The 55574-nt window shown below is 59.4% G+C and carries 58 protein-coding genes and 1 tRNA gene (1 of these 59 running past the window's edge); 21 read left to right on the top strand and 38 right to left on the bottom strand.

All coding sequences use genetic code 11. The annotated features are described in order from the left end of the window. Positions 1–117: 117 nt before the first annotated feature. Both WC026_RS05060 and WC026_RS05065 read right to left on the bottom strand, forming a co-directional pair. Positions 118–522, bottom strand: a complete 405-nt coding sequence (locus WC026_RS05060) for a hypothetical protein (RefSeq protein WP_372709727.1) — start codon at positions 520–522, stop codon at positions 118–120. Positions 523–1173: 651 nt separating this feature from the next. After that, positions 1174–4671 carry a DEAD/DEAH box helicase gene (locus WC026_RS05065; RefSeq protein WP_372709728.1) on the bottom strand — a complete coding sequence of 1166 codons (3498 nt, stop codon included), beginning with the start codon at positions 4669–4671 and terminating at the stop codon, positions 1174–1176. 355 nt (positions 4672–5026) lie between these two features. Between WC026_RS05065 and WC026_RS05070 the strand changes: the two genes are divergently transcribed. After that, positions 5027–5644, top strand: coding sequence for a 3'-5' exonuclease (locus tag WC026_RS05070; protein ID WP_372709730.1), 618 nt, complete (start codon positions 5027–5029; stop codon positions 5642–5644). A 318-nt stretch (positions 5645–5962) separates the two neighbouring features. Here WC026_RS05070 and WC026_RS05075 read toward each other — a convergent pair whose 3' ends face one another. The 7 genes from WC026_RS05075 to WC026_RS05105 form a co-directional block, all read right to left on the bottom strand. Beyond that, positions 5963–6727, bottom strand: a complete 765-nt coding sequence (locus tag WC026_RS05075) for a hypothetical protein (RefSeq protein ID WP_372709732.1) — start codon at positions 6725–6727, stop codon at positions 5963–5965. Between the two features lie 240 nt (positions 6728–6967). Then, complete coding sequence (locus WC026_RS05080; RefSeq protein WP_372709733.1) at positions 6968–9061, bottom strand: phage tail tape measure C-terminal domain-containing protein; 2094 nt, start codon at positions 9059–9061, stop codon at positions 6968–6970. 633 nt (positions 9062–9694) lie between these two features. Continuing rightward, positions 9695–10297 (bottom strand): hypothetical protein, encoded by a 603-nt coding sequence (locus tag WC026_RS05085; protein WP_372709735.1) that lies wholly within the window; start codon positions 10295–10297, stop codon positions 9695–9697. 30 nt (positions 10298–10327) lie between these two features. Beyond that, a complete protein-coding gene (locus WC026_RS05090; RefSeq protein ID WP_372709736.1) occupies positions 10328–11089 on the bottom strand; it encodes a DUF1376 domain-containing protein in 762 nt (253 codons plus the stop codon). A 240-nt stretch (positions 11090–11329) separates the two neighbouring features. Next, positions 11330–11626 (bottom strand): hypothetical protein, encoded by a 297-nt coding sequence (locus WC026_RS05095; RefSeq protein WP_372709738.1) that lies wholly within the window; start codon positions 11624–11626, stop codon positions 11330–11332. Positions 11627–11637: 11 nt separating this feature from the next. Continuing rightward, positions 11638–11889: a helix-turn-helix transcriptional regulator gene (locus WC026_RS05100; protein WP_372709740.1), complete on the bottom strand. Its 252-nt coding sequence runs from the start codon at positions 11887–11889 to the stop codon at positions 11638–11640. Positions 11890–11978: 89 nt separating this feature from the next. Next, entirely contained in the window at positions 11979–12989 is a 1011-nt protein-coding gene (locus WC026_RS05105; RefSeq protein ID WP_372709741.1) for a hypothetical protein, read from the bottom strand. A 274-nt stretch (positions 12990–13263) separates the two neighbouring features. On the opposite strand from WC026_RS05105, the gene WC026_RS05110 reads away from it, so the two are divergent. Beyond that, positions 13264–14853: a recombinase family protein gene (locus WC026_RS05110; RefSeq protein WP_372709851.1), complete on the top strand. Its 1590-nt coding sequence runs from the start codon at positions 13264–13266 to the stop codon at positions 14851–14853. Here the strand turns inward: WC026_RS05110 and WC026_RS05115 are convergent. Next, positions 14810–14886: transfer RNA gene (locus WC026_RS05115), tRNA-Met, on the bottom strand. The two genes, WC026_RS05110 and WC026_RS05115, sit on opposite strands and share 44 nt — an antisense overlap. 372 nt (positions 14887–15258) lie before the next feature. Here WC026_RS05115 and WC026_RS05120 point away from each other — a divergent pair. The 3 genes from WC026_RS05120 (at position 15259) to WC026_RS05130 (ending at position 17959) form a co-directional block, all read left to right on the top strand. Beyond that, complete coding sequence (locus tag WC026_RS05120) at positions 15259–16233, top strand: hypothetical protein (protein WP_372709742.1); 975 nt, start codon at positions 15259–15261, stop codon at positions 16231–16233. Between the two features lie 310 nt (positions 16234–16543). Next, on the top strand, positions 16544–17452 hold the full coding sequence (locus tag WC026_RS05125; protein ID WP_372709852.1) for a DUF4892 domain-containing protein: 909 nt from the start codon (positions 16544–16546) through the stop codon (positions 17450–17452). A 249-nt stretch (positions 17453–17701) separates the two neighbouring features. After that, entirely contained in the window at positions 17702–17959 is a 258-nt protein-coding gene (locus tag WC026_RS05130) for a hypothetical protein (RefSeq protein ID WP_372709744.1), read from the top strand. A 63-nt stretch (positions 17960–18022) separates the two neighbouring features. On the opposite strand, the gene WC026_RS05135 is transcribed toward WC026_RS05130, so the two are convergent. The 8 genes from WC026_RS05135 to WC026_RS05170 form a co-directional block, all read right to left on the bottom strand. After that, entirely contained in the window at positions 18023–18241 is a 219-nt protein-coding gene (locus tag WC026_RS05135; RefSeq protein ID WP_372709745.1) for a hypothetical protein, read from the bottom strand. Positions 18242–18353: 112 nt separating this feature from the next. Further along, positions 18354–18503, bottom strand: coding sequence for a hypothetical protein (locus WC026_RS05140; RefSeq protein ID WP_372709746.1), 150 nt, complete (start codon positions 18501–18503; stop codon positions 18354–18356). Positions 18504–18555: 52 nt separating this feature from the next. Next, a complete protein-coding gene (locus WC026_RS05145; RefSeq protein WP_372709748.1) occupies positions 18556–19239 on the bottom strand; it encodes a ParA family protein in 684 nt (227 codons plus the stop codon). 226 nt (positions 19240–19465) lie between these two features. Next, positions 19466–20023: a hypothetical protein gene (locus WC026_RS05150; RefSeq protein ID WP_372709749.1), complete on the bottom strand. Its 558-nt coding sequence runs from the start codon at positions 20021–20023 to the stop codon at positions 19466–19468. A gap of 92 nt (positions 20024–20115) precedes the next feature. Then, positions 20116–20343: a hypothetical protein gene (locus WC026_RS05155; protein ID WP_372709751.1), complete on the bottom strand. Its 228-nt coding sequence runs from the start codon at positions 20341–20343 to the stop codon at positions 20116–20118. A 259-nt stretch (positions 20344–20602) separates the two neighbouring features. Beyond that, positions 20603–21448, bottom strand: coding sequence for a lytic transglycosylase domain-containing protein (locus WC026_RS05160; protein ID WP_372709752.1), 846 nt, complete (start codon positions 21446–21448; stop codon positions 20603–20605). 37 nt (positions 21449–21485) lie between these two features. Further along, positions 21486–21869 carry a hypothetical protein gene (locus tag WC026_RS05165; RefSeq protein ID WP_372709753.1) on the bottom strand — a complete coding sequence of 128 codons (384 nt, stop codon included), beginning with the start codon at positions 21867–21869 and terminating at the stop codon, positions 21486–21488. Positions 21870–22128: 259 nt separating this feature from the next. Next, positions 22129–22458, bottom strand: coding sequence for a hypothetical protein (locus tag WC026_RS05170; RefSeq protein WP_372709754.1), 330 nt, complete (start codon positions 22456–22458; stop codon positions 22129–22131). 450 nt (positions 22459–22908) lie between these two features. Here WC026_RS05170 and WC026_RS05175 point away from each other — a divergent pair, with 450 nt between their 5' ends. Next, positions 22909–23376 carry a MarR family winged helix-turn-helix transcriptional regulator gene (locus WC026_RS05175; RefSeq protein ID WP_372709756.1) on the top strand — a complete coding sequence of 156 codons (468 nt, stop codon included), beginning with the start codon at positions 22909–22911 and terminating at the stop codon, positions 23374–23376. 14 nt (positions 23377–23390) lie between these two features. Here the strand turns inward: WC026_RS05175 and WC026_RS05180 are convergent, their stop codons facing one another. Then, complete coding sequence (locus tag WC026_RS05180) at positions 23391–24815, bottom strand: DUF6513 domain-containing protein (protein ID WP_372709757.1); 1425 nt, start codon at positions 24813–24815, stop codon at positions 23391–23393. 141 nt (positions 24816–24956) lie between these two features. Here WC026_RS05180 and cobF point away from each other — a divergent pair, with 141 nt between their 5' ends. Continuing rightward, entirely contained in the window at positions 24957–25718 is a 762-nt protein-coding gene (gene cobF / locus WC026_RS05185) for a precorrin-6A synthase (deacetylating) (protein ID WP_372709758.1), read from the top strand. 3 nt (positions 25719–25721) lie between these two features. On the opposite strand, the gene WC026_RS05190 is transcribed toward cobF, so the two are convergent. Next, positions 25722–26639, bottom strand: a complete 918-nt coding sequence (locus WC026_RS05190) for a LysR family transcriptional regulator (RefSeq protein WP_372709760.1) — start codon at positions 26637–26639, stop codon at positions 25722–25724. 112 nt (positions 26640–26751) lie between these two features. Here WC026_RS05190 and wrbA point away from each other — a divergent pair, with 112 nt between their 5' ends. The 4 genes from wrbA to WC026_RS05210 all read left to right on the top strand — a co-directional run bounded on the left by wrbA (position 26752) and on the right by WC026_RS05210 (position 29693). Then, a complete protein-coding gene (wrbA, locus tag WC026_RS05195; protein WP_372709762.1) occupies positions 26752–27351 on the top strand; it encodes an NAD(P)H:quinone oxidoreductase in 600 nt (199 codons plus the stop codon). Positions 27352–27476: 125 nt separating this feature from the next. Beyond that, the gene (locus tag WC026_RS05200; protein ID WP_372709763.1) at positions 27477–28412 is read left to right on the top strand and encodes a ring-cleaving dioxygenase; all 936 of its coding nucleotides are present in this window, start codon (positions 27477–27479) and stop codon (positions 28410–28412) included. Next, a complete protein-coding gene (locus WC026_RS05205; protein ID WP_372709765.1) occupies positions 28409–29050 on the top strand; it encodes an alpha/beta hydrolase in 642 nt (213 codons plus the stop codon). Before WC026_RS05200 ends, WC026_RS05205 begins: the two co-directional genes overlap by 4 nt. Positions 29051–29054: 4 nt before the next feature. Further along, positions 29055–29693 (top strand): flavin reductase family protein, encoded by a 639-nt coding sequence (locus tag WC026_RS05210; protein ID WP_372709767.1) that lies wholly within the window; start codon positions 29055–29057, stop codon positions 29691–29693. Here WC026_RS05210 and WC026_RS05215 read toward each other — a convergent pair. The 5 genes from WC026_RS05215 to WC026_RS05235 form a co-directional block, all read right to left on the bottom strand. Continuing rightward, a complete protein-coding gene (locus WC026_RS05215) occupies positions 29690–31216 on the bottom strand; it encodes an FAD-dependent oxidoreductase (RefSeq protein WP_372709769.1) in 1527 nt (508 codons plus the stop codon). The two genes, WC026_RS05210 and WC026_RS05215, sit on opposite strands and share 4 nt — an antisense overlap. A gap of 24 nt (positions 31217–31240) precedes the next feature. After that, positions 31241–31768 (bottom strand): Dps family protein, encoded by a 528-nt coding sequence (locus WC026_RS05220; RefSeq protein ID WP_372709770.1) that lies wholly within the window; start codon positions 31766–31768, stop codon positions 31241–31243. Positions 31769–32218: 450 nt separating this feature from the next. After that, positions 32219–33385, bottom strand: coding sequence for a ceramide glucosyltransferase (locus WC026_RS05225; RefSeq protein ID WP_372709772.1), 1167 nt, complete (start codon positions 33383–33385; stop codon positions 32219–32221). 152 nt (positions 33386–33537) lie between these two features. After that, a complete protein-coding gene (locus WC026_RS05230; RefSeq protein WP_372709773.1) occupies positions 33538–33804 on the bottom strand; it encodes a hypothetical protein in 267 nt (88 codons plus the stop codon). Between the two features lie 201 nt (positions 33805–34005). Beyond that, positions 34006–34185, bottom strand: coding sequence for a hypothetical protein (locus WC026_RS05235; RefSeq protein WP_372709774.1), 180 nt, complete (start codon positions 34183–34185; stop codon positions 34006–34008). 655 nt (positions 34186–34840) lie between these two features. Between WC026_RS05235 and WC026_RS05240 the strand changes: the two genes are divergently transcribed. The 8 genes from WC026_RS05240 to WC026_RS05275 all read left to right on the top strand — a co-directional run bounded on the left by WC026_RS05240 (position 34841) and on the right by WC026_RS05275 (position 41563). Then, complete coding sequence (locus tag WC026_RS05240; protein ID WP_372709775.1) at positions 34841–36172, top strand: UDP-glucose/GDP-mannose dehydrogenase family protein; 1332 nt, start codon at positions 34841–34843, stop codon at positions 36170–36172. 227 nt (positions 36173–36399) lie between these two features. After that, on the top strand, positions 36400–38493 hold the full coding sequence (gene flhA / locus WC026_RS05245) for a flagellar biosynthesis protein FlhA (RefSeq protein ID WP_372709776.1): 2094 nt from the start codon (positions 36400–36402) through the stop codon (positions 38491–38493). Continuing rightward, positions 38490–39254 carry a flagellar biosynthetic protein FliR gene (locus WC026_RS05250; protein ID WP_372709777.1) on the top strand — a complete coding sequence of 255 codons (765 nt, stop codon included), beginning with the start codon at positions 38490–38492 and terminating at the stop codon, positions 39252–39254. Before flhA ends, WC026_RS05250 begins: the two co-directional genes overlap by 4 nt. After that, positions 39247–39663, top strand: coding sequence for a hypothetical protein (locus WC026_RS05255; RefSeq protein ID WP_372709778.1), 417 nt, complete (start codon positions 39247–39249; stop codon positions 39661–39663). The genes WC026_RS05250 and WC026_RS05255 overlap by 8 nt, the downstream gene beginning before the upstream one ends. A gap of 33 nt (positions 39664–39696) precedes the next feature. Beyond that, positions 39697–40056 carry a rod-binding protein gene (locus tag WC026_RS05260; protein WP_372709779.1) on the top strand — a complete coding sequence of 120 codons (360 nt, stop codon included), beginning with the start codon at positions 39697–39699 and terminating at the stop codon, positions 40054–40056. A 1-nt stretch (position 40057) separates the two neighbouring features. Next, positions 40058–40549 carry a hypothetical protein gene (locus WC026_RS05265; RefSeq protein ID WP_372709780.1) on the top strand — a complete coding sequence of 164 codons (492 nt, stop codon included), beginning with the start codon at positions 40058–40060 and terminating at the stop codon, positions 40547–40549. A 5-nt stretch (positions 40550–40554) separates the two neighbouring features. Continuing rightward, on the top strand, positions 40555–41013 hold the full coding sequence (locus WC026_RS05270; RefSeq protein ID WP_372709853.1) for a flagellar basal body-associated protein FliL: 459 nt from the start codon (positions 40555–40557) through the stop codon (positions 41011–41013). Beyond that, the gene (locus WC026_RS05275; protein WP_372709781.1) at positions 40997–41563 is read left to right on the top strand and encodes a hypothetical protein; all 567 of its coding nucleotides are present in this window, start codon (positions 40997–40999) and stop codon (positions 41561–41563) included. The genes WC026_RS05270 and WC026_RS05275 overlap by 17 nt, the downstream gene beginning before the upstream one ends. A 5-nt stretch (positions 41564–41568) precedes the next feature. Here WC026_RS05275 and WC026_RS05280 read toward each other — a convergent pair whose 3' ends face one another. The 12 genes from WC026_RS05280 to WC026_RS05335 form a co-directional block, all read right to left on the bottom strand. Further along, positions 41569–41967, bottom strand: coding sequence for a hypothetical protein (locus WC026_RS05280; protein WP_372709782.1), 399 nt, complete (start codon positions 41965–41967; stop codon positions 41569–41571). A 25-nt stretch (positions 41968–41992) separates the two neighbouring features. Beyond that, on the bottom strand, positions 41993–42538 hold the full coding sequence (locus WC026_RS05285) for a chemotaxis protein CheD (RefSeq protein WP_372709783.1): 546 nt from the start codon (positions 42536–42538) through the stop codon (positions 41993–41995). Next, complete coding sequence (locus WC026_RS05290) at positions 42535–42924, bottom strand: response regulator (RefSeq protein WP_372709784.1); 390 nt, start codon at positions 42922–42924, stop codon at positions 42535–42537. The genes WC026_RS05285 and WC026_RS05290 overlap by 4 nt, the downstream gene beginning before the upstream one ends. Positions 42925–42934: 10 nt before the next feature. After that, a complete protein-coding gene (locus WC026_RS05295) occupies positions 42935–43984 on the bottom strand; it encodes a chemotaxis response regulator protein-glutamate methylesterase (protein WP_372709785.1) in 1050 nt (349 codons plus the stop codon). Beyond that, the gene (locus WC026_RS05300) at positions 43981–44868 is read right to left on the bottom strand and encodes a protein-glutamate O-methyltransferase CheR (protein ID WP_372709786.1); all 888 of its coding nucleotides are present in this window, start codon (positions 44866–44868) and stop codon (positions 43981–43983) included. Before WC026_RS05300 ends, WC026_RS05295 begins: the two co-directional genes overlap by 4 nt. Next, complete coding sequence (locus WC026_RS05305; RefSeq protein ID WP_372709787.1) at positions 44865–45332, bottom strand: chemotaxis protein CheW; 468 nt, start codon at positions 45330–45332, stop codon at positions 44865–44867. The genes WC026_RS05300 and WC026_RS05305 overlap by 4 nt, the downstream gene beginning before the upstream one ends. A 6-nt stretch (positions 45333–45338) precedes the next feature. Continuing rightward, positions 45339–47504 (bottom strand): chemotaxis protein CheA, encoded by a 2166-nt coding sequence (locus WC026_RS05310; protein WP_372709788.1) that lies wholly within the window; start codon positions 47502–47504, stop codon positions 45339–45341. Positions 47505–47537: 33 nt separating this feature from the next. Beyond that, the gene (locus WC026_RS05315; protein ID WP_372709789.1) at positions 47538–47900 is read right to left on the bottom strand and encodes a response regulator; all 363 of its coding nucleotides are present in this window, start codon (positions 47898–47900) and stop codon (positions 47538–47540) included. Continuing rightward, positions 47900–48364 carry an STAS domain-containing protein gene (locus tag WC026_RS05320; RefSeq protein WP_372709790.1) on the bottom strand — a complete coding sequence of 155 codons (465 nt, stop codon included), beginning with the start codon at positions 48362–48364 and terminating at the stop codon, positions 47900–47902. The genes WC026_RS05315 and WC026_RS05320 overlap by 1 nt, the downstream gene beginning before the upstream one ends. Continuing rightward, on the bottom strand, positions 48364–50661 hold the full coding sequence (locus tag WC026_RS05325) for a methyl-accepting chemotaxis protein (RefSeq protein ID WP_372709791.1): 2298 nt from the start codon (positions 50659–50661) through the stop codon (positions 48364–48366). Before WC026_RS05325 ends, WC026_RS05320 begins: the two co-directional genes overlap by 1 nt. A 236-nt stretch (positions 50662–50897) precedes the next feature. After that, positions 50898–51020, bottom strand: coding sequence for a hypothetical protein (locus tag WC026_RS05330; protein WP_372709792.1), 123 nt, complete (start codon positions 51018–51020; stop codon positions 50898–50900). A 218-nt stretch (positions 51021–51238) separates the two neighbouring features. Then, on the bottom strand, positions 51239–51631 hold the full coding sequence (locus WC026_RS05335) for a PilZ domain-containing protein (RefSeq protein ID WP_372709793.1): 393 nt from the start codon (positions 51629–51631) through the stop codon (positions 51239–51241). 204 nt (positions 51632–51835) lie between these two features. Here WC026_RS05335 and WC026_RS05340 point away from each other — a divergent pair, with 204 nt between their 5' ends. Together WC026_RS05340 and WC026_RS05345 are read left to right on the top strand one after the other, a co-directional pair. Next, entirely contained in the window at positions 51836–53950 is a 2115-nt protein-coding gene (locus tag WC026_RS05340; protein ID WP_372709794.1) for an EAL domain-containing protein, read from the top strand. Between the two features lie 56 nt (positions 53951–54006). Further along, positions 54007–54870: a PilZ domain-containing protein gene (locus WC026_RS05345; RefSeq protein ID WP_372709795.1), complete on the top strand. Its 864-nt coding sequence runs from the start codon at positions 54007–54009 to the stop codon at positions 54868–54870. A gap of 20 nt (positions 54871–54890) precedes the next feature. Here WC026_RS05345 and WC026_RS05350 read toward each other — a convergent pair whose 3' ends face one another. Next, positions 54891–55574 carry the 3' portion of a GGDEF domain-containing protein gene (locus WC026_RS05350; protein ID WP_372709796.1) on the bottom strand. It continues 435 nt past the right edge of the window, so the window shows 684 of its 1119 coding nt (coding positions 436–1119); its start codon lies beyond the right edge, outside the window; the stop codon is at positions 54891–54893.

Below are 55574 nucleotides of genomic sequence, written 5' to 3' on the forward strand. Positions count from 1 at the left end.
ACCTGCTTCATCCCCGCCCTCGCGCCGACGCAGGCACAGGGCTCCAATCTGCCGCACTTTTAGTCCGGCGCGGCCGAACAAATCAGCCGCTTCTGTGAGGGATTATTGCTCCGGCTTTTACACTTCCCTAATCGTTGCCGGAGGCGATGTGGGGAGAACCTCGAGTATCGCCTGCATCTTACGCCGAGCAAAATGCTGGCCTTTCATTGCTAAAATTATCGCGTCATCATGGGCCGCCGGCATTTTTTTAATTGGCTTGGAACGATCGAGGAAAAAATCCAGCAATTCGGTCGCCTCGACCTCCAACGAAGAGTACGCGTTGAGCTCACGGCCGAATTTCTCGATTTCGCTCTTTGTCGATAGTTCACGTGAACCATTGGCTGAGGCTGCGGGGGCAGCTTTGCGGCTAGGCCCAGAAGAAACCCGCAGAGTTTTCAATTTGCTTCTAGACATGGTCGGCGCCCTCGTTTCGATAGCCGTTTCGTCCAGACACTTCTCCAAAACGTCGAATTCTTCGATCATCTGTTACGCTCCTCACATCAGACACATCGCCAGGCTCGGCGACATCTAACCCTGGTTCGAAGAACTTCGGCGCAACGACGACAGCCTGCGAGTTATCGACAGTCTTTTTCATCGAAAGCGGATAGAGTTCTCTGACCGATGATTTGATTACTTCTGATAACAGTTCGAGGGCGGCTGACATGCGCGTTGCATCGAATCCAGACGGTGCTTCAGCCATCTGATCGAGGAGCTGAATCACCCCAAGCAGCCGGGAGAAGTGTGCGTCTGCGTTCTCTTCGCCTAACCCACCGGTGCCACTTCGACTTCGATCCAAGAACGTGATAGGCGCGGTGCTAGCCTTCGACATGGCTTCCTCCATGGAGATGGGTTAGGCACCCGCCCCGTGTTCCAGCACGGGCGGATGCCGCTTGTCACAACGACAGGTGCTGAGTTATCAATAAATCATGAAAACGTCAATTCGTGTTAACAAGAAAACAAAAGGACGCCCAAAGACCACTGGGCCGGGGAAGCTCGTCGGTATTCGATTTCATGATCCTGAGCTGTCTAAGATCGACGATTGGCGCCGGAGGCATCCTGATCTCCCGACGCGTCCCGAGGCAGTGCGTCTCCTCGTCGAAATCGCGCTGACAAAGTGAGACATTGTTCGCGGGCTCAACGTATCCGCGAATGCAACGTCTGAAATACGCCCGCCTCCCGCCACAGCGCTCGATTTCCAACGACGTAAAGCGCTTCTTTTGCACGTGTCACAGCGACATTGAGTATGTTCGGCCGGCTTCCCGCCCAGTTGCGCGCGCCTGCCTGCTGCACGGCGGGTGCGCCGAGGACGAGGATCACCGCCTCGGCTTCACGGCCCTGAACAGTATGCACCGTCCCGATGCGGTCATAGACCCAGCGGCCGGGATCGGAGGTCCAAGAGTCGAGAACCCCACAATCGCGCATGAGTGCGCGTAAGTTGTCCTGCACGATGACGAACGGCGTTATGATGTAGATGTCTGGTGGCTCAGCCAGTGGCCGCAACGCGCCGAGCAAGGTGAGCACGGCTTCGCCCTCCTCTGGGCACCATTTCTCGCTGGCGCTGCCGGCGATGTCGATCCAGCGAGATGGGCCGAGTAGATCGCGAATGGCGGACTGTCGCGCGCCGCGGCCCTGCACCATAAGATGCTCATAGGCGACGGCGTTGGATATCCCGAACATCGGCTCATCACACCGCCGGTGCACCAACAGCGGCACGCCAACCGTGCGTGATCCGTGCCGGCTGGAGAACTCCGCGACATAAGGCGTTGCTGCATCGGCCAGCGTCTGCACGGAGGCAACTGGCGCATTAAACCGATCTGGATCGATGCCGAAGGCCCGACAGATAGCTTGCGTCAGAATATCAGGAAGAACCACGACGGGCTCGATCTGCATCGGGTCGCCGACGATGATCGCCCGCCGGCTTCGCATTAGCGCTCCGACCGCGGCCTGGGGCAATGCTTGCCCGGCCTCGTCGATGAGAAGCCACCCAAAGGACTCGGGTGGCTGCCTTCCGAGCATGCGCTCAACGGACGCAAAAGTGGTCGACACCGCCGGCACCAACAGAAACAGCGACGCCCAAAGATCGGTGACGAGTTCCTCCTTCGCTGCGTCGGACATCTGGCGGCCGGCAAAGACGTTCATCAGCGCGCCAAGATTGTGGCGCAGCGGCTTCGCCGCAGCGTCGACGAACGCCTTGTGCAGGGCCATTGCGGCGATAAATACGTCGTCGCGCAGCCGGTGCATCTGCTCGTCGAACCAAGGCGCCAACAGGTGGCGCGCCTCGTGCCCGCGCTCGGCAAAGGACGCGTCGAGCAGGCGTTCTCCAAGCCTCGCCCGCCAGGCATCAAGGATTTGCGTGCTCTTCTCGGCCCGTGTCCCCGCCTCCATATGTTCGACCTGGGCCGCCTGCAGCATGCGCTCCGCATCGGCCGTCACTCTGTCAGATGCATCACACGCCTTGGAGCCGGCTCGACGCCGATCATCGGCATCCGCAAGCTCCCGCTTCATGGCAGATTCTATCGAACGCCATGCGCGGAAACTCCCTGTACCGAATAGGCGCGCGAAAAACCCCGGGCGCGCTGCGGAATGGCCTCGTAGCGCCCGCGTGGCCGCCTCCTGGCGCGCTTCGCACAAGCTCAATTGGTTTGCGCACTGCTCGTGCTCGGTTTTGGTGCGCTCAAATACGGCCCGCATCTGCTGCTGGCGGAGGTCGGCTTGCCGAACCGCCTCCACCTTACCCGGGAGTTCGTCCATCAGGCGGCGCACGGCTTCGAGGTCGGCTTGCGCCTTGCGGCTTTTCTCCAGAGCAACCCGGAAGGCCTTTCGCGCCGCCTGCCAGCGCTGCTGCGCGTGACGCGGGTCGCGCGGAGCATCCTCCTCGGTGACGATGCGGGGGGCGCGCTTCTCGATTACCTTTCCGTCCTCGTCGGTGATCTCGATGAACTGCGGAGTTCCGGCCGCATGTGCAAGATAGCGCGCCATGCCGATGTCATTGTCCCACCAGAAGCCGTTGCGGAAGGCGCTGCGGTTCTGCGCGTTGCCGAGAACCGCCGCTACCAGGCCCCAGGTGTCCTCCTCCAAAAGTCCGTCCGATAGCGTCTTGAAGTAGCGAAGATCGCTGGCATCGGCGGCGATGGCATCGCGCCCGGGCAACTCGGCGCTTACATTCTCGACCGCCCTGTTGTTCGAGGACGCGATCAGCATCTCGAAGCCTTTGAGCCGCGTATCGAGCTGATAAAGATGCAGCCACGCGTTCCCGACGCTCAGGCGCTGACCGGAACTGGTGAATGCATCGGCGGGATTGTCGTAGTCCGCCATAACCGCGGCACGCGCGTTGACGACACTCGCAACGATGTCGCGAAGCAGCGTCGTCTTGCCAGTGCCGGGAGGCCCGTTCACAGCTAGGATGCCGTCGGTCTTCAAATCCTGTACGGCGAGGTTGACCGCGGCTTGCTGCAGCAGAACGAGCGGATGTCGTCCCATGCCCGGCCAACGCGCCGCCGGAAAATTCCCTGGCGACAGCGCTTCCGCCAAGGCCTCGGGCTCTGCCAGCAGATCGCGCCGCTTTACGGGTTTGTCTACGCCAAGATAGCGCTTGAGATTGCGCGTTGCCTTGCCATCACGGAAGGACGCTGCCGCGGTCGCCAGATCCCCGAGGAAGAAGCTGTTGAGCAGTAGCGTCTCGGGAGGATCGCTGTTGCGGTAGTATTGATAGGTGCGGACGGAAAAGCGCGGCGCGTTCATCAGCGCCGCCGGAAGTTCCAGCGTTTTGACGAGCCACTGATAGGCCTTGGCAATACCCTCACGGTCGAGCGCCAGCAGCTCGCCATCGCGGTTTTGACGGCGTATCATCTTGTCGAGCTTCTCCACTAGCGGCTGCTCGGCTGTCTGCCATCCGCCGAGAGAAGCGAGGTCTCCAGCGAGCGCGCGCGGCACACCCCAGCCGAAGCTCGAAATCGCCACGGCGGGCTCCTCGACCGGCCTACCCGCGCGGTCTAGCATGATCGTAGCCAGGATCGCTTCGCCGCGCGACCCGATGCGTTCGGCCCGCGTATCGCCGAAGCACGTCACCAGCGCTGCGACCGCCGCATCCAGCTTGATCGTGCCCAAGACGACCTGATGATAGAGCTTGTAATTCTTGCGCCCACCACGTGTCTCCTCCCAGGCGAGCTTGGTGCCATCGAGCCGCACTACGGCCGAACGGTCGCCCCCCGTGAGATCAGTGTCCCGCCGAAAGGACGGAGGTGATAGAACCTCAAGCGCGCTCCACGCGGTCAGAATGGAAATTGGATCGTTCGTGGCCGGCGGCAGCTCCGTCCGTCTGTGCTCGCGTGAAGCTAAGGCTGCGTCCGCCGCCGGGCTTTCCTCCGCAATCGGCGCTGTGTCGACTTCCAAATCATCCGGCCCGTCGGCGGTCGCCCGCCTCTCCATCCTGGGCCGGGCCGCTCCTTCATCGGCGATCTCATCGTCAAGCGACAGACACTCCACTACCCGGCTTCGCAGCCGCGCTGCGCGTTGTGTCGAGCGGTATTCGAGCTCATCGAGCAACGTTCGGAGAAACGGGGCATCGTCCTGCCGCCGTTTGAACTCCGCTTCCAAAGCTTCAATGCTGCGGTTGAAAAATGGTCTGCTCAAATAAGTTCACTCCCCACCGGGTCCTAGCATGCCGGTAGCGTTTTTTCGACGTGACGGGACAGCCGAATTTGCGCGAACCTAAGGAGCCACATGCGGCCGGTCCACTGGGCGAACCCCGACCGAAGGCCGCCGCTATAGTTCCGGAAATCGCTTGGAAATCCATACGTCATCGCCGGCACTGAAACATAAGACGACCGTACCGCAGCACGCCCCCACCGGCTGCGGTACTCGGCGGCCGAGGTGCGCGAGGAACTCGAGCCATCACATTGTCCACTTAAAAGCTCGCCACCGCATTTTCGACTCAGCGCTTGGCGGGTAATAGTCGTTTCAAATGTATCGTCGGGGGCATTGACGTATGCCAAATCAATACGTTGCCATTGACGTCGAAACCGCCAACGGCAGTAGAGGGTCAATCTGCCAGATAGGGCTTGTTGCGTTCACGGAAGCTGCAATCAGCGGGGAATGGTCGTCGCTCGTCAATCCGCAATGCGATTTCGACGCCTTCAATGTTCGAATTCACGGAATTGGAAGCGCGGCCGTGGCGGGGGCACCGACCCTGCCGCTCCTGTTTGATGAGCTTACGCGGCGCATTGATAACGTTGTAATGGTCAGCCACAGCTCCTTCGACTATGAGGCTCTGCACCAATCTTTCAGCCGCTATGCCCTGCCGGTTCCTAAAGTGGAATGGCTGGACTCCTGTGAGGTCGCTCGTGCGTGCTGGCCGCACTTTCACAAATACGATCTTGCGACCCTCTGCCGTGAACTCTCGATCCCGCTCCAACATCATGACGCCCTCAGCGACGCTCGTGCTTGCGGATTATTGCTGGCGTCAGCCATTGCCCAATCGGGGAAAGGTCTCGATGACTGGAAAAAGCTCGCGTCATGTGCTCATTACCCGATCGCGGCCAATGGACCTTCGCCGCGACGATATTCCGAACGCATTGAGTGTTTAGGAAACCCCCAGGGCCTTTAGCTGGCCACGTTTGGGTCTGCACCGGTGATTTCGTAACCGGAGAAGCAGAGCTTGCACGATTGGCGGCTGCGCTCGGATGCGATGTCAAAGAACGATTTGGCAAAAAAGCGACCATGCTGGTAGTGGGAACCAGAGACCCGGCCCGGTTTGGTGGCCAGGTGAAGAGTCACAAACAGCGCGACGCGGAAGCTGCCATCGGAGAGGGTCGCACCGTCCAAATCCTGAATGAGCGTGAGTTCTTGGAATTGGTTCGCTATTATCAGGGATCTCTGCAGCCAGCAGGCTGAATCTCTCCAGCCGCCTCTCGATACACCGTGGCTAACTGATTTGAGTCGCCTTTTTGCGCACAGCCGTACGCCAGCGTTTTGGCCAACGCTCGATCGGTATTTCCTCCGCTCGCAGCGTTTCGAGCAACTCGATCACGGCGGCTAATGCGGGCTGAACGCGAGCTGGTCGGCCGTGACTGTCCAATTCTGATCGCCAAATTCTGCTGAGCGAGTCCGGGCTTTTCCCGAGGGCTCGGGCAACCATCGCACTTGAATTCTCACAGCCGAGCACCGCCACAACTCGCACTTTCATTTCCAGCGGATCTGGGATTTCTCTCTCGGGAGGACGACGTGTCGATCGTCGACGTTCCTCAATATTATTGATCTGCCGCCATCTGGGCGGCCAATTTTTTTCGCTTGCCTCCAGTCCGTAAAGGATTTCGAGCAGCTCAATTATTGCGACTAAGTCAGATTGTGCTCTGAGGCTCCGCCCTCGGAATGCGTTGGCGATTGTTTCCCGCGCCATGCCAATAGCGACCGAAAGCCTGGGTACGAGTGCATCGGCGCCAAATAAACGAGCGAACCTATCCCGCAAGTTGGGTGGTTGTACCTCGTCGTCGTCACTCACCGGCTTGATTACGTTCCAGCGGTCGGGCAGGAGTTTCGGATCGCGAGCGCTTACGCTCTCGAGCAATTCGATGACTGCCAGAACACGACATGACAATGGATTATTGAAGCGTTCGGATGTGCATGCGAGAGCCTGCGCGAGTCGGCGCTTCCACTCGGCGCCCAGGACGCTCTCAATTTTTTCCTTCATTTTCTGACCCGAAAAGCGGCGGACAAATCGTGAATCTCCACTATCGACTTGTCGCTACAGCAGTCACGCAACCATCTGAAACGACTCTTGGAATGCCTGCGCTGCACATGCACGATCGGTCTAAAAAAAATAGTTTCGGCGAAAACTTGCGCCGAGAAAAATTTCTCGAAGATCGCGGTCCTTGGCATCGACTCTTCCAAGATTTTCACTCCCCCCTGGGGGTAGTGTGAGCCAATTCAATTAGACGACACCCCTGTCCTTGGCTTGCTGCCAAGCCTCGATGGCCGTCTGCGGAATCGAGGCCTGAGTTTCGGCGAGCGCCGCCTTGATGTCGGCGATGCTCTCCGGATAGGCGCCCTGGGCGTTGATCGTCACCGGCATGTTGATGACCGGCGGCCCGGACGAGGCGGCCGCGTTCGGGAGCGCGTTGTTGGGGATGACCTTTCCAGGGAACGTCGGCCAGATGAGTTCCGGACCGCGTTCGCCGACCATCATGGGGCCAGGTCCGAAGTCGCCGCCATCTGCGAACGCCGGAATAACGCTGGTGCCGGCCGCCCAGCTCGACGTCGACGGCATGCCGCCCGATCCGCCGAGGCCCAGCAGCGAGCCGAGCAATCCGCCGCCTCCCGACTGCGAACCGGTCAGGAAATTCGCCAGCGGGTTGAGCACGGCCGCCTTGAACTGAATTTCTGCCAGGTCGGCCAGGATCGATGCGGCCATTTCCTTGACGGATACCTTCGAGCCGTTCGTCCAGCGCCGGAACGCGCTGTCGAGGTTGCTGGTGACGGCATTGCCGATATCGTTGAGTAATCTCATTGCCCGTTGCGCATCCTCCTGTGCCGTCGTGGCCTCGATCTGCGCCTGCGCTTGCTCGCGGATTGCATCAATTCGTTTCGGCGTCAGCTCAATATGACGGGCCTGCAGAGACACAAGTTGCTGATCGACGAGGGCCTGTACACGACCGGCTTCAGAGTTGTCGTAAAGGGCTTTCGTTCGCCCTTCGATCTGCGCTGTTTGGCGCTGCAGTTGTTGGATTGACTGATCAAATGCTCGCTGCTGACTTTGTTCGTCCTGATCTTCTCTTCGGGCCGTCGTTAGTTTTCGCAAGGTGGCGATCAGCGCCTCCATCTCTTTGCGCTGCTCCGGCGTCAAATGGAGATCCTGGTCAGTTAGCTGATTACGCAACCGCATCTCGGCGTTGTAGGAGGCCGCCGCTGCTGCGGACATTCCTGATGCTTCAGCCTGTTGCTGTAGTCCTCGAATTTCGTGCTGAATGCTCTCCAAAAACCGCTTCGCAGCATCATTATTGGACTTAGCCTTCGCGCGAGCCTCTTCCGAGTCCGTCAGAATCTTTATCTTGTCAGTTAGTTCTCCTAACTTTCTCGCGCCCTCTTCAGTCAACAACAGCGATTTGGCGTCCAGATCGTTCACTACTTTCATCACGGCGGCATACGCGGCCGCCTCGCCGGCGGTCATTCCATAGGTGTTTGCCTTTTCCTGAAGCGCCCTCACTTGGTTCTCGATCCCGACGACGACTTTATCGAACTCTTCCTGCGCAGGACCTTCGGCGTTCGACGCGTCTTGCGTTTGCCTTTCCCGGCGGCGCTCGTTCAAATCGCGAACCTTATCGAGGAAGCCGGCCATCTTTTCCATGCGCTCGGTGACTTCGTCGTCTCCGAGTAGGTCGCCCAGTAGGGACTGTCCATTCGCAAAATCGCGACGGACGCCTTCGGCTTCCTGATTTAGAAGCAGCGTTAAACGTCGGAACTGGTCGTCGATCGTCTGGACCGACCATGTCGACTCATCCGCCATCGTGCGGAAGGTGTGGGACATCTCGTTGAGGGCTCGAATGTTTCCCCAGACTGCTGGCTCCCCTAGTCCACGAAATGAACCCGACAGTTTCTGGTTGCCATCGCTAGTATGGCTTGCTGCCAATGCGTAGGCTTTCAGCGCTTCTTCTGAGGCCGGAATCGCTTGGCCGGTGGCTAAGCCCACGAACGCCGCCTGCACATCTTCTATCGCCGCCCACCACGCATTCCATTCATCGGCCTTGCCTCCGCGTTCAGCAAGTGCGCCGCCAATCTCTTTGGCAAGCAACAGCTCCCCGCCAAACGAGCGCATTGCGGTGCTGACCAATGATAATTTTCCCGATAGTCCGACGACACCCTCTGCCGCTCTCCCAAGGGCGCGGTCGAATAGCGAAAGCCCGTCATTGCCTTCGGATGCGAACCGCGAGACGAGATTTTTCGCCACGGTGAGGCCTGCCTCGAGCTTGTCGGTCGATGAATCGATGACCACTCGCATGTCGGCTATAGATGAGAATGCTTCAGGCATTAGGCAGCCCTTTTGAGCGGCACGCGGTCAAGCACGGCGTTATTGATTGGAATCCGATAGACGCGCACTCGATGACCATCACGCCACGCGTAGCTCTTCTCGCCCCCTAGGAGCTTTCGCAGCTCACGCGCGACGGGTGACCACGGGCGCAATGCCCAGCGCATTTCGGTGCACATGTCGGTGTAGATCAGTTCGACTTCTCCCGCCGCTAATTCACCGGTGAGGCCGCCCGGGCTCTGCAGCCATTCAAGCAGCGCCTGCGCATGCCTCTCGGGCGGATACCAACCGGCTGATAACTCCGTCTTTGGGGCGCTGGACGTCCGGGTCGTGGTCGCGGCTACCGAAGCGACGGCACATTGATCAACCCGAACCTCATTTCGTACAGGCTCGGTCACGGGCAAAAGAGGAGCCGGTCGCCATCGAGAGATGGCACGAAACACCGGCTCCAAAGCGGCTCCGGCTGCTAGGCCGGCAGCGAAGACGCACCAAACTCCGATCACTGAGGGATCTATCAAGGTCACCCTCCCACTGACATCGACATTGAGTCGACGCGAGAACTCAGGCTCACCGGCGCCGCTTCGATAGCGTGCCGATGATATCTTTGTCGCGTTTCCTGCTGGGGACGGAACCAGCTCATGCTGCCTCCTCCTCGGAGTCGACGCTAGGTCGTACCGCAATCGATTTGGCGCCGGCATCGTCCCCCTTGGGATTCGACACGGAGTCGCCGCTTAACTCGATCTGCGCCGCTCGACATGCCGCGATGCAGGATGCCACGGCCGGGAAGCTCGAGGTAGCGCGGGTGCGGATAAGAGTTCGTGCTGCGCGCTGCAGCACTGGCACCGTGCATTGTTCGTCAACCAACGCCGATATCAGATCGGCAAAAAAACAATCAGTGGTGCGACGGTTCACGACAAAATGGTTGCTGAGCGCGTCGATGAAATGCAGTTGGATCAACTCGGGGGTAGCCATATCGATCTCCTTATTGGTCATACCCAAACCGATTCGTGTTTCTAACCGGATAGACATGGATGTTTCTAACTGCTGAGAATCTAGAGCCGGTGACGTGCCGAATCCTTCGAGCCACACCGGCAGATCGCGGCGACCGCTCCGTACGCGCCAGACTGATTGTCGAGACCGTCCCAGCGCCTTGGCAATTGCACGATCTGAGAGGCCGCGGGCCGCGAGCGCGCGGATGCGAAAACAGTCGTAGCTGCTGAGATGCTCACCGCGGGCCATGGCGAGTTCCTTTCTCAGTGGCAGTGGTGGTCATCCAAACGACCTCGCGGTTCCTCGCACATGCGCGGACCGTTTTTTTGACCCGCCCAGGTGCCGCCAGTTGTTTGCTGCGGTCGTCACGTATTGCAGGACGTGTTTGACGTCGCCCGCCTCAATCCGCGGTCGCGCAGACTGGAGCGCCGCCGTTACGGCATCGGCCCCGAGTGCGTCTTCGAGAAGCCACAGCCACCGCACGAGCTCGTGCGGTTTTTCGGATGGTGCGGCGGATAACAAAAACTCGAGGTCGTGTGTTCGCCACGTCTGCGGAATTCGCAGTGGGCGATCATCAATTCCGTTCGGACCGTTTAAATCTGAATCAATATCTGACTCTGACTCTAGATTCTCTCGCGCGCACGCGTAGAAACTATTTTGCTGAGCCGTTCGGTCGGCCCGTTGATTGGAAACATTCACGAAATTAGAATTTTCATGATTTTTTCGTGCGTTTTTCGCACCGTTTTCGGCGTTGATCCGCTGCCTTATCTCGCGGTTTTCAAGCTCTATTTTCGCTTCTTCGGTGATCAGACCATGCTGCGACGCGACCAGTTTTCCACAGGCCATGAGAACGTCACGCGCTGCGCGCCAGCGCCGGAGACTGATGTGTAGCTGATGTGATATCCAGCGCTCGTCGTCAGGGACCGGCCCCCCGCGATCATATATCAGGCATAGGACGTCGATGTAGATTCCGCGAATTGCTGGATCGAGGTCGCGGGTGCCGTCGAGCCACGTGCGGCACTCCACTTTGAACCACGGCATAGATCGCGTCATTGCGCACCACGGGCCATGCCGGCACCGCTAACGGTACGCGTCCACGTTTCTAATGGCACTGAAAATCCGCCCTCTGTTGCCAGTGGGACGCGGACGGGCCATCGTACGATTCGCTGTCCTGGCCACGCGCACCCAGCCGTTGGTTAGACATAGGCCGTCGGTCGTTTCGACCGGCCGGCGGCCCATCACGCTGAGGACGCAACTAACACTACAAACTACAGTCCGGTTTCACGACGCACCGCCACCGCGCTCCAGATCCGCCGCGGCCTCTGCCATTCGCGCGCGTAGATCCCGAGCCGTTTCTAGCAACAGTCGCCGTTCCGACAAACACCGTAGAACGGTCGGGTTACCAGCGGTGATGCCATGCGCCCCGTGAACGTACGCATGCTCAACCGCATCGATTTTCCCCGCCTCTTCCGCGATAAACGCGTCGATTTCTGATACCAGTGCGGTTAGCGACAGCGCCGACATGCGCAGCACCTCCGATGCCATCCGTAAAACGTGTACTTCGCTGGTTTTTTCCATGCCACGACCCATCAATGCTCGTCAGACATCGGCGTTTCGTTTTTCTGCCCAGCGCGCGGGCGCGCATCGAGCCACGCGATGACCTCGGCCTCACAGAACCCGATAACGGAATCACCTAGTTTGACCGGTTTTGGAAACCGGCCATTTTCGATCCAGCGGTATAACGTTTGGCGAGTCGCTGGGACGATTTTTAGAACATCGGCCATGCGTATCATTTTGCGCGATAGCAGCGCCGCCGTCGGCGTTTGCTGGTTCGTATGCATTTCCAGATCTCCGCGCCACATCAGACGTCACGTGACAACACGTGACGCGGCAACCTAGCCTGTAACGTCGACGATCAACGGTGGGCTTTTTACGCGCGCTCTCTGGGGTTCCGGAAATCATCGCTAGTTGGCGCAGAACATTTAACAAGAGCGAAGAGATTGGCCACAAACTCGAAGCCAAGCCCGCCTCCGTCGGCGCTCCACGAAAATTTCTTTCTAGTAAGCTTTGAAAAGTGTTGGAGAAGCAACCGGACCACTCGCTGCCGTGCGTGGCGCCGGCGCGGGCCTCGTTTGACGGGCTCGTTTATTAGTTTATCGAATAGCGCGAGCATCTTTCGGCATTCGTTTAGCGAACCTGCCACTGTATCAACGGCACCCAAACGAGTCAGCGAACTATATTCGATTTGCAGGACCTCGTGCAGCCAGACACTGCTGAAGCGACGGTGAACATCAGCGTTCCCTTGATCAAGAATCTCTGCGAGGCGCCGCCTTAATCGTTTTAAATAATCCTTCCTTCGCCCCTGGCATTTCCTATGGCTCTTTTCGAATTCGCATTGTTCCCGCACCATCAGGTGTGAGGCGTCAGTAAACTGAAAAACAAGTTTGAGGATCGCTGTATCTGGCAAATTCGCTTCATTCAGTTCCTGGTAAACGTCAAAAAATAATGCGGGCATCAGGAACGCACGCTCGCGCACTCGACCATTGAGCAGCGCCACCTCTCGGTTAAACCGTTGACCGGTAAGATCAGCAATCTTTTCACGTGCGCGCTCATTTGCGCCCGGTCCACGCCGAAAAATCCCTTCTACGAAGGGCTGGTAGTCATATTCACTATAGTCTCGTGGATTTTTTTTAGGGCCGAATTCCCGAACGACTCGAGCGGAATAAACGCCGGCAATCTGCTTCCGTGTTACCGGATCGATGGCCTCGATATAGCGCCTCAGAACATCGGGTTTTATCCCGAGCTGACCACATCTTGCGAGAAAACCCTGCGCTGCTGGAGACCCATCTGTGGTTAGTAGCGACGATTGGAGCCGCGTCTCCTGACGCCCATTTGTCCCGCTACCTCGCGACAGACGTTTGTTCGCTAACGTTCTCGTCATGCGATTAGCTCGCCGGGTAATTGGCCCACCGTAACTGCCACCCTGCTGACAGTATGTGTCTTGGTAGCACAGTTTGACTGATTTGATTACCGCAGGTCGCGATGTCCACGACTTCCAGCCGAGAACGACAGCCGGTCGCCCCCGTCAAATCGCTGGCATTGGAGTACGCTGGATACGGCCCAAAGGCCCGGCAAATCATCCTAGACCTTGCGCGGGCTCTTGCGCGCCAACGAGCCGAGTCCGATCATGCGGCCGCAATCAGGGGAGACGTCGCGTGCGCGTCGCAATCTACAGCCGATATAGTTCCGACCTCCAAGATCCGCGATCGATCGCGGATCAGATAGCTGCGGCTAGAGATCACGCCCAGCGCCAAGGCTGGACCATCTCCGCCGAATTTCAGGACGCGGCGATATCAGGCTCGACAACGCACAACCGCCCCGGCCTCGCCGAACTTATGCGCGCCGCTGGCGCAGGCCGGTTCGATGCCGTGTTGACGGAATCTCTCGACCGGCTTTCCCGCGACCTCGAGGACATTGCGGGGATTCACAAGCGCCTTGAGTACGCCGGCGTTAAAATCGTCACGCTTGCCGATGGCGCCGTGGGCAAGATGCACGTCGGCCTCAAAGGCATGATCGCCAGCATGTTTCTCGACGATCTCGCGCTCAAGACGCGGCGCGGCCAGGTCGGGCGAGTGAAAGCGGGCCGCATTCCTGGCGGCAAATCGTATGGCTACGACCTCGTGCCCTCACTCGAGGAGCGTGGCCAGCGGACGATCAACGAAGCTGAGGCCGCGATCGTGCGGCGAATTTTCGAGGAGTACGTGCGGGGTCGGAAGCCGATCGATATCGTCTCCGACTTGAACCGTGAGCGCGCGCCGTCGCCGCGTGGCGGCCCTTGGAACGTCTCGACGATCATCGGGAGCCGTAAGCGGGCGAACGGACTGATCAATAACCAGCTTTATCTCGGCAAGATCGTCTACAACCGGCAGCGGTTCGTGAAGGACCCGGCAACGGGCAAGCGTCAGGCCCGTCCGAATCCTCCGGACCAATGGATCGTGAGCGACGCGCCGCATCTCCGCATCGTATCGGACGAGCTGTTTGCGGCGGCTGAGGTCCGACGGGACGAGAAGGGAGGAGCCAAGCTCACGCATCATCGACGCCCGAAGCATCTGCTGTCCGGCTTGGTCCGATGCGGCGCTTGTGGGGCGTCCATGATCGTCATCCACCGCGCCTATCTGGGATGCTCGGCATCGCGCAACCGAGGCACTTGCGACAACCGCCGGACGATAGCAACCCACGAAATCGAACGCCGCATCCTCGATGTCCTGCGCAAGTATTTGCTGGCACCGGAAGTCGTGGCGGCGGCCGTCGACACATATCGGGAGCACCGCGCCAAGCTGGCAAAGGAAACCGAGCGGATGAAACGAGACGTCCAACGCGACCTCGCTGCGGTCGAGCGAAAGATTGCGGGCGTGATCGCGATGGTCGAGGCTGGCGGCGACCCAAAGACGCTCGCCGCGAGGCTGAATGAATTCGTCGCGGAGAAGGAAGCCCTCAAGCAGCGCCTACCGAACAAGGCGGCGGATGTCGTTGCCTTGCACCCCAACGCGGCGAAGTTCTACGCCGACACCGTTGCCCAAATCCACGCAGCGCTGGCCAAGGGCGACGCTGCCGGGCTCGAGGCCGTAGCCTTGGTTCGCGAGCTCGTGAACGAGGTCGTCGCAATCCCGACGCCCGGCCGGGAGCCCATGAAACTTGAGCTAGTCGGCAACCTGGCGGCGCTGCTCATGGAACCGAGCGCGAACCAAAGTCCGACATTGATGGTTGCGGGGGCTGGATTTGAACCAACGACCTACAGGTTATGAGCCTGACGAGCTACCGGGCTGCTCCACCCCGCGTCACCAATCGGCGTGCTGAAGCCAGCGACGCCTTCCGGATAAGTAAGGCCGCTCGTTTCCGAGCGGCCCAGACCGCGCCTATAGCACAAAAAATCCGGGTGGGAACCCCTTGTGACGGTTTTTCTGCAGGGGACCGATCGGCGCAGTGGAAGCGTCGACCGCCATTCCGTGACGATTCAACCGCGCACGCTTGCTCCAGGCGACGCCGGAGGCTTCAACGTGCACGGACCGAGTTCAGCGGGCGCTTGTCTCGAACATCGACCTCATACGATCGATCTGCCCGGCGCCGCTTCGACAAGGCCTGCTTCGATAAGGCCTGCCGCCTGCCGCACGCGTATTGGCACGAAGAGACCGTAAGCTGCACCGGATAATGTGTGCCTCGATCTCAATGGCAAACCGGGCGAGAAGTGCGGACCACAAACCTTCGAGATGGTGGTGCGCCTGCCGAACGACGCGAGCGCTGAACAATTCTCGAACTGCGCCAGCGTCACCGACGGCGAGAAGCACCGCAGCGACGACGAAGCCTGCCATTCAGTTTCGTTGAAGCCGAAAATGAGCGAAACGCCGCCGCCACCACCACCAGCGTCGCAGCCCGCGCGCGAGCCAACTCCGCCGCGCGTCACGGAATGCGTGCGCGGCATGGTGTTGATCGGTGGTCTCTGCCAATGCCCGCCCGGATCGACATTCAATGGACGCCGTTGCATGACCGGCCCGGGAACCGGCGGCGCCTATCCCGTTCAATCGCAGCCGGTTATTCCGCCGCCAGTCATTACACAATGCCCGATCAGCCGGCCGGTTGGCGTCTATCCGAACTGTTGCCCGCGCGGGATGGAGTATCGGTTCGGCGCCTGCCGGTCCGTTATTCACGAACCGCCGCCGCTAATCACGCAACCGGCCTGCCCACGATCCCGTCCCAACGGCGTTTATCCGAACTGCTGTCCGCGTGACATGGAGTTCAAGTTCGGAGCATGCCGTTTGACGCAGCGTCCACCGACGCCGCCGCCGGTTCATGCCTGCCCGCCGCAACGGCCGAACGGTGTCTATCCGAACTGCTGCCCGCCCCACATGGAGTTCAAATTCGGAGCGTGCCGCCGCCCGGCGCCGATCGACAATTCCGGCGGAGGCACGAACGGCACGCAACATCAGGATTCGGATCTCAACTGCCCGCAGGGCACGCATAAGGCCCGCAGGCCGGGTCAAAGAGGCGGCGGCATCTGCGTGCCGAACCACGTCGAGCCTCCGAAATGTCCCGCAAACCGGCCGATCGGCACGCCGCCCAACTGCTGCCCGGAAGGCACGTCCTACAGATGGGCCGGTGCTATGCGGATCGTTGTGCGCCGGGCATGATCGGTCGGCCTCCGCGATGCCGTCCGGTCAAAACCAATCCGACGCCGACACCTATGCCAACTCCGACCGGCCCAACGCCGAAGCCTGTTCCACAGCAGCCGAAGTGCTCGGGTGATAAGATTCTGTCTTCATCCGGTCAGTGCGTCTGCCCCAGCGGCACGCGAGATGTTGGTCACAATCAATGTGGCAGTGTCGTCAGATAACCGCAGAGCGATGGAGATCAGACTCCGATGTCGATGACTTTTTTTGTTCGCCTCCTCGCTTTGACGGTCGCGCTCGTTGCATCGATTGCGAGCGTGCTGCGGAGGATATTGCGGGGAGTACGGATCATCCGCTCTTAGGGCGCTACAAGGATGCGAGCATCGTCTATTACAAGGCGGCCGACTTTGATGAACTCGTGTTTCTCAAAGCGCCGCATGACTATGGCGCGCCGCTCGAACGTAATGCGACCGACGACCGGTTGGGGCCCGAGTGGCTGACGCTTCAAGGTCGCGCCACGGAAATCCGTTACGAGGTTCCGGCAGGGCGATCGTCGCTGGAGGTACTGACCAACTACGATCTGGCCTTGAAGGCGAAAGGCTTTCAAACCGTCTTCACCTGCGCCGACAAAGCCTGCTTCAAGGGCAGCATGAACGATCTCTATCTGCTCGAACAGCAGCTCGATCCGACGAATGGTCTTTCGACTGCCTATTCCGGGCATGCACGCTATCTGCTCTCCAAACTCGACCGTCCGGAAGGGCACGTCTACGCAAGCGTGTTCGCGGGTGAGGACAATGGTCAAACGGTCGTGTTCGTGCGCGTGCTCGAAGCCAAGTCCATGGAGACCGATAGAATCGCCGTCATCAAAGCCGCGGACATGCAGGCGGGTTTGGAAACGAACGGACGCATCAATCTTTACGGCATCCAATTCGATTTCGATCAGGCGACGATCAAGGGCGAGTCGAAGCCGACGCTCGATGAAATCGCCAAGCTTCTGACAGACAAACCCGAACTCAAGCTCGATGTCGTCGGTCATACGGATGGTGTCGGAACGGAAACCTACAATCTCGATCTTTCCAACCGCCGCGCCGGAAATGTCGTGGCGGCACTGATCGGCACGTACGGCATCGATCAAGCGCGGCTTTCGAGTCGCGGGGCGGGCATGTCACAACCGATCGCATCGAATGACAGCGATGACGGTCGCGCCAAGAACCGGCGCGTCGAGCTGATCGCGAAATAGATCGATCTGACGGCTCACAGAAGAGGCTGGGATTTCTGCGTTGTAAAATGACAGAAATTTTTAAGTCTGGTCACTGGCGCTCTCCGAGGCTGACTTCTCGAGCCTCTCCCGCGAGTCCCGGCGGTAACACTTGAAGCAACAACCCACAGACATTTCGCGCTCTCCCCTCGAAGCCAACCCGCCGGCGTGCCACCATTTCGAAAGTTAGAGTCCAAGCGCCCGCAGCTTTCGCTTCGAGAGGTTCGCGAGATGGCCAATTTGGTACTGCTGAATTCCCAGCGCACAAAGAAAGACGAGCAGGAAAGGGCCGACCTCGTTAACGGCCTCAAAGAGCTGCTTGCCAAAGCCGAGATGGGTGAACTCAAAGCCGTTTGCTACGCTTCCATCGCGACGGACAACGAAAGCATCACGCTCGGCATCTTGAAGGGCGGCTCCACCGGGCTGCACGAGATGGTCGGAGCCTCGCAAATTCTGGCGGATGCCCTCTTGGAATCGGCCAGGAACTGAACGGTCACTCGTCAGCGGTAGCGACATGCGCGGTCTTACGCGGCGGTAGCAGCGCCGACGTCCTTAAGCATGCGGCGGGTGACGGGTGGTCGAAGGCTGTTCGTTCCAATTATTTTGTTCGAGCGTCTGCCTGATCATCTCAAGCGCTGTTTTCGACGCCTGGACGTGAGCGCGGGTTCTCTCTGAATAGGCCCTCATGCGGTCGGCGAAAGACAATTCCTGCCGGGATTGAATATCCTTCGACAGGCGAAAATCGACCCAGATGACATTGTCTTCAGACATGACGCACTTCCGGCTACAGGCGAACGTTAATTCTTGTCGGATCGATGTGTGCAAGTCGCGTGCCTGATTAACCGTCCAAAATTCCTTCGCTGCCACCGAGCTATGCCCGAGATCAATGGGTCACGCGCACGACGGCGTCATATATTTGTTCACCCAGAAGATAGGCGCCGAGCCATGCCAGCGCCGCAGCCAAAATCAAAACTATCGCCCATTTCGCGAAACGCTGATTGCCGGACGTGGCGGCATGGTCTTCCTGTGGCATGACATCCCTTCCCTAGCGCCTTGCATTATCGATCGTCATCACGCGCCGAATATCAGGCGACGCTGCCGTTGCCTTCCTGCTTTTGAAATGTCTTCGATGCCTGCAATTGATTCATCACTTTTTCGAGCAGGCTTTCCATCAGCGTGCGTGCGCGGCGGTTCAACGTCTGGTCGCTTGTCTCGGTGATCGACTGACCGAGATTGTGCGCGCTGCGATAGCCGGCACGTTCGGGTATCGATCCCACCAAGGCTTCGTAGCCCGCCTTCTCGATATATTTGCGCGCCGCGTGTTCTTCCCGCTGCTCAAGCAGCCGGCAGAGTGCAACCGCAAGACGTTCTTTCGGAATTCCCATCTGCTCCAGCTCGTAAAGAAGCAGTACCGTCGGATACAAATCGTCGGTGCTGGCACCCGTAGGCAAGATAACGACCTGCGAGGATCGCGCGATTTCGAGCGTTACGGGGCTCGCGTGTCCGGGCGTGTCGATGATGATGAGATCGATGCCGTGCACGCTCGCCAACACATCTTCGAACGTCATGTAGGCTTCGGCTTCGACAGGATACCCATTCCCGCGCGCGGTGCGCGTCCGTGCCCAACGTACTGACGTCTGCTGGTTTACGTCGAGATCAGCGAGCTTCACTTTCAATTTGCCGCGAGCGGCAACAGCCGCGAATGCCCGGGCGAGCGTACTTTTACCCACGCCGCCTTTCTGCCCCACAAACGATACGATGACCGGCATCGCCTTTCCTCTCCCCAACCGCCGGCTATAGGACTAAGGCGGGCCACGAATGGGCCGAGCTTAGCATGCGCGCAGCAGCTCGCGACCGGCTTATGCGTTGTCGGCCGTAAAACTATCGTCCATAGTTTACTACGATCCCGGCCATGTACATGCGCGCAGGGCCTCTTGCCCAACCAGTCCTAGAACGTCTCGAATTTTTGCAGTTCTGCTACAAAGCGAGAGACGTTCAGTGCCAGAAGGCGGGATTGGTCAACATTCCAATCAGCCCCGTCTTCCAGCCGACTTGCGCTCCAGGAACAGGGTTTGGAGCCATGCCCTGCATCCCCGCATCGACGGGTGGCCGCCGTCCGTCGCGGTTAGGGGACTTCATTGCCCGGGAGTTCGATGAGCCCGGACGAGCTGATTGCGTTCTCGTACTTTTGGATTTCTTGGGAGCAGTGGCGGAGGCCGGATGGCGTGCTCTCAGGACCGCGACGTGTTCCGAGGTTGCGGAGTTCGATGGCGGATCGACTAAAGCGGGCAGCGGCGTTTTGGACGTCTCGCGATCCATCTCTGCATCATCAGCCGATGCCCCCGCTCGATCGCCGGAAAATTTAGCGCTGAGAGCTTCGGCGGCCCGGCGAGTCTCATCCGTTGCGAGCTTGGTCGTGTCGGCGCCTGCGTGCATCGCCGGCGGCATGAATTGCGGCAGGGACGGGCTCTCCCGCTGAACCGCTTCCGCACCGAGCGCCGGCACATTGAGAACGCCGACAGCAAAGAGAATTTCCAGAGCATAAATACGCATAACCACTGCCCCTTCTCCCCAGCGAATTTTCACCTCGGAAGGAAGGCCATAGCGTGGCCGAATTATTCGTATTGTGATGATTTCACGGGCGTTCAAACGCGCCGGATCAGGCGGCGGGTGCGTTCGATGGAGGCCACGGTGGAGCCTTGCGCGGCGCCCTGCCCACCAAGGTAGGCGTCGGCGGAAGCAATCGCCTGTGCGATTTCGGACGAGATAAAGCATCGACGCTGAAGTTCAACCTCGGCGCTCTTGAGTGCGTCCCGTAACTGCGTAACCAGCGGCTGAAGCGCTGCATCCGAGGTTCCATTCACCCACGCCACTTTCGTCTCCCATTCCTAAGCACTGCAATCGCGCGCCGACTTTGGCACCGCGCGCCACAATCAAACGGAAATCATGGGCAACGTATGGCCTAGCGGGTTGTGGGACGAAAAAATTAAATGTCCGGGATCGATGCGTGCGGCCACGCTTTTGTTTGCCGAGGAAATAAAAACGAAATCAATCGAAGAGCTTAGTGAGGCTCATGAGACGTTATGCGCCGCTGCCCGAGAGACCGTGCGGGCAGAAATTTCGTCGCCTCAATCAACCGCCGCCGGCAAGCTGCGTCGCCATGGCGGCGATGGTGCGCTGATAGACTTCAGCTTTATTCCACTGGCCTATGACGCCGTAATTCGCGGAGCCCGGCTGCCACGACGCGCCGCGCTGCCAACCGTGGCTCGCGAGGAAATTCGCCGTCGAAGCAAGGATATCGGGAACGCTGTGCACCAGGTCGCGGTGGCCGTTGCCGTCGAAGTCGACGGCATAGCGAACATAGGGCGTCGGAAGAAACTGCGTTTGACCGATCTCTCCGGCCCATCCGCCGCGCAGCTGGCTTGGCGACAAGTCACCGCGTCCGACAATGCGGATCGCATCCAGAAGCTGACCGGTGAAGAATTCGGAGCGGCGGCAATCGTAGGCGAGCGTCGCGAGTGACCGCAGGATCGAATAACGCGCCGAGGCGTCGGCGCCGTAGTGCGTCTCTAGTCCCCAGATCGCGACAATCACCGCGCCCGGGACACCAAACCGCTTTTCGATCCGGTCAAGCGTGGCGCGATGCGTCCGCATCAGAGATTTGCCGCGATTGATGAGCGCGCCGTTGACGCGGCGGGCATAGAATTGCTGAAAGCTGAGCTTGAAAGAATGCTGCGACCGATCGAGACGAATGACGGTCGGGTCGTATGTGACGCCCGATAAAGCCCGCGAAACCGTTTCGGGTTTTATGCCCTGCGCGGCGGCTCGCGATTTGAAGCCTTGCAGCCAAGCGTCGAATCCTTGCGGCCCGCTCCCGCACTGAGCGGCCATGCCGGCGGCGGGACAGGCACACAACGAAGCAAGTAGTGCAGCTACCCGCAATGTCGCGATTTTCGAGAATCCAGAATTATGACGCATGACTCTTCCGCTTTATCGGAACACCGCGATCCGGCGATCACCAGCCACTGTAGCAGATCCGGTGCACGCGCATATCGTAGCCATTATCGAAGTAGCAGCCGGGCTGGATCGGCGCGACGGCATAATAATTGTCGATCGGCGGAGGCGGCGGCAGAACCGCAACAACGGCGGGCGCACGCGGCGCCCTGCGCACGACGCGATGCACGGCCTTAACCCTTACCCGCCGGACGCGTTTTACCACGACCACAGGCGGTCGAACGACGATGATCTCAACTGCTGGCGCGCAGCCTCTGAAGTTCGGCGGATGATACCCGTAGCGGTCGAACCCGCATCCGCGATACGTCGCCTCCGCCGTCGCGGAGAGGCCAATTACCGCCACCGCCGCCGTCAGGGCGGCGATGCCGTGTCTCGCGCTCAACATGGACCTTCTCCTCTACGCCCCGCAGATGCAGGCTACAGAGTTGAGGCACGAAGTAAATTTATTGCAAAAATGCTTCCGGCATCGCGCGCCAGGATTAAGAGAGTTTTGAATCCGAGCTCTGGGAAGTGCATGTGGGGACCCGGACCAGCTGGCGGCTTGCGATCTGGTTCCGGCTAAAATCCTATTTGGGTCAAATAGAAACGAGCCCTGCCGACGTCCAAGCCATCGGCTAGGCTCGATCTAAATTCTTAAAACCGATTTACCAGCGGCCGCGATGCCCCCAGCCGCGATGGCCCCAATACCGATGCTGGTAATACGGCCCGAAGCGATACGGATAAGCCGCGTAGTACGGGTACGGGCGGCGATAGGGCCGCCGATAGTACGTCACCACCGGAGCGTCGTCCTCGTAATATTCGTCGGCAGGCTCGTAATAGCGGCGCTCCACGATCCGCTCGCGCTCGACGACGGGCGCGCGTTCTTCGATCACCGTTTCCTGCTCGTCGTAGCCGCCGAAATCAGCTGCGGATGCAACGCCCGGCGCAAGGCCCGCGAGTACCGATGCCGTTACGACGCAGATCAGAGTTTTCATGGCGAACTCCCTGTAAAACTGCTGTCAGAAACGCCTTCAGCCCTGAATGGTTGCTGAATGCGTGACGGCCTGAGGATGACCGGCAGTAGTACTCGAGGGCATAAAAACAGCGGTCTTAATCATTTCGGATTGCATCGGCGACGGCAAATTGAACTCGCGTTTTAACGAGGCTCAGCTCTTGTGATCGCTGGCGGAAGCCGGATTGCGGCGTCGGATTTTTCGCTGTACTTGGCTGGCCCGGAATGCAAAACAATGGTCTATTCCAAGCCTGAATTATATATCGCAATACGATATATCTTAGAGAATATCCTACCTTACCGGCCGCAGGAATTGGCGCTGCATGGCGCTTGAATGGCGCCGGCCATCCGCTAATAGGAAGTCACCAGAGCGCCGGGTCGGGCCCATTGGGCCGCTTCCATTCCGACTCGCCGGCCGAAACAGGAGTCTACGTTGGTCACCAAGAACGTAAAAACGTCTCCTCAGCCCAAGAGCGTAGCTCGGCGCAAGAAGTCAGCCCTGACGAAGGCGAACTATGAGGCGCTGGCGGAATTCCGTTGGGAACTCCGGAAGTTTCTCGCGTTCAGCGAGGCCGCTGCGACCGGCGCGGGTGTGACACCGCAGCAGCATCAGCTGATGCTCTCCATCAAGGGCGCGCCAGGGCGAGAGTCACTCAGCGTCGGGGAAATCGCCGATCGACTGCTGCTGCGCCATCACACGGTCGTCGAACTTGTCGACAGGCTCTCGGACCTGGACCTGGTGGAGCGTAATCCCGATCCGACCGATGGGCGAAAGATCCAGGTCTCGTTGACGAAGCCCGGCAACGCGACCATCGACAAGCTCTCGTCCATCCATGTCGAGGAGCTGAAAAGCATACGCCCGACGCTGCGCAAGCTGTTGCGAACGTTCGAGCGGCGATAGGCTCTTTCAGACGGCTATTCCGCGGCGCCGTCCTTGTCGGCTTTCGGCTTCGCGAACGTCGAGCCCGCTTCCTTGAACTTCATCGCATGCGCATCCTCGGCGGCGCCGGGAACCTCGGCGACAATGCCAAAGGGTAGCGGCTCGTCCTGGGTGTAACGCTTTCCAAGCCGGTAGGCGATTTCGGCACGCGCGGTTTCAACGCCGAGGTAGAAGGCGTGCCCAACGTCGTCGCCAAGCTGAAGATTCGGATAAAGCTTGAACGGATCATCTGAAACGTGATGGCCGTTACGGTTGTAGATGTGGACTCCGTCCTCGGCCACTTCGATGCGGTAGTTCTTATCGCGCAGGGCTGCAGCGAGCGCTTCGATTTCGGCGGGGGTCGATGCAAAGCCCTTGCGATCGCGAAGCGCCATCAATCCCATGCCGAAGCCTTGCGGCAAGGCGTCGGCCTTGCGCGCAGCGAAGAATTCGCGCCTTGCGCGATCGAATTCCTTGATCGCCGTGCGGCAATGCGGGCTGACTTGCACGGCAAGAACGGCCGTCACATGCAATTCCGAGCACATGCCCATCAGCAAGGCGTTGATGCCGGTCGTATCGGCGTCCGTCAGCTCGGTGACGTTGCCGATGCCCATTAGAATCGGAATATCGGGGCGACGCTTGCGCAGGTCGTAGTAGCGCGCGACCGAGGCCGTGAAACCGTAGTGAATGGGATCGAGGATGGGATCGGCGTAGAACGGCTTGCCCTTGGCGATCATGATGTCGATGGCGCGATCGAGCGAGTCCATGTCGGCCGCACCTGCGGAAACGAGGATCGGAACGGCAGGCCCCTCATCCGCGATCGCGATCGTCTTCTCCGACAAGCTCAACAGATAATCCGCACCTGCTCGTGTGGCTCGCGACAGCTCGTCGGGGCGGAAAGAATCCACGCTGACCTTGGCGCCATCCGAGTGCAAGGCTGCGATCGCATCCTCGAGATGCGGGAACGGACTGTCTGGCAGGCAACCGAGGTCGATGACATTGGCACCGTCGGCGCGCAGCTTGCGGGCGCGCTCGACGATCTGATCGCACGTCATCAGCGTCGCATCGACGATCTCGGCGAAAATCGTGACGTCGTATTCCGAGAGATTGATCTCTCGCTGGGCGTGGCCGAGATAGGATGGCAGGTCCGCGATCTCTTCAGGGCCACGCTCGAACCGCGTTCCAAAGAAGTCCGACAAACGCTCCAGGTCACCCCGGAAGCGGCCGGGCATGATCACTCTATCGATGCCTTCCGGCAGCTTCAGGCGGCGCTCAACAATATCTGCCGTCATCAGCGCTGCGACCTTGACGCCGACGTTGGCGACGATCGGCTCGATGTCCTTATCGTTCAGATCGTCGGCGATGCGCTTGACGCGCGGCTCCGCCAACGATCCGGTTACCAAAACGACGCGCTTGGCCATTGGCCGGGGAATTCCCTTTCAAGATCGGTTAAACCGTGAATTGGCACTGATTGACCGCCGTTGCAATCTCTACCGCAGCGTAAAGCGGCAAGGTAAAAAAGTATGCGCCTTCGAGCGCGCAAGGCGGGAAGGTCTCCGGACATGAAGACATTGCTCATCATCGGAATCGGGGCCGGAAATCCTGACTACGTGACGATGCAGGCGGTCAAGGCGCTCAACGCGGTCGACGTTTTTTTCGTTCTCGATAAGGGCGAGGCCAAGGACGATCTCGTCAAGCTCAGGACGACGATCTGCGAACGCTTCATCACCGGCCATCCATACCGGATCGTCGAGGCCGCGAGCCCAGTGCGCGACGCTGGTGCCCCTGATTACAAATCAGGGGTTCTGTCCTGGCATGGCGAGAAGGCCGAGATTTTCAGCCGCCTTATCGCGACAGAGCTGCAAGACGGCGAAGTCGGGGGCATTCTCGTGTGGGGCGACCCGTCGCTCTACGACAGCACGATCCGAGTCATTCAGAGTATCGTCGCCGAAGGCAAGGTCGCGTTCGACTATGAGGTGATCCCCGGCATCACCAGCGTGCAGGCGCTCGCGGCGCAACACAAGATCGCGCTAAACGCGATCGGCGAGCCGGTGCATATCACGACGGGGCGAAAGCTTCTCGATGGGTTGCCGCAGGGCGTCGATACGGCGGTCGTGATGCTCGACAACGGTTCGGGCCTCCGGGCACTGGCCGACCAGGACGTCGACATCCATTGGGGTGCCTATCTCGGCACACCCGACGAAGTGCTTGTTTCTGGAAAGCTCGCGGAGTGTGTCGATGAGATCGAGCGCGTCCGCGCGGAGGAACGGGCGCGGAAAGGCTGGATCATGGATACATACCTGTTGCGCCGGGCGCCGCGGTGAGCGTTAGCGTTTGTCGAAACACACGTCCCACGACGGCGTATTTCCGAAGCGATCCACGAGAAAGTCAATAAAGACACGAGTTTTCGTAGCGAGATAGCGGTTCGGCGCGTACAGCGCATGAATCGTCAGGTCGTCCGGCTGGTTCTCGGGCAGAACGACTTGCAAGCGTTTTTCCGCGATATCTTTTCCAGCGATGAAGGTCGGCAGCAACGCGATGCCGATCCCTTTCAGCGCCGCATCGCGCAGCACCTCGCCGTTGTTCGAGGACAGGCACGCGCCAATCGCGACGGAAATCGGCTTGCCTTTTTCGGCAAGATGCCAGCGCTGCATCGACGTCATGTGGCCGTAACTCAGACAGCGATGGTTCGCGAGGTCGACCGGACTTTGCGGCGTGCCGTGTTTCTTCAGATAGTCCGGCGACGCGACGAGCACGATGCGCGCCGGTGAAATCCGGCGCGCGATCAAGCTGGAGTCGACCATCGCGCCAATGCGTACCGTCACGTCCACGCCTTCTTCGAGCGGATCGATGAACCTATCGGTGAGAGTCAACTCGACCTTGAGATCGCTGTAGCGGATCATGAAGTCGGCAACCGCGCCACCGAGGTAGAGCGTGCCGAACGACATCGGCGCGTTGATCTTCAGGACGCCCTTCGGCTCATCGTGCAGCCGCGAAATCTGGGCTTCCGTCTCGTCCACCTGCGCGAGAATGGCGAGGCAGCGTTCGTAATATGCGAGACCCGCCTCAGTCGGCGTCACGCGCCTCGTCGTGCGATCCAGAAGCCGTGCCCCAAGCGCCTGCTCCAATTCCATGACGGCCTTGCTGACTGCCGAGCGCGTCAGGTTCAGCCGTCGCGCCGCCTCCGCGTAGCTGCCGCTCGCGACAACCTTGGCGAACGCGTTCATTGCTTCCAGCTTGTCCATTTGTATCCAAATTGGAACCAGACTGACAATAACATCATGGATTGATCATTTTTCGTCAACTAACGATATTTCACCCATCGACGGAGTTGCATGAGCAGGGAAGGCACTGAAAATGACCAAGGTTCTTGTCCTCTACTATTCGAGCTATGGCCACATCGAAACGATGGCCCAGAGCGTTGCGGCGGGTGCTCGCGAAGGCGGCGCTGATGTCGTCGTCAAACGCGTCCCCGAACTGGTGCCGGAAGAGGTCGCCCGCAAGTCGCATTTCAAGCTCGACCAGCCAGCGCCGATCGCAACAGTCGACGAGCTACCGGGCTACGACGCGATCATCGTCGGCGTTCCGACTCGTTTTGGAAACATGCCCGCGCAGATGAAGAACTTCCTCGATCAAACCGGCGGCCTGTGGGCAGGCGGCAAGCTGATCGGCAAAGTCGGTAGCGTTTTTTCGTCAACGGCGACGCAGCATGGCGGCCAGGAGAGCACGATCCTCTCGACGCATACCGTGCTTTTGCATCACGGCATGGTCATCGTCGGGTTGCCCTATTCCTTCCAAGGGCAGATGGGCGTGCAGGAAGTCACCGGCGGTTCGCCTTACGGCGCGTCGACGATCGCGGACGGTGACGGCTCGCGGCAGCCTTCGGCGAACGAACTTGCAGGCGCGCATTTTCAGGGCCGCCACGTGGCACAGATCGCGGCGCGTCTCGCTGGCTGAGGACCGTTGATCGTCGCCGGATTGGCGACGGTCTGCACACACCATCGCGCATTGAAGACTCGGGCCTAAGGAGCATTTGAAGATCGACTAGGAAATCCCGTCACGCACGGGAGAAAGGACTCGTCATGTCTGGAATCCATCACATCACCGCCATCGCCGGCAACGCCGCTCGCAATCTGGATTTCTACACGCGTGTGCTCGGCCTGCGGCTCGTTAAGAAGACCGTGAACTACGACGATCCGGGAACCTATCATCTCTACTTCGGCGACGAAGCGGGAAGTCCGGGGACGATCCTCACGTTCTTTCCCTGGGGCCACGCGCCGAAAGGGAGAGCGGGTGTCGGGCTTGCGCAGCAGACAATGTTTCGCGTTCCCGAGACGGCGATCGGTTACTGGGCGCATCGGCTCGTTGAAAAGGGCGTTCCGCACGACGCGATTGAAAAGCGCTTCGGGCAGTCCGTGCTGAGCTTCACCGATCCGGACGGCATGAGTCTGGCTCTCGTCGGCGTAGCAGGTGCCGAGACCGAAGCGGCGTGGCAGGGCGGCGGAGTTTCCGCCGAACATGCCGTGCGCGGGTTTCACGGCATCAGGCTTCTGCTCGAAGACGGGAAGCGGACTGCCGCCATCCTGAGCGACGTTCTCGGTTTCGGTGAGGCTGGCGTCGAAGGTCCGGTCACGCGTTTCGTCGCGACCGGAACCACGACGGGCGGCGTCATCGAGATCCGCGAGGCGAAAGGATTTCTCGCGGGCAACATGGGTCGAGGCTCCGTCCACCACGTGGCGTTCCGCGCTGCGACAGACGAAGCGCAGGCTGAAATGCGCCGCAAGCTTGTCGAGGGTCATCGCCTCCACGTCACGGAGCAGATCGATCGCAATTACTTCCGCTCGATCTACTTTCGTGAGCCGGGCGGCGTGATCTTCGAGATTGCAACCGATGAACCGGGCTTTGCGATCGATGAGCCGGTGGCGTCCCTGGGACAGGCATTGCAACTGCCTAAGTTCCTGGAAAGCCGACGGCAGGAGATCGAAGCCAGTCTGCAACCCTTGGAGCAGGCAGCATGACGACATTGACGTCCAATGTCATCCGCGCGGGCGTACCTATCGATTCCGCCCGCGCGGCGGTTGTCCTGGTGCACGGACGCGGAGCGAATGCCGAGAGCATGCTCGGCCTCGCCAACGCGTTCGCGACGCCGGACATCGCTTACATCGCGCCGCAAGCGCCTTCGGGTAGCTGGTATCCGTACTCGTTCATGGCGCCGACGGCACGGAACGAGCCACATCTCGGCAGCGCTCTGGATACGCTCACCCGCGTCGTCGATAATCTCCAGCAGCAGGGGATAGCTGCCGAGCGCGTCGTTCTCTTGGGGTTTTCCCAAGGGGCGTGCCTGGCGCTGGAGTTTGCGGCGCGCAATGCGCAGCGCTTCGGCGGCGTTGCCGCGTTGAGCGGTGCGTTGATCGGACCGGAGGGCACGACGTGGACTTATCCCGGTCAGCTCGCCGGTACGCCCGTGTTTCTCGGATGCAGCGATGTCGATACTCACATTCCGCTGGCGCGGGTGCATGAGTCGGCGGAGGTGCTCCGAGGGCTCGGCGGCGACGTGACCGAGATCATCTATCCCGGTATGGGTCACACCATCGTGCAGGATGAGATCTACCACGTCGAAAAACTCCTGCGCGGCTTAGGTGCGTCCGAGAGGTGAGGATATGGAGTTCGACTTCGAACGGCTCGCGGCAGACGATCGCTATAAAATCCTGACGAGCACGATCGTGCCGCGGCCCATCGCCTGGGTGACATCGCTCTCCAAGAACGGCGTCCGCAATGCGGCGCCGTTCAGTTTTTTCAACGCGATGAGCAAGACCCCGCCGATCGTCGCAATTGGAATTCAAGCCAATGCGGACGGCTCAATGAAGGACAGCGCGCGCAATATTCTCGATACGCGAGAATTTGTCGTCAACCTCGTGCCGCGCTCTGCCGCCGAGGCCATGAACCTGACGTCCATCGACGCACCGTCCGATGTGGACGAGCTTGCGCTGGCCAATCTCGAAACGTCACCGTCTTCCAAGGTAAGACCTGCACGAATTGCGGTTAGCCCCGTCGCGTTCGAATGCCGGCTGCACACGCCCATAGAGGTTGCACCGAGCCAGCTCATCGTTCTCGGCGAGATTGTCCAGGCGCATGTCTCGGACGAATTCGTCCTCGATGCGCAAAACCACTACATCGATACTCCGGCGTTAAATCTGGTCGGGCGGCTGCATGGGCGCGGATGGTATGCGACGACCGGCGACGCTTTCCAGATCGACCGGCCCGAGCCCTACGCGAAGCGATCTGAACGCGCGCGTTAGGTTCCGGCATTCTCGAGTTCGACTTCGGCGCGCAGGCTTTCAAGATCGCGCGAGACGGTGGCGACGGCAAGCTTTCGGCCACTTTTCAGATACGTCACCGTGCAATCACGAGAGGATGGATTGCCGTCGATCTCGATTTTATCCCATTTCTCCGCGTGCCCAACATAAGACACGGTAACGTCGAAGTGCTGGCTCCAGAAGAATGGCGCGGCATCAAAAGGCTGGCGACCACCGAGCATGTTGATTGCCGCCGTCTGTCCCTGACGCTCGGCAACGACCCAGTGCTCAACGCGGATTGGCGCGCCGCTGTGGGGATCTGGCCAGCGCGCGATATCGCCCGCCGCGTAAATTCCCGGCACGTTCGTTTGCAGATATTGATCGACGACGACGCCGTTATCGATCGTCAAGCCCGCGGCTTTTGCGAGCCCCACATCCGGCTGCACGCCAATTCCCGCGACGACCAAGTCGGCGGGAAGCCGGTCACCCGACTTCAAGGTCACCATATCCTCGTCGATCGCCACCGCCGTCGTTCCGAAATGGAAAACGACGCCGCGCTCTTCGTGGATTGACCGGATCATGTCGCCAAGCTCCGCTCCGAGAATGCGTTCGAGCGGACGCGCTTGCGGGCCGACGACATGCACTTCGATATCGTGCGCACGCAGCGCCGCCGCGGTTTCGAGTCCGATGAAGCTCGCACCGATGATGACGGCGCGCTTGGCATCTTTCGTCTTGGCGATCAGCGCGCGGCTATCGTCCAGCGTGCGAAGGTAGTGGACGTGCGGCAGTCCGGCGCCGGGAATATCGAGGCGAGTGGGAGCCGCGCCTGTCGCCAACAACAGCGCGTCGAAGGCGACGCGACGTCCGTCCGCGAGCCTGACCTCGCGTTCGACTGTATCGATCGACGCGACGCGGACGTTGAGCCGCACGTCGATTTTCTGCTCCTTGTAGAAGTCCGGCGTGCGGAGCGGAATCCAATCCTCAGACGCGTTTCCAGCCAGATAATCCTTGGAGAGGTTCGGTCTGTCGTAGGGGAGCGCGTCGTCGGCGCTCAGGACGGTAATACTGCCCTTGAACTCTTGCCGACGCAGCGTTTCAGCGGCGGCGTTGCCAGCCGCTCCGCCGCCGACGATCACAACAGATCGGATATGACTGTCGGGCTTCACCTGTTGGATTGGTGCCTTCTCGATCTTTTCGCGGACGAAAATCGTCGATCCGCTTTCTTCGATGCGAAAGCACGGCACGGGATTGAGCGCGGGAGCGCGCACGGCTTCCCCTGTCCGAAGACTGAAGCAGGCGTGATGCCAGGGACAGCGAACCGTGTCGTCGACCATCAGGCCTTCGGCAAGCGGGCCATTGTAGTGCGTGCATGTGGCGCCGATGGCAAAAATCTCGGCGCCACTTTTCGCGAGCAGAACCGCCTCGCCGTCGAAGTGGCCGAGCAGCATCTTACCCTCCGGGATATCCGATGCGGGGACACCACGCGCGAAATCAGGGCCGGAAAGTTGCTGCTTGTTCGACGACATGTCTGCTCCTTCGTAGGTCTTTGGTTATGCGCCGCTCGGCACCGGCCGGGTTGCTTCGAAGAGGAACCAAACGCGGCGCTCGGTTTCATCAATCCAGTTTTCAAGAAGGCTGGCGGTCGCGACATCGCTGTGCTCGTCGCAAAGGCCGTGCACTTCCTGCATCGAACGCACGAGCTGCAAATTGTCGTCTCTCAACTCAGACAACATGTCTTCGGGCGTGACGTAGTCGGCATCGTTGTCGAGAATACGCTGCAGTTTTGCGATCTGTCCGGTCGAGCGAAGCGTGGTTCCACCGATCTTGCGAGCGCGCTCGGCAATATCGTCGGTCATGTTGAAGATTTGCGTGCTCTGCTCATCGAGGAGCAAATGATAGTCACGGAAATGCGGACCCGACATGTGCCAGTGGAAGTTCTTCGTCTTCACATAAACAGCGAAAACATCGGCGAGAAGAACAGTCAATGCGCCGGCGATATCCTTGATCGCGTTATCGGAGAAAATCGAAGGCGTATCGAGAGGGGCCTTACGCCGGGCTTTGGCGGATTCTGGCTTCATGAGCGTCTTCCTTTTAATGCGGGTTGGCTAACGGGAGGGAGAGAGTCTATCCGCAGAATTCTGGTTCACGGTTGGCGCGATGGACAACGCGCAGTATAAGTATTCGCTCCATTCGTGACGACAAGCCGTTCAACTTTTTTTGTTCGACCGGCCGCCGCACGGTCGATCATGTCGCGGCCTGCCAATGACTCTCCATCCCGGCTGCAATCCGTTCGATTGACGCTGGTCAAAGATTGGATGCGCGATTGAACGCGTTGGTTCCCCAGTCCGGCCCGATCTATTGCGGTGGGTCTGCGACAGGGACATTGGGTTAATGCTCGGGGGTTAATGCTCGGGGTTTTATTGAAACGGTATGCAATCGGGCGCGCGCCACGTCTCAAGCACGCCGCCTTCGCGGCCGGCAAATAAGGACTGCAATTGCGCAGGCTATGGACAGGCGACCGATCGGCTTCAGCTGTCGCTCGTGGCCGCCAGCGCGTGGCGCGGCGATTGAGATATTTCCTGCCCCTTCGCGACGCTCATGTCGTTTCCGCGCCAGACGAACGTATCGCCCGACCAGCCTTCGAGCCAAAGCACGGGCAGCAGCAGGTCTCGCGCCATCCATGACAGGGGCGACAGCAGACGGAGATGCCATCCTGCCGCCGACGCCAGCACCGCTTCGGCTCCGAACCAGACACCGGCGAGTCCAGCCAGAGCGACGGCCGGGTCGACATCGAAACTCGCCGCAGCGGCGACGCCTGACAGAATGGGAAAGAAGCTTCCTGTGAAGATTTCCGGCACATAGAAAATTGGGAATGTCGCCCGCCTCAGCCGCGCCCAGCGCACCTGCCGGTCCCAGACCTCGCGAAGTTTGCGTGGCCCTAACGGCTGTTCGAACGGACGGTTCACGAGGCGCACGTTCAACCCGCGCGCACGCACGATCTTCGTCGCCGCGGCATCCTCGGCGATTTCGTGCCCCAACGCTTCAATGCCGCCGGCCTTATCGAGAATATCGCGCCGCCAGAGCATGGATTTACCTTGCGCAAATCCGAACCCGATCGCATCGGCCGCCGATTGCCAACGCGCCTGGTACGTGTTGAGAAACGCGCATTCGAGTTCGGCTTGGAAGCCGATCGGATGGCTACCGACGGGCGGCGAGCACACCAGTCCGACGCCCGGACCGAACGCCGCGAACATGTCGTCGAGATAGCCGGACGGCATCAGCACGTTATTATCGGCGAGCACGATCCAGGGATGACGCGCTGCTTGCCAGCCCTTGACGATGTTGTTCAGCTTCGGATTGCTTGTTGGCCGGTCGTCTCCGATCAGCAGGCTGGCCGGTATGTGCGGATGCTCTGCCATCAACTTGCGCACCAGCGGCACGGCGGCATCGCCTTCGCGAGCGGCGCAAAAGATGATTTCGTAGGCGTCGCTTCGAAGCTCGAATGTCGAGCGCAGCGTCAGCATATCGAAATGATCGATGCCGCAGACAGGGCGTATGATGCTGACCGGCATCGATTTCGGTTCGCGATGCCTTTTACGGGCGAGCACACGCACGAGCGCGAGAGCAATGGTCATGAGATGTATTGCCGTCGCCAGGGCGCAAAAGATCAATGCCGCCGTTGCCAATCCGGCCATCGTGCCTCCGTCGCAAAACCTATCGCTGAATTTCAGGATTTGGTGAAATTGCGACGACGGATCGGCGACAGATACGTGACACCCTTAGTGTGCGCGGGCTGGCGAACTTGGAAAGAAACCACAAGGGCGCAGCGAGCAAAATCTGCCTCGGCTCAGCCGTCCGCCGGGGGCTTGTTCGAGATGCCTGCGAAGATCGACGTCGCGCCATAGGCTCCAAGCAATGCGAGCGCCACCATACCCGCGACCGACGGGAGGCCTTCGTTGAGCCCGAAGTTGACAAGGCCCCAATAAGCCAGTGCCGAGCCAATGAGGCCACCGACCGCGCCGAGAACGATATTGGGCAGACCACGCAGTGAAAGGCCGTAAAGGAGCCCGACAATGATGCCGGGATAAAGTGCAGGCCAGAAGTGATCGCCCATGAGAGCCCTCGCTCGGAACGCTGAGCTAGCTCCATCGTCGATCGATGCTCGGAGTGTCAAGGGGGAGCCGTATCCGAGACGTATCGCCGGCTCGCACGAACCGACGTGCACGAAAAAACCGGCGCTCATAAAGCGCCGGTTCAAGTTTTTTCTCGCGCTGGCGAGCGACCAGGTCCAGGACGTGTGGCTTTAACGCGGGTGCTAGAAATCCGATGCCGGACCGACTGCGGCGATCGCGGGCAGCGAATCCCATACGGCCTGCTTGTTCGGAAGTTCGCTCTTTTGCTGGCGCGAAAGAACATAAACCTCGCGGGAAACACGCGTTTTGATCCGTTTCGGCTGACCGCGCAGCCGCTGGAAGTAGCTATAGCGTTCACTCATAGCGATGCGCCCTCCAAGACAGCGGCCGAGTGACGCCGGCGCCGGCGGCTCACCGAGTGCGCGATGGCTGCGCGCTCCGCCAAAAGCGCGTTCGCGAAACGACGGCCTTCGAGTGCATGGTAGCTGCGAAGAGCCGCGTGAAAGCGATATTCGCTTTCGCCATCTTCGCGAATGATAACACCAGCTTGGTCGTCTCCGACCTCAATGACGTAGGATTTTGACATGTTTCGACTTTTGCCGACAGCGCCGGCATCCTCTGGTATCCGAATTGTTGGGTAACGTGTTGAACAGCGGGAAGGTGATCAGCAGCCACGACAACAGGACATCGACACAAGAGCGCTCAGAGTCTTGGCCGGAGGATTCGTGATCAGGTCTTTCATAGCGGTCTCCATCTGCGGAGCCCACGGCGTGCGTGAGGCTTAGCGTTTGATGACGCGGCGCAAGTCGCTTCCGAAATCACCGCGGCCGACGCAACGCGCCGGCAAACGCAAGAAAGCAGGGCGGCCGCGTAAAGTAAAAGAAGAAGAAGAGGATTGCTTTTCAGGGCCGTTCTGAATGAAATCGCGCTCCCAATGCGACCGACTGGGCTGCGAGCGCTTTCTTCGTGCTAAGTCATTGTTGCAATAAGGCTTTTAACGCACCCTGAGGGGGACTTATGAAGATTTGCATGATCGGAGCGGGCTACGTCGGGCTCGTTTCGGCAGCCTGTTTTTCCGATTTCGGGTGGACCGTAAATTGCGTCGATAACGACCCAAGCCGGCTGGCCGCGCTCAAAGCCGGACAATCACCGATTTATGAGCCGGGCCTCGAAGCGCTCATGGAGCGCAACGTTAAAGCCGGGCGGCTGGTGTTCACGGACGATCTCAAGACAGCCGTTGCAGATGCCGACGTCGTTTTTCTCGCGGTCGGAACACCGATGCGGCGCGGCGACGGCTATGCCGATCTTTCCTATGTCTTCTCCGCGGTCGAGGAAGCGGCGCAATACCTCAATGGCTTTACGGTCATAACGACCAAGTCGACGGTCCCGGTCGGCACAAGCCGCGAAATCGAACGGCGGCTTAAGGCGAAACGTCCCGACGCAGATGTCGCCATCTGCTCGAATCCGGAATTCCTGCGCGAAGGCTCCGCAATTCAGGACTTCACGCATCCCGACCGCGTGCTTGTCGGCACCGATGACCCTCGCGCCCGCGACGTCATGGAGCGGCTTTATAAGCCGCTGGCGCTGCGCGGCTCTCCCGTCATGTTCGTCGAACGGGAATCGGCCGAACTCGCGAAGTATGCGGCCAATGCGTTTCTCGCGCTCAAGATCAGTTTCATCAATGAAATCGCGGACGTCTGCGAAGCGGTCGGCGCGGACGTGCAGGAGGTTGCTTCGGCGATCGGCAAGGACCGGCGAATTGGCGACAAATTCCTGCATCCGGGACCGGGCTATGGCGGGTCCTGCTTTCCGAAAGACGTTTCGGCGCTCGTGCGCACGGCTCGCGAAGCACGTGCTCCGGTGTCGATCATCGAACAGGTCGAAAGGGTCAACCACGAGCGCAAACTCGCCATGGCGGTCCGCATCGAAGCGGCCGCAGGCGGATCGGTGCGCGGCAAGACCATCGCTATTCTCGGCGTCACGTTCAAACCGAACACCGACGATATGCGCGATGCGCCGAGCCTGTTGATCGTTCCGATGCTGCAGGAGCGCGGCGCCACGGTTCGGGCGTGCGATCCGCAGGGCCGCCGGCAGGCCGAGCCGATGCTTCCCGGCGTGACGTGGTGCGAAAGCGCCGATGAAGCCGCTGACGGCGCCGACGCCTTGGTCATCGTCACTGAGTGGAACGAATATCGCGCCCTTGATCTCGAGGCGATTAAATCGCGCATGGCGGGCAGCACCATCGTCGATCTGCGCAACGTCCTCGATCCTGAAGCCGTCCGGGAGCTTGGCATCACATACACCGGAATCGGCCGCGGGAAATATTCGGCCGGCCAGAAGGCGGGCTGACGAACCCCAAATTCAGATCGACTTTGCCGGTGGGCGCCTCAGCCCTCGGCGATTTCGCGATAGGTTGCCGATACGCGTCATCGTCAACGCCCTGATCGGCGAGGCGGATCGGCAGCAGCATCCTGATTTCCGGCGGGGTTTCCCGTCCCGGCGACGACCTCGCGCAAGCTTCAGATTGCAAGCTTGCCGGCGCAGCGCAGACGCGGCGTATCGGGGACCCTCGCTTTATGGCAGCTACAAAGACCGCAGACGGCGGTATCGGAGTCGTATTAGGCCAGCGTGACGCTGGCCTGGCGATCGGCGTCATCGCCATTCTGATGATCCTCTTCCTGCCGCTGCCGTCCTTCCTTCTCGATTTGGGCCTGGCGTTGTCGATTGCGCTCTCGATCCTCATCCTGATGGTCGGGTTGTGGATACGCCGCCCGCTGGAATTCTCGGCGTTCCCGACCATTCTCTTGATCGCGACGCTGCTGCGGCTGGCACTCAACGTCGCCACGACACGTCTTATTCTTTCTCAAGGCGCGGAAGGGCCGAACGCTGCGGGACACGTCATCGCGGGCTTCGCGCAGTTCGTGATGGGCGGTGATTTCGTCATCGGCATCATCGTCTTCATCATTCTCGTCACCGTCAACTTCGTCGTCATCACCAAAGGCGCGACGCGTATCGCGGAAGTTGGCGCGCGGTTTACGCTCGACTCGCTGCCCGGCAAACAGATGGCCGTCGACGCCGACCTCTCGTCGGGTGCCATCGACGAAAAAGAAGCGATCCGCAGGCGCAGGGAACTGGAAGAAGAAAGCCAATTCTTCGGCGCCATGGACGGCGCCTCGAAGTTCGTGCGCGGCGACGCCATCGCGGGCCTCATCATTACGGCCGTCAACATCTTCGGCGGCGTGATTATCGGCGTGACGCGCCATGACCTCCCATTCGAGCGCGCGCTCGACACCTTCGTCAAGCTGTCGGTGGGCGACGGCCTTGTTACACAGATGCCGGCGCTGATCGTGTCGCTTGCGGCGGGCCTGCTCGTTTCGAAAGGCGGTACGCAAGGTTCGACCGAAGGCATCATCGTCAGCCAGTTCGGCAACTATCCGCGAGCGCTGATGCTTGCGGGCGGCGTCATGGCCCTTCTCGCGATGGCTCCTGGATTACCCTTGCTGCCGTTCGCTGCCATCGGGGGCGTCCTGGGCTTCATCAGCATCGGGCTGACGCGTAAGAACGAGGCGGGCGCACAAGCCGACGCGAACGCGAAAACCGCCAGCCAATCGCTCTCACCGGAAGAGCAATCGCGACAATCCATTCGCGATCAGCTCAAGACGACCGAAATTGAGATCTGCTTCGGCAAACAAATTTCGACCGTGCTGATGCGTCCGAGCAGCGATCTGCCGCAGCGTGTCGCGAAGATGCGGCGCAAGTTCGCCAAACAGTACGGTTTCGTCGTTCCGGAAATCAAACTGGCGGAAGACCTTTCAGTCCCTTCGAAAAGCTATCAGATCAAGGTGCACGGCACGGTCGTCGCCAGCGCCGAACTTCGCCTCGGCGACGTGCTCGTCGTGGTCGGCGACGGTCCAAAGCCCGATACACCAGGCGATGAAACGCGGGAACCGGCCTTCGGCATGAAGGCGATCTGGGTGCCCGATATTTTCACGAACGCGCTGAAACGCGACGGCTTCGTGCCGGTCGAAAACACATCCGTGCTTCTAACGCACGTCGCGGAGGTCATCCGCAATAGTCTCGCGCAGCTCCTGTCCTATCGCGACCTGCGCTCGCTTCTCGATCGGCTCGATCCCGAATACCGCAAGCTGCTGGAAGAAATCTGTCCGTCGCAGATTTCTTACTCGGGGCTGCAAGGCGTGCTGAAGATGCTGCTCGCAGAGCGAATTTCGATCCGCAATCTGCATCTCATCCTGGAAGCGGTTGCCGAAATCGCGCCGTTCTCGCGCAAGGCCGAGCAAATCACCGAGCATGTCCGGATGCGGCTTGCATCGCAAATCTGCGGCGATCTCAGCGACAACAACTATCTGAAGATCGTCCGCCTCGGTAATAAATGGGAAGTCGCGTTCCATCAGGCCCTTCGCCGCGACGCCAAGGGCGAGATCATCGAGTTCGACATCGATCCGCGTCTTATCGAGCAGTTCGGCGCCGATCTTGCCCGCACCATTCAACCGCTCATGGATGCGGGTCATCAGTTCGTTCTCGTAACGGCCGCCGAGACGCGGCCCTACGTCCACACCGTGACTGAACGGCTATACGGCACGCTGCCGGTTCTCTCGCACCTCGAGATCAGCCGTGGCGTGCAAATTCAGTCGCTCGGCTCGGTTTCATGAGCGAGCTGACGCAGCAGACGCTTCTGGTGCCCCTTATCATATTTTGCCGTGTCGGCGCGTGCTTCATGGTGTTGCCGGGATTTTCAAGCGAGCGTATCCCGGTTCAACTCCGCCTCTTCGTCGCGATCGCCATTTCGCTTGCCATCATGCCGATCGTTTACGACGACGTGCGGCCGGTGACGGCAGGTCCTGCCGACGGCCTGCTCTCGATCATCGTCACCGAGAGCCTGGCCGGATTATTCCTCGGCTTCATCGTCCGTATTTTCTACCTTGCTCTTGAATTTGCGGCCATCGCCATGGCGAACCTCGCAGGCTATGGATCAGCATTCTCGCACGCGATCGAAGGAAACGATCCCTCGACGCCCTATTCAGCGTTCGTGACGCTGCCGGCCGTCGTGCTGTTTTTCGTGGCCGATCTGCATATCGCCATCATCCGGATGCTGCAGAACTCTTACGAGGCCCTCAAGATCGGCTCTGAATTCGCCGCGCCTCCTAATCTCTCGATGATCGTCTCGACGTTCGGCTCGGCGTTCAAGCTGACGTTACAGCTGAGCGCGGCGCTGGTCGTCTATTCGGTGATGGTGAACCTCGCGTTCGGGTTCCTCAACAAGATGATCCCGCAAATTCCCTCCTACTTCGTATCGGCGCCCTTTGTGGTGCTCGGAGGGCTGTTCATCCTGCTGCAAATCGATGCCGGGATCCTCAGCCTTTTTTCTTCGCTCGTGATGCAGGCCATCGCAACGCTGGGGCAACATGGCTAGCACCACCAAGAAACTGCGCCGCCTCGCCGAGGTGTTTCACGACCTCGAAACCGTGGAGCGCGTGCGCGTGAGCGATTTGACACAAGAGATCGCGACACTTCGCGCGGCCCAGGACGATATTCTGCGCAGTCTCGAAAGCCCTTCGACCATCAACGGTCTTTTCACCGCGCTACTCTCAAACCGTGTCGGCCGCCTGGAACGGCGCATCCACCAGTTGTCGCGCGAACACGAAATTGCGCTGAAACGCTATGCCGAAGCAGCGGCGCGCGGCCGGAGCGCGGGCCGTCTGCTAGCCGACGCAAAAGGCGAAGAAGCGCGCAAACGCGAGCAGGTGGAGCTCGAGGCCTTGCTTGAATTTCAGGCGGCTGTTGCCGCGCAAGGCCGGGGTAAGTCTCCGCGTTCAATCTGAGGCGGTCTTCCATGTTCGAAGTGATATTTTTCGATGTCCGCCATACTTCCCACCTCGGCCGCTGACGTCGCCACCTGGACGGCCGGACAAACCGTCCGGCCGACGCAAGCTGCCACCGTTGCCGACGCGGCATCGCCCGCCTCGCATGGCGACGCCGCCGCGACGAAAAAAGCCAAGGACGTCGCGCAGCAGTTCGAGGCCGTCTACCTGCGTCAGATGATCGATACGTCCATGCCCAAAGATTCCGAAGCTCTGTTCGGTGAAGGAACGTCGGGCACCATGTGGCGCTCGATGATGACGGACACGCTCGCGACGGCGCTGTCCAAGACCGGCACGCTCGGCATTGCGAACATGATCCTCAAATCCGAAATCGGTCGACTTAAGGATAAGTAGAATGAGCACCGGCGCACTCGGCGAAAAAATCAAAACGCCTTTTTCGACGGGGCGATCCGGCGCACCGTTGGCAGGGCTCGCGTCCGCGAACGGACGCCGACCGTTGCCGACCCGCGCGGGCGGGCAGGATTCGGATGCCGCGCGCGCGATCGTCATTTCGGTGATCTCTCGCATCGAGGGCTATCTCGACGAAGAGACGGAGGCGTTGAGCAAATCTCTGAAGTTCGATTTCAAGACGTCGAATGATCGCAAAAGCCAGGGCCTTCTCGATCTCAATCAGGCCCTTCGACGCCTGCAGAAGACCGATGTCAATGCCGACCTGCAGCTACGACTTGCGACCTTTCGCGAAAAGCTCGCTGTAAACCTTCGCAAGATCCGGCTGCATCTCGATGCGGTGAAAGAGATCGCGGCCATGCTGTCGGAAGCCATCCAGAACGCTGAATCCGACGGCACGTATACACGCAACATCGGGCCTTACAGGAACGCGCCGTGATCCGGATGATCCTGCTCGCCCTCGTCGCGTGTCTTTCAACCGTCGGCGGCGTCTTTGGCGCGGTCACGTGGAAATCGTCGATGAACGCGGAGCCGAGCAAGGACGAAAACCATAAATTGCAGATGCTGAAGACACCCATGGTCAGCGTTCCCATTCTTTCGGATGGGCAGGTTCTTGGGTACGTCGTGACACGCCTGCAATTCGCCGCCGACGCGGAGCTGCTCAAAGAAAGCTCGGTGCAGCCGGAAGCCTTCGTGGCGGACGAAGCCTTTCGGCTGATCTACGAAACGACGCCGAAGGACATCAAGGCGGGGCGCAAGAATGCCCTCAAGGAGCTATGCGAAAACATCGCCTCGGGAACGAATGAGCGGCTTGGCCGCAACGTCGTCAAGGATGTGATGATCGATAGCTGGACGTATCTTTCCAAGCAGGACATGTTGAGAAACCATGAACGCGCTCAATGATCGCTTTGCCTTCGAAGACGTATTGCGTCAATCGGAACTCGCCAGCGCGCTGAAGCTTCGCAAAGTCGACGCGGCGCTTGCCGATCTGCGGACGTCCCGGACGAAAATTCCAAAACGCATGATCCCGATCGCGGTTCTTGCGGTGCTCGGCATCATATCAGCGATCGTTTTCATTGCCGGATATTCGGCGCTGCTGTCTGATACACCAGCGGTTTGGATTCACCGCTTGATGGCTCTGACCGTGGCGCAGAGCATCATCATCGCGGCCATCGCAATGAAGGTCCTGCCGATGATCGAGGGTAAAGGACTTTTTGTCCGAATTGCTTCCGGCGGCGGCGCGGATCAACAGCCGTATTTCGGCAGGCCCGAGACCATGCCGGAGCAGCCGGTTCCCCTGCCACCGCCTGCGCCAAGAAAGCCCTTTATCGGCGGAAAACTTGCGGGTCGCGAATACGTGGAATTCGACGACGGATCGATCGAGATCGATACGCTGATTGGACGTCGGCGCTTCATATCGATCGATGCGGCGCGTGAATTCGTCGGAGCGTAACCGGTCTAGGCCGTCAACTCAAAGTCGTCGAAATCTCCGGCGCCGCTTTGCAACGCATGCTCCCGCGTGATGCCGTTCAAGCGGTCGCTGATTTCTGCGATTTTCACGCAGCGGGATGCCTCCGCAACATCGATTTTCCAATCCGACGACGATATTTTCGAGACCCCTCCAAGATAGTCGGAAATCGCTTCAAGGTTTTGAGAGATACGGTCCAGCGACTGCAATTCGTACAGCGAATGCGAACCGCCGAAGGCTCCGGCAACGACGAGGTTTCCGATCAGTTCCTGCAGGTCGTTGACGCCATCCGACAGCAGCCGGATTTCGTCGCTCATGGTCATAAGGACCTCGGGAACCGGCACAAGCGTGCGTGCTTCGCCATTCATATTGTTTTTATCGCCGCTCATGTCTGTCCTGCGCCCATCACAAAATTCAAAACAATTCCAGCTCGCCGGCATTGCTCGCCACCACCCGAGCCGCAGCCGCGGGTGGCACAATTTCCACTGTGCCTGCGAGCAAATTCTGCCGCGCGCGTCCCGAGACCGGCCAATACTGAATCCTTCGCCCTTGCAGGCCGCCGGTGCTGCCGCCGACGTGAGCAATGCCCTCGTCACGAAGAAAGCGCTCGGCGAATTCGGCATTGTGTTTGCCGATGTCGTTGTGGCTTCGGACCGTCCGCGCACCGCCGAAGATTTTCGCCTCGAGCCGATCCCGGCGCGCGCCGGCTTTCAGCAGGCCGTTCACAAGCAACTCCATCAGGTGGACGCCGAGACGCTCCGCCTCACCGGCTTTTGTCCTGGCATTCGTGCCCGGCAGGAGGAAGTGGTTGATGCCGCCCACGCCAGCAAACGGATCGCGAATGCAGGCTGCGACGCATGAGCCGAGAATCGTCGTCACCATGACGTCGCTGTCGCCGGTGACGAAGTATTCGCCCTGGATAATGTGAACGCGATTATCTTTTTTGATCGCGGACGTCATGTCAGCTTTCCGACAACGGCTTCGATGCACGTTTTCAGCGCGGGGACGGTGAAGGGTTTGGCGAGAAAATTATTGAGGCCCCACTTCTTGCCCTCGTCGATCAGCGCCTTGTCGCCCTTGCCCGTGACAAGAATGAAACCAACCTTGCTCGTCGGAGCATGCTGGCGCAATGCGCGCAGCAGCTGAATGCCGTCGATTTTCGGCATGTTGAAATCGGAAATGACGAGATGGCACGGAGTTGTCATCATCATCTTCAGCGCCTCTTCGCCGTCTTTGGCGACCCTGAACGACTTGAGGCCGATCTGATCGAGACCATCGGTCAGCAGCGCGCGGCTGACGGACGTATCGTCGACGACCATGATCGATAATTGCTGCATTGCCGGCATGATTGGCCTCCTAGTGCTTCTTGATTATTGACGTTTCTGACACTATTGCCGCTGCGAGGCGGTCGAGTGGCAACTGCTTTTCTACCGCGCCGATGTCGAACGCCGCCTTCGGCATTCCATAGACGATGCAGCTCGATTCATTCTGACCGAATGTTCTAGCTCCTGCTTTGCGCATGGACAAAAGCCCGGACGCACCGTCGCGACCCATGCCCGTCAAAATCAACCCAACAGCGCGTGACGTACACGCGCGTGCCACCGATTCAAAAAGCACGTCGACCGACGGGCAGTGCCCATTGACGCGATCACCCGCTTTCAGACGGCAGTGCAAGTCACCCTTGCCGGCAATCTCGAGATGCAGATCGCCACCGGGCGCCAGGAAGACTTGGCCCGGCGTGAGCTTGGCTCCGCTCGAAGCTTCCTGCACCCGTGCAGGACAGATCCGGTTGAGGCGGTTCGCAAAGCTTTTCGTGAAGGACGCCGGCATGTGCTGCGCGATGACGGTCGGCGGGCAATTCTCCGGAAAATGCGACAGAAGCTCGATGAGCGCCTCGACGCCGCCCGTGGATGCTCCGATCGCAAGCACGCGCCCGTCGGGCACATATTGCGCGTTCGCGGATCGGGCTTCGACCGCAAGTTTCTGCCGATCTTTTTCCGTCGTTAGGGGCCGAACACGCGCCAACGCGGCGATCTTCACCTTGAAGGGTAGTTCTTCAAAATTGTGCTCGTTGCCCGGCCTCGGCTTTTCAATGCAGTCGACGGCGCCGATCTCGAGTGCGCGCACCGTTTCGTCGGCACCGCGACTCGTCAGCGTCGACACCATGATGACCGGCATTGGCCGGAGCCGCATGATCTTTTCGAGAAATTCGAGGCCGCTCATATTCGGCATCTCGACATCGAGGGTCACGACGTCCGGGTTCAGTGCCTTGATGGCTTGTCGGGCCTGCAGTGGATCTTCAGCCTGACCGACGACTTCGATATCGGCATCCGACGACAAGGCCGTTGCGATCAGACCGCGCATCGTCGAAGAATCGTCGACCACCAAGACCTTGATTTTTTTCATCTCTGTGCATCGCTTTTCTTGCGGTAACTGGTAACGCCATTGGCCGTCAGGACGTTCAGCGCAGGTCCGGCGACGCGCTCGGAGTGTCCGATGTAAAGGTCGCCACCCGAAGCAAGCAGGCTCGAGAGACGCTTCCAGATCATCGCCTGCGTCTCGTGATCGAAGTAGATCGCGACGTTGCGGCAGAAGATGGCATCGAATGGCCCTTTGAACGGCCAGTTGCTCATCAAATTGAGCTCGCGAAACGCGACGAGCGAGCGCGTCGCGTCTGCGACGCGCATGCTGTCGGCGTCGCCCGGCACGGACTCGAGCCATTTTGTTCGCATGGCCTGCGGAACTTCGGCGACCTCTTCCTTGCGGTACATGCCGCGTTTCCCATGGGCAACGACATTCGCATTGAGATCGGTCGCGAGAATTCGGATATCCAGCTGCGGCGCATCAGGAAACACGGAGAGAACGGTGAGCGCCATTGAATATGGCTCTTGCCCTGTCGAACAGGCGGAGGACCACAGCCTGAGGCGCCCGCCTTTGCGAACGTGCGCGGCTTTCGGTTCCAGAATATTTTTCCGGAGGTATTCGAAATGATGGGGCTCACGAAAGAACCGCGTCACATTCGTTGTCAGCGCGGCGATCATGCTGCCGCGTTCCTGGTCGTCAGCGCGCACCCTGTCGAGGTACTCGCTGAACGTCGCAAGACCGAGGCTACGCAACCGCTTCGCCAAGCGCGAGTAGACGAGTGTCGCTTTTGACTCGGGCAGATCTATGCCTGCGTCGTCCTTGGCGATTTCTGCGATCGCGCGGAAGTCCGCAGTCGCAAAAGCAAACTCGCCTGTGACGAGCACGTCCGCAGATCTCGCCGACGCACGCTGAAGAGCAGGCGTCATGCCGCGGCCTTTGCATAAATCGGGAGAACGCTGTCGAGCGCGACGATGCTGATCATACGTCCGTCCACGGCGTAGACGCCCTTGACGAACATTTTTGCCATTTCCGATGCGATGTCGGGCGTCGGATGCATCGAGGCCGCCGACGATGTCAGAATATCGGAGACGGCGTCGACCAAAAGCCCGACGATCTGCTGATGAATATGGACGACGATGATGACGCTGCGTGGCGTCGGTTCCGTCAGACCAAGTCCAAAGCGCATCGCGAGATCGACGATGGGAAGCACGGCGCCTCGCAGATTGATCACGCCACGAACGTAAGCCGGCGCGTGCGGCAACGGTGTTGCGGGCGTCCAGCCGCGAATTTCCCGCACGCACATGATATCGATGCAGAACTCCTGCGCGCCGACGCGAAAGGCGACGAATTCACTGTTTGCAGTTTTGACTGCCGGTTCGTTCACTTGCACGACCCCTTAACCTCCCGTTCCATAGCGAAGCTCGCCGGATACCGAATCTTCAAAAGAGCTTGTCACCAACGCGTCGACATCGAGGATGAGCGCGACACGTCCGTCGCCGAGGATAGTCGCTGCTGCGATGCCTTCGACGGTGCCGTAATTTGCTTCAAGGCTTTTGATCACCACCTGCCGCTGATCCTGAATTGAATCGACGAGCAGCGCATTGCGCGCGCCGTCACCCGTTTCAACCAGGATCGCGACGCTGCTTTCTGGCTGCGTGGCGGTGTCACGAAATCCGAGCTGCATCCCGACATCGATCAACGGCACGAAGGTGTTGCGGATCGACATGACCCGGCCCTCAGCGCCAAGGGCATGAATATCCGCTTTCTTCGGCTTCAGCGTTTCGACGATCGCGGTTAGCGGTACGACCAGCGTTTGCCCCGCAACGGACACCGCCATGCCATCGAGTACTGCAAGCGTCAGCGGCAAACTCATCGAAAACGTCGACCCCTGGCCCGGCCGCGATGAAATGGAAATGCGCCCGCCAAGCGCCTGTATGGAACGCTTCACGACATCCATGCCGACGCCGCGTCCGGAGATATTGGAAATGGTCGAAGCGGTCGAGAAGCCGGGCAGGAACAGCAAATTATCGATCTCGCTATCGGATAGTTGGGCATCCGCAGCGATAAGCCCTTTCTTGATCGCCGAAGCGCGCACTTTCGGACGATCGATGCCGGCGCCGTCGTCGGAAATCTCAATCACGATCCGACCCGAGCGGTGCGCCGCCGACAGACGAACCATGCCTTCGGCGGGCTTTCCAGCGGCAAGACGCTCCTCCGGCGATTCGACGCCATGATCGACCGCATTGCGGATCATATGCGTCAGCGGTTCGGCCAGACGCTCGACCACGGTTTTGTCGATTTCAGTCGCTTCGCCGTCGGTCTTCAGGCGGACTTCCTTGCCCGTTGCGTCGGCGACCTCGCGGACGATCCGCGACATGCGCTGGAACAGCGGCTTCACTGGCTGCGCACGAATCGCCATCACGCTTTCCTGAATCTCGCGCGTCAGCTGTTCAAGCTCTTCCAATCCGATGATGACGGATGACGATCCTGCGAAATTTGCTTCGATGACACGCTGCGAGAGCATTGCCTGATTGATGACAAGCTCACCGACGAGATTGATCAACCGATCGACACGATCGAATTCGACGCGGATCGTTGTCTGCGAAGGGACGGCTGCCGTCTTGGCATCCGGTTTCGCTGTCTCGACTGCCGCCACCGGGGCCGGAGTCATGTTCGCCACGGCAGGCGCGATTTCCGTTTCGCGCGCCGTTGCAAGGCTTTCCGAGACCGTCGCCGGTTCGGAAGCCGGTGCGCTGCCGAGCGCCATCGCGAGGAGGGCAGCGATATCGGCGTTGGAGACTTCCGGCTGACCGTCGCTCTCGATCGAGAGATCGGCTTCGCCCTCTACGAACTCGAAAACCTCGCGAACGTCAGCGATATCGTGACCTGACGAAAGACGAATCGACCACGAGAAATAAGCTCCGTTCGGATCGACGTTCTCCAGTTCCGGCAATGCCGAAGCATCACACGCCGCTTCCATTGCCCCGAGACGATTTAATTCGCGAAGAACGAGCGCCGTCTCGTTGGCGTTCGCATAAAGCTCGGGACGCGGCGTGAAGGCGATGCGATATTCGCGAGAGGCTTCTGCCGTTTGCTCCGGGGCCGCTTCCACGGAAATGTCGGGGAGCCCAAAATCGATCACGGTCGGCTGGAAGTCGATGGCCTCTTCCACCTCTTCCTCGCCATTGATCAGCGTCAGGCTTTTGATATCGACGGCCACGGTTTCATAGCTCGCCTCATTGATTTCCCGACCTTCCCGCGACGCCTCGACGAGATCGGCAAGAACGTCGGCGGCGCGGAGCATGATCTTCATCATTTCCGGCGTCGGGTTGAGTTTTCCGCTTCGGACGAAATCGAGCGCCGTCTCGAACGTGTGAGCAAACTGCACAAGCTGGCTCAGCTTGAATGCGCCCGCGCCGCCTTTAATCGAGTGCACCGCGCGAAAGACCGCGTTCACCGTTTCAGAATCGGTGCTGCCCTCGTCCATCGCAAGCAAACCGATCTCCATTTCGGAGAGCTGTTCTTCGCACTCCTGGAAAAACGTTTGCCGAATTGCTGCCATTGAATCCACGACCGTCACCCCCCGTATGCCGTGTTAAGCCGCAACGCGTCGGATCGCGGCGACGAGTTTCGTCGGCTCGAACGGCTTGACAATCCATCCCGTTGCGCCGGCTTCCTTGGCGCGCTGTTTCTTGGCAGCGTCGCTTTCCGTCGTCAGGACGAGAATCGGAACTTTGCGGTAGCGGTTATCCTTGCGCACCGCCTCGATAAGCCCGAAACCGTCCATCTTCGGCATATTGATGTCGGTGACGATGACATCGGGCGAGGACCGCTGGAGAACGTCGAGACCGTCGACGCCATCGACGGCTTGCAAGACATTGAAGCCCGCTTCGGCAAGCGCCATTCTCAACATGTCGCGCATCGTGCGCGAATCGTCGACCGTGAGTATCGTTTGCATTACTGATGTCCTTCGAGCAGCAGGTCCTGGTGCGGCAATCCAATGAGCGCGATCGTCTCGAGAAATTCCGAGCTTGGGTTTTCCAGGCGATAGCTCAAGCCGTCGTGTTGCCACGCGCGAGCCGCGGCGACGAGCACCTGCAGCGACTGCACACCGACACGGCGAACCTGGCTCGCATCGACCGCAATTGCTTTGCCGCGCTCTGACAGCAGCATCTCCTTGATCGTGATCGCGGCCGCCGAATCGAGGCAATCCGGAAGCGTCAGCGACGGCGATGCCTCACCGTGCGCGCCGGATGGCGACGCCGCGATCGACATGTCTTCCTCAGCAAACGCGACCATGCCAGCTGCTTCCGTCATTGTCGTCTCGGCTTCTGACGCGAGCATCGGATTGTCTACGTTCGCTGAAGCCGCCTTCTTGCCGCGGCGCTTGGCGCCAACAGACTTTTGCTTTGCGCGCGGCATCAGAATTCCTCCCAGCCGGCATCGGCGCCAGCAGGACTATGCTGGCGTCCGCTACCGTTGGCGGCCACCTTCATTCGGCCGGCGGAATTCTTGGCGCGCGCCGCCGGTTTTGCGGCCTGGCGCCGTGGAGAGAGTTCGACGAGCGTTTCATTGCCGGTTTTGAAGCGACTAACGAGGCTCGCAAGTTCTTCCGTCTGCTGCGCCAACGTTTGCGTTGCCGCTGTCGCTTCCTCGACCATGGCGGCGTTCTGCTGCGTCACCTGGTCCATTTCGTTGACGGCGGTGTTCACCTGCTCAAGACCATGCGCCTGCTCATTCGCGCTCGCCGCGATTTCGCTCACGATCGAATTGATTTCAGCGACCTGAGTGACAATTCGAGTCAACGCCAGGCCCGTCTCGCCGACAAGCTGAACGCCTTGCGCGACCTGACCAGTCGATGCCGAGATCAATCCCTTGATCTCCTTCGCGGCTTCGGCCGAACGTTGTGCGAGCGCACGAACTTCCGACGCCACCACCGCAAATCCTCGGCCTGCGTCGCCGGCTCGCGCGGCTTCGACGCCCGCATTCAATGCAAGGAGGTTAGTCTGGAAGGCGATCTCGTCGATGACACCGATGATCTGGCTGATCTGCTTCGACGAGCTTTCAATGCCGTTCATGGCGTCGATGGCGCGGCGGACCACTTCGCCGCCCTTCTCGGCATCGGCTTTGGCAACCGAGACCGTCTCACGGGCATGCGTTGCTCCGCGCGCGGTCTTGTTGACCGTGTCGGTGATTTCCTTGACCGCTGCTGCTGTTTCTTCGAGGCTTGCAGCCTGGTTCTCTGTTCGACGAGACAGATCGTCGGACGCCTGCGAAATTTCTTCCGTTCCAAGCTTAATGCTGGCCGCGCCTTTCTTGACGAGCGAGATCGTGCTTTTCAACGTCGAAGCCGCGGAATTGAAATCGGCTTTCAACTTTCCGAACTGCGGCGCTACTTCGATATAGAGACCTGTCTCAAGATCGCCTTCCGCGAGTTCTGACAGAGCCGCGCCCAATGAATCGACCACGACATTGATCTGCTTCTCGGCTTCGAGTTTTGCAACCTGAGCCTGCTCGAGCTGTCCCATCATCAGATTCATCTGACTGATGATCGGCTCATATTCCTCGATAACTTTCTCAGTGATTTGATGCGAGAAATCGCCACGAGCAATGCGATCTGCGGCATTCGTGAATGCCTCCATGAAGCGGGTATGCGCGCGGGCATAATGATCGCCTTGTTCCTGCTGCTGCTTCGCTGCTTCGACAGCCGCGTCCGTCATCGCCTTCTGCTCGACGGCCGCCTCCTTGAAACGCGCGAGGGCCTGCGCGATCTCTCCGTTTTCGTTGCTATCGGTCAGACACGGGATTTCGGCATCGAGGTTTTTTCGACTAATCTGATCCATGGCTCGGACGAGGCTCGCAAGCCGCGCGGTGATCCCTTTCGCAAGCGCCGCTACGATGCAAACCGCCGCAACCGTTGCCGCAATGAGGAGCGCGAGCGTGCGATAGAGCGTGGTTTTTGCGTCGTTGTTGCGCTCTTCCGCCAACTGGATGAACAGATCTCCAGTTTCTGACGCCATGGCGCTCGTCGCCTTGCTCGCAGCGATTACGGCATTCTGCGTGTCCGTTCCGAGCGCCGCGCGCTGATAATTGGCTGACTTGATCTTAGACGCGATCTGATCGAGTTGAGCGATGAGCTGAACTCCGGCGCTGGCCAGGTTGCGCTTCTCGCCGCCAGCGGCGTCTGCCGCCATCAAATCTGCGAGTGGTTTGCGCAGGCTTTCCATCGCGCCGCTCAGCGCGGCGTAGTCGATCGCCAGCGCGGCTTCTCCCGCCTGCGGCGCGTTGAATGTCTCACCGAAGCCGGTCAATGATTGTTTGATGGCCGGCAGGCTCTCAATAAATATCTGCTGCGCGCGATGCGTATCGGGCGACAAATCGGCGGCCATTGCCGACGCATCGGCAATGCTATTTAGCAGTTCCGCGCCGGCCTTGCTTTTGTCGGAAGCACTCTTTGCATTAGCAAACGCCTCGACGGCGGATTCTACGCCAAGCGTCCGAGCCGTGGTCCGAGAGAGAGACGCCAACTCGCTACCCATTCCTGCGAGCGCATTCTGCTCCGAACCCATCTCGCTCCAGACTGCCCGGGCAAGCTTCGCACCCTCGACCTCCTTGTGAAGCTCGCCAATCTGTTCGAGCTTCTGATCGGCGTACATATACAATTGGCTGAGCGACGGGATCAGAAATACCGCCGATATGAGGGCAAGCCGACGCGGCATTGACCATTTGCTATTGATGTGCCCGATGACCATGTTTTTTTGACCTGTTTTGATGTGGCTGGTGAGGCGGCTTGTTTGAATCGATGGACAACGCGCGCCCGCAATCAGGCTCGCGCTCAACGCCTTTTGTTCGTCAGCGTTGCTGGAAAGGGATTTGGGTTCGCGATGGCGGGCGTTTGCACAGCGACCAGCGGATACCGTGATCTCCGCCTACGCCGGATCGAGGATCGACCCGATCATTGAAGCCCGCTGATTTCGGCACGTTGGCCGATGATCGTGTAACTTGCGCCATCGTTTGTTCCTGCTTCTTGAAGCTCGGAACATGTCGGGTTGTAGCCGACACGGTTGCGCGGCGTCATGCCTATGATCTCAACTATCAAGCAACCGTTCGGCAAAAATAATTCGCAATGTTATCGAATTGGTTTACGCGGCGAAAATGATCTCTTTATTTTTTTCTTTTTCTATTGGCCGGCGCATTAATTGCGGTTTTCATGCCGGACTCTCGTGACCTCGCAAACATAAACGCCCGCAAATTTTCCTGTTTGAGGGTCGCAACATTATCATTTGATTCGATGACTTAGCGGGTTGCCCAGGAAATTCGGCGCGGCGGCTTTATATACTGCACGCCGATATAGACGCCTTCTGAATGCACCAACCGGCATTTAACGACGAAATCGTCGCCTGGAATTTCAAGATCGAACTCCGACCCCAATGCAGCCGTTTCCGTGAGTTTGATTCGCGCACCTGCGTCGGAAAAATCGACAACAGCACCCGGCAGCCGGCGACCGTCATTGGTGATCATCACTGCCGATTTAAATACCGATCGTCGTCCAAACTGCCGCCGCTCCGGCCGCTTATCTATAGGCAAAGCACCCTCATTTCGTCGTTTGGAGCGACAATTGCGCGAATAACTTGCAACGCTCTTAAAGCGCCGTTTGGTCTTAAAACGAATTGCCCTATCGTGTTGCATCTGAATCTCGAAAATATTCGAACAAATGCGATGGCAATTAACGCTTCGCAATTCTTCTGTCTTTCCCTTGCAGGGTTCGCCATTCGAGAATTTCGACTAAGGCAACGTTAAGATATTTCCATCAAATTGTTTACATTGGATCGACCCATATCATCGCTGATGGTGCGGTCCGTTACGGTGGGTCCCTGATCGGCGCGTGGCGGCATGGCTTTCAATCTTGACGGATTAGCGTCCAGCGCTTCGGTCGCCCGCTCCGGCCGGCGCAGGCCTTCTCATGTAAATTTCGCCGATACGTCCTGGGGACGGCGGGGTTTCGCGTCTGCCCTCGACCAATTCGGAATCGTTTCGATAACGGATCCCAACGGCCGTATTCTTCACGTCAACGACGAGTTCATCCGGCTAAGCGGTTATTCGCGCAATGAACTTATCGGGCGCTCGCACACAATCCTGGATTCGTCGCGTCATCCAAAGACATTCTGGGCCGAAGCTTATCGCACGCTGGCAGCTGGAAGAAGCTGGCGCGCGCAGGTGATGAACAGGAACAAAAGCGGCCGATTCTATTGGGTCGATGCACTCATCGTCCCGCTCAGCAGTCGAAACGGCCTCAAAGGATTTCTCTCCGTTCAGCGCGACATCACAGAACTTCTTGAGTTGCGCTCCAAATTGGAGGCGAGCACGTCTCTCCTTCAAACCATCGTCGAAAACTTTCCTGGTGGCGTCGCCGCGTTCGACAACGATCACAACCTCGTTCTCTGCAACCGCCGCCAGCGGGACCTTATGGGATATTCCGAAGACCTGTTTGCCAACGGCCCGCCGACAGCCGAGGACATTTATCGCGTCGAAGCGAGTAGTGGCGAATTCGGGCCGGGTGAAATCGAAGAGCACGTTCGCACCCAAATTGAAATCGCAACCCGCGCAATTCCCCAGACTATCGAACGCCGCCGCCCCGACGGGTCCCAACTCGAGATCCGCCACATCCCGCTTGTTCGCGGCGGTTTTGTCAGCGTGCAGACGGATATCACCGATCGCAAACTCGATCAGGAGACATCCGGCCGGCTGCTTCATCACGATGCGTTGACGGGATTGCCGGATCGCTCACTGCTTCTCGATCGCTTGCGTGACGGCCTTGCCGGGCGTGGACAGGACCTTTTGGCACTGCATAGTCTCAATCTCGATAACTTGAAATCGATCAACGAGAGCTTTGGCAACCGCGCCGGCGATGCTTTTCTCAAGCGCACGGCACAGCGGCTAAACCGATTGCTTGGCGAGGGCGATACCGCGGCAAGATTGGGTGGTGATGCTTTTGCCGTCATTCAAGCCGCGCCGAAGTCGATCAACGACATTGAAGTCATGGCGCAACGCATTGTCTCCGCGCTTTCCGAACCGGTCTCGCTTGATGGCAAAAACATTACAATTGGCGCCACGGTGGGCGTCGCGGTCGCGCCAACAGACGGAAACAGCGCCGAGGATTTGATCCGCAATGCCGACACCGCTCTCGGGCGTACGAAATCTTCGGCGGGTGGCACTTACGGATTTTTTGAACCCTCCATTCACGAGCGTCTAACGCGGCGCGTACGTATGGAAGCTGAATTGCGAGAGGCGCTCGCCAGCAACGCGTTCGAGCTCCACTATCAACCGATCGTCAACATAAAGACGCTTAAGATCGTCGGTTGCGAAGCCCTGATCCGCTGGCGCCATCCCGAACGCGGTCTTATTTCCGCGTCGGAATTCATTCCCGTCGCGGAAGAGTGCGGCATCATCGGGCAGATCGGCGACTGGGTCTTGAAGACGGCGTGCGCTGAAGCGAGCCGATGGCCCGACGACGTTTGGATCGCGGTTAATATTTCGGCAGCTCAATTCAGCGGCGCGAACCTCGTGGACAAGGTTTTGGCGCTTTCTAAACGACTCCCTACGTCGCGGCTTGTCCTTGAAATCACCGAGACGCTTTTGATGAAGGACCGCGACAGTGCGGCTGTGACGCTCGAGCGCCTGAAGAAGCTCGGCGTGCGCTTTGCGATCGACGACTTCGGGACAGGGTTTTCTTCTCTGAGCTATCTGCAAAGTTTCCCGTTCGACAAAATCAAAATCGATCGATCGTTCGTGTCGAACACCGCCAATCAGAAACGTTCGGCAACACTTCGACGCTCCATTATTCAGCTGGGCTACAATCTCGGAATGACGAGCGTCGCGGAGGGCGTCGAAACCAAACAACAATTGGATTTGTTACGCGCCGAGGGATGCATCGAAGCACAGGGTTTCCTGTTCTCTCCGGCGGTTCCTTCGGAAAAAATTCGAGAGTTATTTTCGCATCCGCTTTGAGGCCGTGACGGGCGGCGCAGGGCGCGTGCGAGCTGCCATTATGTGGGGACGCGGCTATGCTGGGGGCGTTACTAAAATCTTCTGAACCTGCCAAACCGCGGCGGGCGCTTCCGCCGACGAGTGATCCGACGGACGGCTTCGCGCGGTTCGAAGCGCTCGTTTGCGAGTTTCATTGGACGGCGTTGCAAATCGGCGCCATCGCATCCTGCATGAACGCGAGCCTCGCTTCGCGGCGAAGCTGGATGCTGAGAGCGTGCAGCAACTTGGTCCCTGTCGAGGCGCCCGTGGTCAAGGTTGCGTTACGCTCCTGGCAGGACATCGGATTGCCGCGCGATCTCGCGGCTTCCGTTGCACGCGCCTATTTCAACCTTGCCGATGCCAAGAAGCTCGCGCTGCCGCTGATAAACAGCGCAGGAATTTTCGTCGCGCCGCAAATTCCGCTCGCCAAATTGGAACAGATCGCCGTCGTGTGGCGCAAGCTTGCAGAGGATTGCCGCGAAGCCGCGTTGGAAATGGAACCCGAGACGCGCTGGAGGCTCAACGGCGCGTACACCGGAAATGCTCTGGTGCTTAGTAAATTTCTGAAAGAGGCCATGTCGGGATTGCAGACCTGCGTCAATCAACAGGGCGAAGTGGCTTTGCCTATTCTTCCGCAACGGCGCCAAATTCCGCGATTTATCACGCTGCAGTCCTGCAAGATCTTCTCGCAAGCAGGCGCAATCGCAGCCTTCGCGCGCGACACCTCGAGGAACGATTTGAGCGTCGATTGCGATCGCGATTTTCGCTTGAAAGAAGCGGTCGTCGTGACTTTACGAAACGGACGTAAATTGCCAGGTTTGATCGTTTGGTCGAAGGATGGCAAATCCGGCATCCGCTTTGACAGCCCGTTGCCGGATGATGACCCTTTGATTGCCGGCTGAGGACGGATTATGTCCTCGATTTATTCGTCACTATCCGATTTGACGCAATTGCGACCGGCCGCTTTTGCCTCGTAGAGCTTCGCGTCGGCGCGTTCGAGCAGCGACTCGGGCCCCTCCCCGGGTTGAAGCTCGGCGATGCCGAAGGACGCGGTGACCGTGCCAATCGGCTTACCCGTCTTGTGATGCATCCACTTCTTGCGCTGTAGCTCGCCGCGTATCTGTTCGCCAAGGTTATCCGCGCCATCAATTTGCGTTTGCGGCAGAACGACGACGAACTCCTCACCGCCGTATCGAACCGCCGTATCGCGACCCTTGATGTTCTTCGACAGTAGCTCACCGAAGCGCCGTAGAATTTCGTCGCCAACGGTATGGCCGAAACTGTCGTTGATCTTTTTGAAATGATCCACATCGGCCATGATCAGGCAAAGCGGCTCATTGAGTTCGGACGCTGCCTTGACCTCTCGCCGCAAGTTGGCTTCGAGCCAATGCCGGTTTTTCAATTGCGTCACCGCATCGAGCATACCGAGATGCTGGCTTTCGCTCAGGCTGGATCGCAATTTCTCGATCTGCGTTTGCGACTGGTGAAGGCGCGCGTTCAGCACGTCGACTTCGCTGCGAATTCTGGAATTCTCGCTAATGAGCCGCTGCACGACGGCTCTCACCTGCTCGGTCGTTGTTAACGACGGAAGCGCCTTGTTGACCTT

This window comes from Hyphomicrobium sp. (genome assembly GCF_041674905.1).
GTDB lineage: Bacteria > Pseudomonadota > Alphaproteobacteria > Rhizobiales > Hyphomicrobiaceae > Hyphomicrobium_B.

Bases quoted from the DNA above. Each gene is read 5' to 3' on its own strand.
- WC026_RS05060 (WP_372709727.1), bottom strand. From the start codon at position 522: ATGATCGAAGAATTCGACGTTTTGGAGAAGTGTCTGGACGAAACGGCT.
- WC026_RS05070 (WP_372709730.1), top strand. From the start codon at position 5,027: ATGCCAAATCAATACGTTGCCATTGACGTCGAAACCGCCAACGGCAGT.
- WC026_RS05075 (WP_372709732.1), bottom strand. From the start codon at position 6,727: ATGAAGGAAAAAATTGAGAGCGTCCTGGGCGCCGAGTGGAAGCGCCGA.
- WC026_RS05080 (WP_372709733.1), bottom strand. From the start codon at position 9,061: ATGCCTGAAGCATTCTCATCTATAGCCGACATGCGAGTGGTCATCGAT.
- WC026_RS05085 (WP_372709735.1), bottom strand. From the start codon at position 10,297: ATGGCCCGCGGTGAGCATCTCAGCAGCTACGACTGTTTTCGCATCCGC.
- WC026_RS05090 (WP_372709736.1), bottom strand. From the start codon at position 11,089: ATGCCGTGGTTCAAAGTGGAGTGCCGCACGTGGCTCGACGGCACCCGC.
- WC026_RS05095 (WP_372709738.1), bottom strand. From the start codon at position 11,626: ATGGAAAAAACCAGCGAAGTACACGTTTTACGGATGGCATCGGAGGTG.
- WC026_RS05100 (WP_372709740.1), bottom strand. From the start codon at position 11,889: ATGCATACGAACCAGCAAACGCCGACGGCGGCGCTGCTATCGCGCAAA.
- WC026_RS05105 (WP_372709741.1), bottom strand. From the start codon at position 12,989: ATGACGAGAACGTTAGCGAACAAACGTCTGTCGCGAGGTAGCGGGACA.
- WC026_RS05130 (WP_372709744.1), top strand. From the start codon at position 17,702: ATGGCCAATTTGGTACTGCTGAATTCCCAGCGCACAAAGAAAGACGAG.
- WC026_RS05135 (WP_372709745.1), bottom strand. From the start codon at position 18,241: ATGTCTGAAGACAATGTCATCTGGGTCGATTTTCGCCTGTCGAAGGAT.
- WC026_RS05140 (WP_372709746.1), bottom strand. From the start codon at position 18,503: ATGCCACAGGAAGACCATGCCGCCACGTCCGGCAATCAGCGTTTCGCG.
- WC026_RS05145 (WP_372709748.1), bottom strand. From the start codon at position 19,239: ATGCCGGTCATCGTATCGTTTGTGGGGCAGAAAGGCGGCGTGGGTAAA.
- WC026_RS05150 (WP_372709749.1), bottom strand. From the start codon at position 20,023: ATGCGTATTTATGCTCTGGAAATTCTCTTTGCTGTCGGCGTTCTCAAT.
- WC026_RS05160 (WP_372709752.1), bottom strand. From the start codon at position 21,448: ATGCGTCATAATTCTGGATTCTCGAAAATCGCGACATTGCGGGTAGCT.
- WC026_RS05165 (WP_372709753.1), bottom strand. From the start codon at position 21,869: ATGTTGAGCGCGAGACACGGCATCGCCGCCCTGACGGCGGCGGTGGCG.
- WC026_RS05170 (WP_372709754.1), bottom strand. From the start codon at position 22,458: ATGAAAACTCTGATCTGCGTCGTAACGGCATCGGTACTCGCGGGCCTT.
- WC026_RS05180 (WP_372709757.1), bottom strand. From the start codon at position 24,815: ATGGCCAAGCGCGTCGTTTTGGTAACCGGATCGTTGGCGGAGCCGCGC.
- cobF (WP_372709758.1), top strand. From the start codon at position 24,957: ATGAAGACATTGCTCATCATCGGAATCGGGGCCGGAAATCCTGACTAC.
- WC026_RS05190 (WP_372709760.1), bottom strand. From the start codon at position 26,639: ATGGACAAGCTGGAAGCAATGAACGCGTTCGCCAAGGTTGTCGCGAGC.
- wrbA (WP_372709762.1), top strand. From the start codon at position 26,752: ATGACCAAGGTTCTTGTCCTCTACTATTCGAGCTATGGCCACATCGAA.
- WC026_RS05200 (WP_372709763.1), top strand. From the start codon at position 27,477: ATGTCTGGAATCCATCACATCACCGCCATCGCCGGCAACGCCGCTCGC.
- WC026_RS05205 (WP_372709765.1), top strand. From the start codon at position 28,409: ATGACGACATTGACGTCCAATGTCATCCGCGCGGGCGTACCTATCGAT.
- WC026_RS05210 (WP_372709767.1), top strand. From the start codon at position 29,055: ATGGAGTTCGACTTCGAACGGCTCGCGGCAGACGATCGCTATAAAATC.
- WC026_RS05215 (WP_372709769.1), bottom strand. From the start codon at position 31,216: ATGTCGTCGAACAAGCAGCAACTTTCCGGCCCTGATTTCGCGCGTGGT.
- WC026_RS05220 (WP_372709770.1), bottom strand. From the start codon at position 31,768: ATGAAGCCAGAATCCGCCAAAGCCCGGCGTAAGGCCCCTCTCGATACG.
- WC026_RS05225 (WP_372709772.1), bottom strand. From the start codon at position 33,385: ATGGCCGGATTGGCAACGGCGGCATTGATCTTTTGCGCCCTGGCGACG.
- WC026_RS05230 (WP_372709773.1), bottom strand. From the start codon at position 33,804: ATGGGCGATCACTTCTGGCCTGCACTTTATCCCGGCATCATTGTCGGG.
- WC026_RS05235 (WP_372709774.1), bottom strand. From the start codon at position 34,185: ATGAGTGAACGCTATAGCTACTTCCAGCGGCTGCGCGGTCAGCCGAAA.
- WC026_RS05240 (WP_372709775.1), top strand. From the start codon at position 34,841: ATGAAGATTTGCATGATCGGAGCGGGCTACGTCGGGCTCGTTTCGGCA.
- flhA (WP_372709776.1), top strand. From the start codon at position 36,400: ATGGCAGCTACAAAGACCGCAGACGGCGGTATCGGAGTCGTATTAGGC.
- WC026_RS05250 (WP_372709777.1), top strand. From the start codon at position 38,490: ATGAGCGAGCTGACGCAGCAGACGCTTCTGGTGCCCCTTATCATATTT.
- WC026_RS05255 (WP_372709778.1), top strand. From the start codon at position 39,247: ATGGCTAGCACCACCAAGAAACTGCGCCGCCTCGCCGAGGTGTTTCAC.
- WC026_RS05260 (WP_372709779.1), top strand. From the start codon at position 39,697: ATGTCCGCCATACTTCCCACCTCGGCCGCTGACGTCGCCACCTGGACG.
- WC026_RS05265 (WP_372709780.1), top strand. From the start codon at position 40,058: ATGAGCACCGGCGCACTCGGCGAAAAAATCAAAACGCCTTTTTCGACG.
- WC026_RS05270 (WP_372709853.1), top strand. From the start codon at position 40,555: ATGATCCTGCTCGCCCTCGTCGCGTGTCTTTCAACCGTCGGCGGCGTC.
- WC026_RS05275 (WP_372709781.1), top strand. From the start codon at position 40,997: ATGAACGCGCTCAATGATCGCTTTGCCTTCGAAGACGTATTGCGTCAA.
- WC026_RS05280 (WP_372709782.1), bottom strand. From the start codon at position 41,967: ATGAGCGGCGATAAAAACAATATGAATGGCGAAGCACGCACGCTTGTG.
- WC026_RS05285 (WP_372709783.1), bottom strand. From the start codon at position 42,538: ATGACGTCCGCGATCAAAAAAGATAATCGCGTTCACATTATCCAGGGC.
- WC026_RS05290 (WP_372709784.1), bottom strand. From the start codon at position 42,924: ATGCCGGCAATGCAGCAATTATCGATCATGGTCGTCGACGATACGTCC.
- WC026_RS05295 (WP_372709785.1), bottom strand. From the start codon at position 43,984: ATGAAAAAAATCAAGGTCTTGGTGGTCGACGATTCTTCGACGATGCGC.
- WC026_RS05300 (WP_372709786.1), bottom strand. From the start codon at position 44,868: ATGACGCCTGCTCTTCAGCGTGCGTCGGCGAGATCTGCGGACGTGCTC.
- WC026_RS05310 (WP_372709788.1), bottom strand. From the start codon at position 47,504: ATGGCAGCAATTCGGCAAACGTTTTTCCAGGAGTGCGAAGAACAGCTC.
- WC026_RS05315 (WP_372709789.1), bottom strand. From the start codon at position 47,900: ATGCAAACGATACTCACGGTCGACGATTCGCGCACGATGCGCGACATG.
- WC026_RS05320 (WP_372709790.1), bottom strand. From the start codon at position 48,364: ATGCCGCGCGCAAAGCAAAAGTCTGTTGGCGCCAAGCGCCGCGGCAAG.
- WC026_RS05325 (WP_372709791.1), bottom strand. From the start codon at position 50,661: ATGCCGCGTCGGCTTGCCCTCATATCGGCGGTATTTCTGATCCCGTCG.
- WC026_RS05330 (WP_372709792.1), bottom strand. From the start codon at position 51,020: ATGACGCCGCGCAACCGTGTCGGCTACAACCCGACATGTTCCGAGCTT.
- WC026_RS05335 (WP_372709793.1), bottom strand. From the start codon at position 51,631: ATGCAACACGATAGGGCAATTCGTTTTAAGACCAAACGGCGCTTTAAG.
- WC026_RS05340 (WP_372709794.1), top strand. From the start codon at position 51,836: ATGGCTTTCAATCTTGACGGATTAGCGTCCAGCGCTTCGGTCGCCCGC.
- WC026_RS05345 (WP_372709795.1), top strand. From the start codon at position 54,007: ATGCTGGGGGCGTTACTAAAATCTTCTGAACCTGCCAAACCGCGGCGG.